Below are 56,152 nucleotides of genomic sequence, written 5' to 3'. Positions count from 1 at the left end.
CAGCACCGGCAGCAGAGAGAAGCCCTCGAACAGGTAGGGCTCCATGAAGTCGAACATCAGCCGCGTCTTGCCGTTACCGCCATCCGTCGTGCTGTAGTCACCTATCAGGCTCAGCCAGATGCCGAGCACGCCACTGAAGATACCGATCAGCATGTTGCTGGATAACGAAGCGATGACGCTCAGTGCCAGCAGGATGATCAAGAACTTTTCCACGTAGGAGAACTTGATCGAGAAGTCCGCCAGCAGCGGAGCGAACAGGAAGAGGATCGCGGCGCTGACCAGCCCACCGATGACCGAGGCGATGACACAGACCCGCAGGGCTCTCTCTCCCTCACCCTTCTGGGCCATGGGATAGCCGTCGAACGTCGTGGTGATCGAAGAGGGGGTCCCGGGGATATTGAGCAGCACCGCCGGCACCATGCCTCCCGAGATGCCGCCCACGTACAGCCCGAGCAACAGCGCCAGGCCATGGTTCAGGCCCAGTGCATACGTCAAGGGCAGACAGACGGCCACCGCCATGGTGGCGGTCATGCCGGGGATGGCACCGAAGATGATACCGACCAGGGCACCGAAGGCGACAAGCAGAAAGAAGGAAATGTCGAGAAGTGACAGGAAATCCATGATGGCACTCGCCTCGCTCACGGCAGGGTGATGGTGAACAGTTTGGCCAGGACAAACCAGGCCAGGCTGGGCGCAACGACTGCGTTGACCGCCACGATGGCCAGCGCCTTCTTCGTCCACTCATGCAGGTAGAGCAGCGACATCAGCAGCACGAAGGCCATCGAGACGAACAGGAAGCCGTAGCCTGTGTAGGGGAAAAGGTCGCCCACTACCACCATCAGGTAGAAATACGCCACAATCAGTACCAAGGTGCCAAAGAAACGCCTGGTATCCATGGATTCACCCAGGATGGGAAGGGTACGCTCGCCCCGCTTCACCGCGGCCAGAAAGGGAATCAGCTTGGTCACCAGAATGACCAGAAAGAGCCCTGCCATGACCCAGTTGATGATCGTCGGGAAGAATAGATGGGAGGTCTCGAAGTCGACCGAGACACTCAGCAGGTTGGAGAGATCTGATTCCATAGCGGCTCCGGAAAACGGGCGGGACCGCAATCCCGCCAACCATGTTTCTCTAGCAACTCATGCCTGAAGGCAGGACACCGACAAGCTATCGTCGTCAGTGCCCCAAGGCTTACTTGATGTTGTCGATGATCTCTTGATAGCGAGCCATCTTCTCCTGGAGGTGCTCGGATGCCTCGCCGGAGGGCCTGAAGTTGGGGGTAAAGAAGGAGGCCTTCAGGGTCTCCTGAATCTCACCTTCCTCATAGATCTCGGCCAACGCCTCGTCGATCTGCTCGACGATGCCCGGATCCATATCCTTGTTGTAAATGAAGAAGAACTCTTTATCGAAGGTAAAGTTCTCGTCGTCGCCCATGGTGACGTTGGCGTTAGGCTCAACGTACTCCAGGAGCTGCTCACGGGAGGTCTGGCCCAGCCCTTCTTCCGGCGCCTGCTCGATGGTGTCCTGGCTGGCGGTAAGCCAGACGAAGCGCATCGCCTTCTGATCATCCTCCGGCAGTCGGGTGTACTGTTCATTAGCCTGCACGGAGCCGTTGATCACGTCGACCTGATCGTCGAAGAGTTGCTGGTTCTTGTCTGACTGGGAGCCAGTGTTCACCGCAACCAGATTGTCTTCCTGCCCCGGATGCTCAATAGCGATGGCGTTCTTCAGGGCGCTGAACCCGATCTCGGAGACGCCGCCCGGCTGGATTGCCACGCGCACGGTCTCGCCGTCGCCGACGGCAGCGATGATGTCGTCGAGAGTCTCGTAGGGCGAGTCCTTGGGTACCAGGTAGGCGTTGCCCGGATTGATCGACACGGTCGGCCCGATGGTGTACTTCTCGAAGATATCGCTGAAGCCCTCCACACCGTACAGGTACCCCAAATAGGCGTAGTCGTGGAAAATCATCAGCGTGTTGCCACGCGAATCTCGGTCCAGGGTACGAAACGCCGAACTGGCCCCAACCGCATCGACCTTCATGTTCAGGTCTAGCTTTTCTGCAAGCGCATCGGTCACGATGCTGGAGTTCTGGTAGGTGTCCGCCCCGGTCGAGGTGGAGCCAATGACGACTCGAATATTGCCGCGCAGCTCGCCTGCCTGGGCCATGGCGGCGCCGGTACCGAGGGTCATGGACGCCAGGACGACGGCGGAGCCGACTGTTGCAAGGGTCTTCTTGGATATAGTCATGTTATCACCTCGTTGCTGTTGTCGATTTATAGTTGCTTGGCGATACCCACCAGCCTCTCGAGCTGCTGGTGCTCCTCGGAGGTGGGCATGGTCAGCGGTGCCCGGACGCTGCCGGCCGGGCGACCGATGATCTCGGCACCCGCCTTGATCAGGCTGACGGCATAACCCGCTTTTCGGTCCCTGAGATCGACGAAGGGAATGAAGAAGTCGTTGGTAATTTGCTTCACCACCTCACGATTTCCCTTGCGCAGTTCCTTGTAGAACTTGACTGCCATCTCCGGCACGAAATTGAACACCGCCGAGGAGTAGGTATTCACCCCGATGGAGAGGTAGGCCTCGGCGAAGATCTCCGCGGTGGGCACGCCGCCCACGTAGACCAGCCGCTCGCCTACGCTCTTGACGATCTTGTTGAGCAGCTGGATGTCGCCCTTGCCGTCCTTCAGGCCGATCAGGTTCGGGCACCGGTCCGCCAGCGCCTGGACCGAAGCGGCGTCGAGAACTCCGTTGCCGCGGTTGTAGTAGATGACGTTGAGCTCGGTGGCATCGCAGATCCGGCGGGCATACTCGACCAGCCCTTCCTGGGGACATTCGGTCAGGTAGGGCGGCATCAGCAGGATGCCGTCGGCACCGGCCTCCTCGGCGGCCTTGGCGAAGGCCTGGCCGCTGGCCACGCTCAGCCCGGCGCTGGCGATCACGGGCAGCTTGCCGTCGACCGTCTCCACCGCCACGCGTACGATCTCGCGGTACTCGTCCAGCGACAGGTTGAAGAACTCGCCCGTGCCGCCGGCCACGAAGACGGCGGAAATGTCATGACTGACGAACCACTCCAGGCGACGGCGATAGCTATCGGCATCGAAGCGGCCATCGCCGTCGAAATCGGTGATCGGGAAGGAGAGCAGTCCGTCGCCTACGGCTTGCTTCACGGCTGATCGAGAAAAGTTCACAAATCGTTCCTCTTGGTCGACGCCTCGCCGGTTCTTCTGAGTGGCCAGCCAGGTTGAGCGTGGCTCCGGCAGCGCATATTGTCATACATCATACAAGTGACAAGCTAATGGGGTGCCGCACGGTCCGCAAGTGACCGGAAGAAAATTACGACCAAAGTCTAGCCAGAGGCAGCCGGCACCGCAGAGCCGATGTGGAGGGGACCGCTCAGCTCATCAGGTCGCCGAAGCGGTACTGCAGCAGGGCGAGCGCCACCACCGGCGCGGTCTCGGTGCGCAGGATGCGCGGGCCGAGCGAGAGAGGTGAAAAATCGCAGGCCATCGCGGCCTCGACTTCGCTGTCGGAGAGTCCACCCTCAGGGCCGATCAGCAGGGCCACGGAAGCGTGAGGGTCGCTGCGCTCGAGGGCGCCTGCCGTGCCGGGGTGCAACACCAGGCGGAGGGACTCGCTGCGCTGGCCCAACCACTCGGCCAGTAGCAGGGGGGCATGAACGGTGGGCACCACGGCACGCCCGCACTGCTCGCAGGCGCTGGCGGCCACCGCCTGCCAGTGAGCGAGCTTCTTCGCCTCGCGCTCGCCCTTGAGGCGCACGTCGCCGTGCTCGGTGTAGAGCGGCGTGATCGCGGCGACCCCCAGCTCGACGGCCTTCTGGATGGCGTAGTCCATGCGATCGCCCTTGGAGATCGCCTGGCCCAGGTGCACCGCCAGGGGTGACTCGCCGCGCCCCGCCTCGACGGCCTCGATGCGTGCCACCACGCGCTTGCGGCCCGCCTCGACGAGCACCGCCCGGGCCTCGGCACCGGCGCCGTCGAAGAGCCGCAGCGGCGCCCCTTCGCCCAGGCGCAGCACCCGCGCCACGTGGCGGGCGGGGCCATCGGGCAGAACGACGTCGCCGCCGACGGGGAAGTCGGCGGCGACGTGGATGCGCGGTCCTGTTGACATGCAGCGCGACCCTACTGGGTGGTCTGCTCGCCCTGCTGCTGGGCGCGTTCGGCCTCGCGCTTCTTCTTCTGGGCGTAGATCGCCTCGAAGTTGACCGGCGCCAGCATCAGGGGCGGGAAACCGCCGCGGTTGACCAGGTTGTCGACGCACTCGCGGGCATAGGGGAACAGCACGTTGGGGCAGAAGGCGCCCAGGGTGTGGTCGAGCTGGGCACCCTCGATGCCGCTGATGCGAAACAGCCCGGCCTGCTCGATCTCGGCCAGGAAGGAGGTGGTGCCCTCCTCGCTGTGGCGCACCTGGGCGGTCACCTTGATCGTGACCTCATAGAGGTCTTCACCGACCTTGCTGTTGCTGGTGTTGAGGTCCAGGCTGACCTTGGGCTTGAACGGTTGCTGGAACACCGCGGGCGAATTCGGCGCCTCGAAGGAGATGTCCTTGACGTAGATGCGCTGCACGGCGAACTGGAGCTGTTGCCGGTTCTGCGTGTCGGCAGCGGCCTGGTTGCCGCCGGCGGCGTTCTGGCTGTTCTCTTCGGCCATGGGAAAGGTTCCTTTTGCGTGCTTGCGTCTTGTGTATTGACTATTTCTTGACCACCGGCAGACCGTCGGCCTGCCACTGCATCATGCCGCCCTTGAGCTTGTAGACCCGCGAGAAGCCGGCCTTGACCAGCTTGGCCACGGTGATGCCGGAAGCCTGGCCACTCTTGCAGACCACCACGATCGGCTTGTCCTTGACCTTCTCCAGCTCGCCGATGCGCTCGTCGATGCGGCTCTGGGGGATGTGGCGCGCCCCGGCGATGTGGCCGGCCTTGAAATCGCCCGCCTCGCGGGTGTCCACGATCACCGCGTCCTCGCGGTTGATCAGTTGGGTCGCCTGACTGGACGATACGCCGCTGGAGGCGCTGTTGCGGACCTCGTAGGCGATCCAGGCGGTCAGCACCAGGAGGAAGGCACCCACCAGAAGCGGGTGATTCTGCACGAATTCGAACAGCTGATCGATCATGGATCCGGCACACTCTTGTTGCGGAAAGCGGGAATGGCGGTAGGGTAGGGCACCCGGAAGGCGAGAGTATACACCATGCGGCGGTACCCGCGGCATGGCCAGCCGGCGATCGGCCGGGACCATGACGCTCGCCTGGCCGTGCGTTATGATGCCGCAAGCCGATACAAGTCGCGACCCCCGTCGTCCAGGCGCCTGTCTCGCGCGGCCCAGCCGATACCAGGCCCGCCTCCGCGGCATTGCCAGACCGCCGGGAGGGCGCGGACAGCCTCCCGGACGGCCGACGTCGCGCCCACCACGTTCAAGAGGCCCGCACCCCCCATGACGACCCAGACCGCCCCGCGCCCCGTTGCCCTGATCATACTCGACGGCTACGGTCACAACCCCGACCCCACCGACAACGCCGTGGCCGCCGCGCATACGCCCAACATGGACCGGCTGTGGCAGCAGCGCCCCCATGCGCTGCTGCACACCGACGGCAAGTACGTGGGCCTGCCCGAGGGGCAGATGGGCAATTCCGAGGTCGGCCACATGAACCTGGGCGCGGGCCGGGTGGTGTACCAGGAGCTCACGCGCATTTCCAAGGCGATCGAGGACGGCGACCTCGACGTCATCGCCGCGCTGACCGACGCCATCGATGCCGCCGTGGCCGCCGACCGCGCCGTGCACCTGCTCGGCCTGCTCTCGCCGGGTGGCGTGCACAGCCACGAGGACCATATCCTGGCCATGGCCGAACTGGCCGCCCGCCGCGGCGCCCAGCGCATCTACGTACACGCCTTCCTCGACGGCCGCGACACCGCGCCGCGCAGCGCGCTGGCCTCCCTCGAGCGCACCAACGCCAGGCTCAGCGAGCTGGTCGGCGCCGACAACGGCTTCGTCGCCTCGATCATCGGCCGCTACTTCGCCATGGACCGCGACAACCGCTGGGATCGCGTCGAGAAGGCCTACCGCCTGCTGACCGAGGGCGTCGGCGAATTCGAGGCCACCAGCGCCGAACAGGGCCTGCGCGACGCCTATGAGCGCGGCGAGAACGACGAGTTCGTCTCGGCCACCGTCATCCAGGCCGACCACGTCCACGCGACCATCGCCGACGGCGACGCCGCCATCTTCATGAACTTCCGTGCCGACCGCGCGCGCGAGCTGACGCGAGCCTTCGTCGAGGACGACTTCAGCGGCTTTCCGCGTCGCCTGCGTCCGGCGCTGGCCGGCGGCAGCCTGGTCACCCTGACCCAGTACGCCGCCGACATTCCCGCCCCCGCCGCCTTCCCGCCGGCCGACCTGCACAACACCCTGGGCGAGGTGATGGAGCGCCGCGGCCTGACCCAGCTGCGCATCGCCGAGACCGAGAAGTACGCCCACGTCACCTTCTTCTTCTCCGGCGGCCGGGAAGCCGAGTTCGAGGGCGAGACCCGCGTGCTGGTGCCCTCGCCGCAGGACGTCAAGACCTACGACGAGAAGCCGGAGATGAGCGCCGTCGAAGTGACCGACCGCCTGGTGGAGGCGATCGACGCCGGCCATTACGATCTGATCGTGTGCAACTATGCCAACGGCGACATGGTCGGCCATACCGGCGATTTCGACGCCGCGGTCAAGGCGATCGAGGCGGTGGATGCCTGCGTCGGGCGCGTGGTCGAGGCGATCGAGCGTGCCGGCGGCGCCTGCCTGATCACCGCCGACCACGGCAACGCCGAGCAGATGGTCAACCCCGACACCGGCGTGGCGCAGACCGCCCACACCACCTTCGAGGTGCCGCTGATCTATGTCGGCCCCCGGCCCGTCCGGCTGCTCGACGACGGCCGCCTGTGCGACATCGCACCGACCCTGCTGAGCATGATGGACCAGCCGATTCCCGAGGAGATGACCGGCCGGGTGCTGATCGAACCGGCATGATCGCGCGCGAGCCCTGCCAGCCATGAACCGAGCCCGGTGGCGCCGTCTCCTGCGGGGCGCGCTGGTGGCCATGCTGCTGCTGCCGGCCACGGCCAGCGCCCAGCCCAGCGAACGGGAGGCTCGCGAGCGCCTCGACGCCATCGGCAGCGAGATCCAGGCGCTCAGCCGCCGCCTGGGCCAGACGCGACAGGCCCAGGACGCGGCCAGCAACGAGCTGCGCGAGGTGGAGACCGACCTGGCCGATACCCACCGCCGGCTGGATGTCATTCAGGCCGACCGGCGGCGCCTCGCCGACGAGATCGCCGCCCTTCAAGCCGCCCGCGGCGAGCTGCAGGCCGAGCGGGCCGAGCAGGTGGAGATGCTCGACGCGCAGCTGGACGCGCTCTACCGCCTGGGGCTCACCCCGCAGCTCAAGCTGCTGCTCAACCAGGACGACCCGGCGCGGCTCGACCGGTTGCAGACCTATCTCAACCACCTGGCCCAGGCGCGCCATGAGCGGCTCGACGAGATCGCCCGACTCGACGCCGAACTGGCCGAGAATCGTCGCGAACGACAGCGCCGCGGCGAACGGCTGGACGGCCTGGCCGAGGAGCTGGCCGAGCGCAGCCGCGAGCTGACCGAGCGAATGGCCGAGCGCGAGCGCCTGGTGGCGGAGCTGGACGCGCGCTACAGCGACGAGCAGTCGCGCCTGGCGCGCCTCGACCGCGACCGCGACGAGGCGGAGCTGGTCCTCGAGCGCGTGCGCGAGGAGCTCGCCCGGCTCGAACGCCCGCCGCCCTCCACGGAGATCGAGCGTACCCAGGGCGACCTGCCCTGGCCGGTGCAGGGCGAGGTCGCCTCGAGCTACCGCCGCGACGCTGGCGTGCACTACAACGGCATCCTGATCGAAGCCCGCGAGGGTACCCCCGTGGAGGCGGTACACGCCGGACGGGTGGTGTTCGCCGACTGGATGCGCGGCTTCGGCAACCTGTTGATCCTCGACCATGGCGACCAGATCATGACGCTCTACGCCCACCTGCAGCGCTTCGGCGTCGAGGTCGGCGAAGCCGTCACCCGCGGCGATGCCATCGGCACGGTGGGCGTGAGCGGCGGCCACTCCACGCCGGCGCTCTACTTCGAGGTTCGCCGCAACGGCGACCCCATCGACCCCCAGGCATGGATCGCACGAAGATGACGACAGGGATTTCACAAGCCCCGAACCACGGGATATGCTGGATAGCCTCGCCTCGAAACAGCGGAGTTCGCATGCCTTCACGCCCTGCCCGCCTACTGCCCGCACCACGACGCCTGCTGGCGGCGCTGCTGCCGATGGCGCTGATGGCCCTGCCCCTTGTGCCCTTCCCGGCCGCTGCCCAGGACGAGCCGTCGGCGGAGGAGCTGCCGGCGACCGATCTGCCGCTGGAGGACATCCAGACCTTCGCCGAGGTATTCGAGCGCATCAAGCGGGCCTACGTGGAGGAGGTCGACGACCGCACGCTGCTGCGCAATGCCATGCGCGGCATGCTCAGCGAGCTCGACCCGCACTCCGCCTACCTCGATAACGAGGAGTTCCAGAGCCTGAGGGAGTCCACCGAGGGCGAATTCGGCGGCATCGGCATCGAGGTGGGCCTCGAGGAGGGCCGCCTGACCGTCATCACGCCGATCGACGACACCCCGGCGTCGCGGGCCGGGGTGCAGGCGCGCGACGTCATCCTGGCGATCGACGACACCCCCACCGAGCGGCTCTCGCTGCAGGAAGCCGTGACCCTGATGCGCGGCGAGCCGGGCAGCGAGATCCACCTGACGCTGCAGCGCAGCGGCGAGGATGCCCCGATCGAGGTCACCCTGACCCGCGAGATCATCCGTACCGAGAGCGTGCGCAGCGAGATGCTGGAGGCCGGCTACGGCTACCTGCGGGTGAGCCAGTTCCAGAATCGCACCGGCGATCAGGTCAACGACGCCATCCGCCGCATGCAGCGTGACGAGCCGCTCCAGGGGCTCATCCTCGATTTGCGCAACAATCCCGGCGGCGTCCTGCAGTCCGCCGTGGCCGTAGCCGACGCCTTCCTCGACAGCGGCCTGGTGGTCTACACCGAAGGGCGCCTGCCGGACACCGAGATGCGCTTCTCGGCCAGCCGCGAGACCGTCGCCCCCGACGTACCGCTGGTGGTGCTGATCAACGGCGGCAGCGCCTCGGCCGCGGAGATCGTTGCCGGTGCGCTGCAGGACCAGCGCCGCGGCGTGATCATGGGCACAGAAAGCTTCGGCAAGGGCTCGGTGCAGCAGGTCCTGCCGCTGGGCAACGGCGAGGGGCTGAAGCTGACCACCGCGCTCTACTACACGCCCAACGGGCGCTCGATCCAGGCGCTCGGCATCGAGCCCGACGTCACCGTGGTGCGCGGACGCATCGAGGTGACCGAGGGCAGCCGCCAGCTGCGCGAGGCCGACCTGGAGGGCCACCTGCGCTCGAGCGGCGAGCCGCGGACCTCCAGCGAATCCTCCACCCGGCTGCGCGAGGACTACCAGCTCGGCGAGGCACTCAACCTGCTCAAGGCGCTCAACGTCCTGGAACGGCGCGACCGCTAGGGCCGGGCGGCGTCCCGCTCAGCGGCAGGCGAGCGGCAGCGTGCCACGCCGGCCGATCGCCTGCTGCATGAGCAGCCGCTTGACCGGCGTGAGCCGGTCGACCCCTGACAGCCCCAGGTTACGCAGCAGGGTCAGCGCCGGGTGGCGGGTGCCGAACAGCAGGCGGAACCCATCCATCAGCGCCAGCATGGCGGCGTTGTCGCCGCGGCGACGGCGGGCATAGCGCTGCAGCATGCGCGGCTCGCCCAGGGCGATGCCACGACGACGCGCGGCCAGCAGCTCCTCGGCCAGCACCGCGACATCCATCAGCCCCAGGTTGACCCCCTGGCCCGCCAGCGGGTGGATACTGTGCGCCGCATCGCCCACCAGGGCAAAACCCGGCAGAACGTAGCGTTCGGCATGACGCTGGGTCAGCGGCACCGCCAACGCCCTGTCGACGACCTCCACCGCGCCCAGGCGCGACTCGAAGGCCGCCTCCAGCTCGCGGCCCAGTGCCGCCGGGGAGAGCGCCGTGAGCCGCGCGGCTTCCGCGGGCGAGGTCGACCAGACGATCGAGCAGTAGCGCGCGTCGCCTGCCACCGTCAGCGGCAGGAACGCCAGCGGCCCGCTGGCGAGGAAGACCTGGCGCGCCACGCCGCCATGCTCACGGGCGTTGTGCACCGTGGTCACCACCGCGACATGACCGGTGTCGCGGGTATGCACGGGGATGCCCGCCATCTCGCGCAGCGGCGACCCGGCGCCGTCGGCCGCCACCACCAGCGGCGCTGCCAGGCGGCGGCCGTCCTCCAGCACCACCTCGCCCCCCTCGTGCAAGCCGGTGACGCGGGTACCCAGCTGCACGGAGACCGAGGGCAGCTCGTCCAGGCGCCTCTCGAGGGCCGCCAGGACCACGTCGTTCTCGACGATGTGCCCGAGCAACGGCACGCCGGCCTGCTCCGCCGAAAATCGCACCTCGCCGCTGCCTTCGCCGTCCCACACTTGCATGAAGCGATAGGGGGTCACACGGCGTGCCGCCATCCAGGACCAGGCGCCGAGCCCCTCGAGCAGGCGCTGGGAGACCGGCGTCAGGGCGCTGACGCGCATCGCCGGCAGGCCGATGCCCACTTCGTCGGCCGGCAGCGGTGCGGGGCGCGCATCGAGCAGCGCCACGGCGACCCCCGCCTGACCCAGCAGCGCCGCCAGTGCGGCGCCCACCATGCCGCCACCCACCACGATGACGTCGTATTGCGTCGTCGGCTGCTTGGCCGTATCCGTCATTGCTAATCTCTCTCTCGGCCGCCCTCGGTCAGGCGGGGCACGTTCACCTTGCTGTCCGCTTCAGCGTTCCAGCCCCATGGCCCGACGTGCCAGTCCGCGGCGCAGCGGGCCGAGCAGGTTGAGCCCCACCAGCCCCGCCGCCCGCGCATGCGCCAGCAGGCCGCTATCGATGCCGAACAGACGCACCAGGCCATCGCTGAAGCGGATCACCTGGTGGCGGTCGACGATGCGCCTGGCCTCGAAGTCGCGCAGCGTCAGCATGCCTCCGAGCGGTTCGCCGCTGGCCAGCGCCGTCTCCAGCGCGGCGACCAGGTCCGTCACGCCGCGCAGCGCCAGGTTGAAGCCCTGGCCCGCCACCGGGTGCAGCGAATGGGCGGCGTTGCCCAGCACCGCCAGCCCCGGGCGGATGGTTTCCCGCGCGGTGACCAACGTCAGCGGGTAGGCGTGGCGGCTGCCGACGCGGCGAAAGCGCCCGGCGCGATCGCCGAAGGCCCGCTGCAGCTCGGCCAGGAAGTCGCCGTCGCCGAGCGCCAGCCGGGCCGTCTCGCGCCCCGCGTGATGGGTCCAGATCAGCGCCATCTGCTGCCCCGGCAGCGGCAGCAGGGCAATCGGCCCCTCGCGGGTGAAGCGTTCGTAGGCCACCCCCGCGTGGGGCTCGCTCATCTCGACGTTGGCGATCAGCGCGACCTGATCGTAGGGCGTCGCATCGCTGGCGATGCCCAGCTGCTCCTTGAGCCCCGAGCGGCCGCCGTCGGCCAGCACCGTCAGGCCGGCATGCAGCGTACAGCCATCGGAGAGGGAGAGTCGATAGCCCGGCGTGTCGGGCTCGATCGCCTCGACGCTGGCCGGGCAGTGCCAGTCGATGGGCAGCTCGGCCAGGCGCCGATGCAGCACCCGCCCCATCCAGGCGTTGGCAACGACGTAGCCCAGCGCCGGCTGGCCGAGCTCGGCGGCGGTGAGGCGGGTCGCGCCAAGCCGGCCTCTCTCGCTGACGTGGATGCGCTGGATGGCCGCCGCCTGCTCGGCCATCGCCGCCCACAGCCCCATGCCGCGAAAGCGCTCCGCCGAGCCCTGGGCAATGGCGCTGGAGCGCGCATCGAAGCTGGGCTGCCAGGGCGCCGCGGCGCTGTCGGGAATGGGGGCCGCCTCGATCACCGCCACCGTCAGGCCGTGGCGCTCGATCAGCGGCGCCAGGGCACAGGCCAGGCTGGCGCCCACCAGGCCGCCGCCAACGATGGCGATGTCCACCTGGCGTACGGCCGCGGCGGTCATGCCAGCGGGCCGCTGCTACGGCCCATCATAGCGTAATGTAGATTACGTAATTTCATGCACCCCTCTTTCTTCACTGATCAATGCTTCGCCATCAGGGCTTCGATTTCCGCCACGCGCTTGGGCACTGCGGCGGTCAATACCTCGTGCCCCTCGGCGGTCACCGCGACATCGTCCTCGATGCGGATGCCGATGCCGCGAAACCGCTCGGGGATGTCGGCATCGGCGGGGATGTACAGCCCCGGCTCCACCGTCAGCACCATTCCCGCTGCCAGCGGTCGCGGCTCGCCCTCGAGGCGATAGTCACCCACGTCATGCACGTCGAGCCCCAGCCAGTGCGAGGTCGAGTGCAGATAGAAGCGCTTGTAGCTCTCGTCCTCGATACGCGCCTCGACCTCGCCGTCGAGCAGGCCCAGGCGCACCAGCCCCGCGGTCAGGTCGCGTACCACGCCCTCGTGCAGCGCGGGCAGGGTGGTTCCTGGGGCCACGGCCGCCACGGCACGCTCCTGCGCCGCCAGCACCACCTCGTAGAGCTCGCGCTGGGCATCGCCGAAGCGCCCCCCGACCGGGAAGGTGCGGGTGATGTCGCCGGCATACAGGTCGAACTCGGCGCCGGCATCGATCAGCACCAGCTCGCCGTCGTGTAACGGCGCGTTATTCTCGATGTAGTGCAGCACACAGGCGTTGCCACCGCCACCCACGATGCTGGCGTAGGCCGGCCCGCTGCCGCCGTGCCAGCGGAACTCGTGCTCCAGCTCGGCCTGCAGGTGATACTCGGCAAGGCCGGGACGGGCCGCGCCCATGGCACGCCGGTGCGCCAGCGCCGAGATAGCGGCGGCATGGCGCAGCAGCGCCAGCTCGCCCTCGCTCTTGATCAGGCGCTGCTCGTGCAGCAGCGGCGCCAGGTCGACGTAGCGCCGCGGCGGCTCGGCACCGCGACGTGCACGGGCGGCCAGGCGCCCGCGCACGTCGTCGGCCAGCGCCATGGCCTCGGCGTCGTCGAGCAGCAGGTAGAGGCCGGTGCGGCCATCGAGCAGCGCCTCGAGGCGCTCGTCGCGCTGGGCGTTCTCGAAGGCCTGGTCGAGGTCGTGCTCGCGCACGGCGCCCTCGGCGCCCAGGCGGATGCCGGTCCAGGCCTCCAGCGCGGGGTCTCGGTCCTGGCAGAACAGCACGCTTTCGCCTTCGCTGCGGCCCGGCAGCAGCAGCAGCAGGGCATCGGGCTCGGGAAAGCCGGTGAGGTAGTGGAAATCGCTGTTCTGGCGGAAGGGATAGTCGCTGTCGCGGGAGCGCGTGGTGAGGCTGGCGCCGAGCAGCAGCACGGCGCTGCCCGGCGGCAGGCGCTGCATCAGCGCCGCGCGGCGGGCGCGGTACTCGTCGTTGCCGATCGGGGCAGGGCGGGGTAGGGGGTCGGGCAGCATCTGGGCTCCTTGCGTGCTCCAGGGAACGGGGTAGGGCGGCTCAGTGGCGAGTGGGCTCGCCGCTCTCCACCTGCGGCTGGCCGGGGTGCTGCTCGGTATAGAGCAGCATCGCCGCCATGCGGGCGTGCTCGGTCAGGGCGAAGAGATCGTTCTCGTTCTCGGCGCTCTCCTCGAGGTCGGTCTGCATGTCGCCGAGTGCCGCGAGGTCGTCGATGGCCTCGCGCAGCGCCGACGACCAGCCCTGCCGCGGCCGGTCGCCGGCCTCCTCGACCACCTCGAGGAAACCGAGGGTCCACTCCTGCAGGCCGCGGGCACGCTCGGCCAGCGAGAACAGCTCATCGGGCAGCAGCGGCTCGTAGTTGAGCGCACTGTCGGCGAGGGCCTCCAGGGTCTGACGGCGCCAGGCCAGCAGCGCCTCGGCGCTGTCGCGATCCCGTGGCTGCTCGACGCCGAGCCCCAGGCAGACCTCCTCCAGCCAAGCCTCGGCAGTGAGGTCGTGCAGCGCCAGCCCGGCGCACAGCCGGCCGTCGAGAAAGGCCGGCGATTGCATGCTGCCATGCGCGAGGAAGAGGTCGGCAAGGGTGGAGAAATCCGGGCGATCGTCGATCGATGACATGAAGGGAACTCCTTGGCGAGTTGCGCTGAGTCGCCTTCCGCAGGCCGCGCTGCGTTGACCGCCCGCGAAAGGCTCTCTTATAGTGGATGACTGAATTGATGTGTCTCGTTTCACCGGATGTTAACGCATCGGGCCAACGAGCCGACACCGGAGCCCGCCATGAGCGATGACACCACTCGTCCCACCGCCCAGGTGACCCTGCTGGGCCGGCACTACGTGTTCGCCTGCAATCCCGGTGAAGAGCGCAAGCTGGAGCGTGCCGCCCGCTATCTCGACCGTGCCATGCAGGGCATCCACTCGCAGAACAACCTGCTCGGCAGCGAACGCGTGGCACTCATGGCGGCGCTGAACATCACCCACGAACTGCTCGAGGTGCTGGACACCCGGCGCAGCGAAGAGCAGCACCTCGACCGGCTCAGCGAGCGCCTGGAGCAGGCCATGGCCGGCGCGACGCCGGGTAACATAACTCCCGCCGAATGACATTGGACCCGCCCGTGTGCTCTGTTAGGATGAAGGTGTTCCCTGGGGTGTTGGCCAGTCGTTGAAGTCCCTCGAGCCTATGAGCAATACCCAGGGCGGCCATCGGCTAGCCGGACCCGTGTGCATGTCCGTGCGTCGGAAAGCCTGACGGTTCGGCTGCGGCCACCCACCTTGAACCAAGGGTTCAAGGGCCAGAACGACAGCGGCACTCTGGGGAACTCCACCTTATCATGCACGCTCGGCAAGACACGCTCGTCTCGGATAATTTCGCCTCGCGGCGCCAGTTGCGCCAGGAGCTGAGACGGCGACGGCGTGCGCTGAGCCCGCGGCAACGCCGCCGGGCCGACCTTGCCCTGTGTCGACGCCTGCGTCAGCTGCCCGAGGTGCGCCGCGCCAGGCACGTGGCGCTCTACCTGCCCAACGATGGCGAAATCGACTCCCGCCCGCTGATCCCCTGGCTGACCCGTCGCGGGGTCCGTGTCTACCTGCCCGTGCTCAAGCCGCTGTCGGACAACAGCCTGTGGTTCGTGCACTACCACCCCGGCACGCCCATGCGGCGCAACCGCTTCGGCATCCCCGAGCCGCAGACGCGGCATGGCGCCCATCGCGCCCGGCGGCGGGCGACCTGGGCGCTGGACCTGGTCCTGCTGCCGCTGGTCGGCTTCGACGCTCAGGGCCAGCGCATGGGCATGGGGGGCGGCTTCTACGACCGTAGCCTGGCCTTCACCCGGCGTCCGGGGCCGCGTCCGACGCTGATCGGGCTGGCCCACGATTGCCAGCGGGTGGACCGCCTGCCCTCGGCCCCCTGGGATGTGCCGCTGGATGCCATCGTCAGCGATCTCGGCGTCATACGCCCCTGAGCGAAGGCGTCACGGGCCAATAAAAAACCGGCCGAAGCGCGCTTCGACCGGTCGTCAGTGGGTCTGATCATGGCACTACCTGCCGACTCAGCCGCCGGTCAGCGCCTGGGCATAGCCGGTGACCACCACGCCAATGCCGAAGGCCAGCACCAGTGCCATGACCAGATCGGGCTTACGCTTCATTGTTACCTGCTCCTGACGTTGCCGGGGGTTAACAGCGTCGCGAGAGGGTCGCGACTGCGCCGACTATAGGGCCTGTAACACGTTGATGACAACTGGTTGAAGCGTCGATTACATAATGAAACCCAAGCCAATTCCCGCCTTTGGCGTAAGTCATCGCTTACTAACGGTAACATTCCACGCTCAGGCCATGAACAGCCGGTAGGCAGCGTTGTCCGACTCCTTCCAGTAGCGATAGCCGATCTCGTCGAAATACTCCTCGACGTGGGAGCGGTCGCCGTTGGGGATCTGCATGCCGACCAGGACACGACCGAAGGCCGCGCCGTGGTTGCGGTAGTGAAACAGCGAGATGTTCCAGTCCTGGGGCAGATGGGTGAGGAAGTTCATCAGGGCGCCGGGGCGTTCGGGGAACTCGAAGCGATACACCTCCTCGTCGAAATGCTGCTTGGGGCGGCCGCCGCCGAGATGACGGATGTGCAGCTTGGCCAGCTCGTTGTCGGTGAGATCGACTACCGGGTAACCGGCTTCGCGCAGCTTGTCGATCACCGACTGGCGGTCCTCGCCACCCGGCTTGACCTGCACGCCGACGAAGATGTGCGCCTCCTCGGGGTCGGCATAGCGGTAGTTGAACTCGGTGACCATGCGCTTGCCGATGGTGCGGCAGAACTTCTTGAAGCTGCCGGGCCGCTCGGGAATGGTCACGGCCAGGATCGCCTCGCGCTGTTCGCCGAGTTCGGTGCGCTCGGCGATATGCTGCAGGCGGTCGAAGTTGGTGTTGGCCCCGGAGTTGATGCACAGCAGGGTCTGGCCCTCGACGCCGGTCTGCTGGATGTACTTCTTGAGCCCGGCCAGCGACAGCGCCCCCGAGGTCTCCGACACCGCCCGGGTATCGTCGAAGATGTCCTTGACCGCCGCGCACATCTCGTCGGCGTTGACGGTGATGACATCGTCGATCAGGTCGCGCACGATCTTGAACGGCACCTTGCCGATCTGCGCCACCGCCACGCCCTCGGCGAACACGCCGACCTGCTCGAGCGTCACCCGCCTGCCGGCCGCGAGTGCCGCCTTGAGGCAGGCGCTGTCCTCGGCCTCGACGCCGATCACCTTGATGTCGGGGCGCAGGTACTTGACGTAGGCGGCCACGCCGGCGATCAGTCCGCCGCCGCCCACCGGCACGAAGATGGCGTCAAGCGGCCCGCTGTGCTGGCGCAGGATCTCCATGGCCACGGTGCCCTGGCCGGCAATCACGTCGATGTCGTCGAAGGGCGGAATGTAGGTGTAGCCGTGCTCGGCGATCAGCTCCTGGGCATGCTCGGCGGCGGCGGCGAAGGCATCCCCCTTGAGCACCACCCTGGCGCCCCGGGCGCGCACCGCCTGCACCTTGATCTCGGGGGTGATCCGCGGCATCACGATCACCGCCTTGACGCCCATCAGCCTGGCCGCCATGGCCAGCCCCTGGGCATGATTGCCGGCCGAGGCGGCAATCACACCCCTGGCCTTCTGCTCCTCGGAGAGCTGCGCCATCTTGTTGTAGGCGCCGCGAATCTTGAACGAGTAGACGGGCTGCAGGTCCTCGCGCTTGATCAGGATCTGATTGTTGAAGCGCCGCGACAGGAAGGGAGCTGGCGAGATCGGCGTTTCGCGAGCGGCTTCGTAGACATGAGCCTGAAGGATCTTCTTGACGGTAGCTTCGAGCATCCTGTTGTCCCGGGAGGAAAGTGGCGCAGAGGAGCGGGCAGCGGGTCTGCTGCACTGCAGAGAACCCCTATAGGTAGCATCTCCGTCGCCTCGCCGTCCAGCGACGCGTCGGCACGGGCCGCCGTGTGGCCTATAATGGCGCCGCATCCGCCACTTCCAATGCGAGCAAGACATGACCCAGGACGAACTGAAGGACGCCGTAGCCGCCGCCGCCATCGCCGAGATCCAACCGCGGCTCGAGCGCGACACCATCCTCGGCGTCGGCACCGGCTCCACCGCCAACCTGTTCATCGACCGCCTCGCTCGGCTGCGCCACGACTTCATGGGCGCCGTGGCCAGCTCCGAGGCCAGTGCCGAGCGTCTGCGCGGCCATGGCATCGAGGTGTTCGAACTCAACAGCGTGGGCACGGTGCCTTACTACGTCGACGGCGCGGACGAAGTGAACGCTAACTTGCACATGATCAAGGGCGGCGGTGCGGCCCTCACCCGCGAGAAGATCGTGGCCGCCTGCGCCGAGCGCTTCATCTGCATCGCCGACGCCTCCAAGCGGGTCGACCGCCTCGGCGCCTTTCCGCTGCCGGTCGAGGTAATCCCCATGGCGCGCTCCTACGTCGCTCGGCAACTGGTCAAGCTGGGCGCCGACCCGGTCTATCGCCAGGGGGTCGTCACCGACAACGGCAACCAGATCATCGATTGCCACGACTTCATGATCGACGACCCGCTGGCCATGGAGGCTCGCCTCAACGCCATCGTCGGCGTGGTCACCAACGGGCTGTTCGCGGCCCGTGGCGCCGACGTGCTGCTGCTGGGCACCGAACAGGGCGTGGAGCGCCTGACCCCCGCCTGACCACGGCCAGGCGGTGAGTGAAGGCTCACTCGCCGGGCAGCAGCCGCTGCAGCCCGGCGAGGGTACGCGCCAGGGCACCGCGATTGGCCGCGACCACTGCCAGGCCGGCCTCGGCCAGCCGGTGCCGCTCCGCCTCGTCGAGGAACAGCGTGACCAGGGTATCGGCCAGGGCGGCGCTGTCGGCCACCTCGACCAGCGCGCCGCCCTGGCGCAGGGTCTCGGCGATGTCGGCGAAGTTGGCCAGCTCCGGCCCGGTCAGCACCGGCACCCCCATCGCCGCCGGCTCGAGCAGGTTGTGCCCGCCCACCGCCACCAGGCTGCCGCCAACGAAGGCCAGGTCGGCGGCACCGTAGAGCACCAGCAGCTCGCCCATGGTGTCGCCCAGGTAGACCGCGGTGCGCTGGTCGGGCCACTCCTCCAGGGAACGCCGCGCCAGCGTCATGCCGCGTTCGCGGACGAGCTCGGCCACCGCCGCGAAGCGCTGCGGATGGCGCGGCACCAGGATCAGCAGCGCATCGGCGTAATGCTGGCGCAGGCGGGCATGGGCCTCCAGCAGCAGCTGATCCTCGCCGGGGTGGGTGGAGCCGGCCACCCACACGGGGCGCGAGCCGAGTCGCGTGCACAGGCGCTTGCTCGCTTCGCTCGTCGCCGGGTCGGGGGTCAGGTCGTACTTGAGCGATCCCACCACGTCGATGCGCGTGACCGGCATGCCCAGCGCGCGGAAGCGTTCGGCATCGCCGCGCGACTTGGCGGCCAGCCAGTCGAGCTGGCCCAGGGCCGCCGCCATCAGCGGCCGCACTCGACGGTAACCGCGGTAGGCGCGTGGCGAAAGGCGCCCGTTGACCACCGCCGTGGGTACGCCGCGGCGGCGACAGGCCGCCAGCAGGTTGGGCCAGAGCTCGGTCTCGAAGAAGATGGCAAGCGCGGGCGACAGCCGCGCGACGAAGCGGCGTGCGGCGCCAGGGAAGTCAAGCGGGACGAAGCCGTGCTGCAGGCGCTCGGCCTGGCCCGCCCGGCGCCTGGAGGCGATCAGCGCGTGCACCCGTTCGGCGCCGGTCGCGGTCATGGTGGTCACCACCAGATGATGTCGCGGATACGCCGCCAGCAGCGCCTCGATCAAGGGACGCGCGGCCTGTACCTCGCCCACCGAGGCGCAGTGCAGCCACAGCCGGGGCACCCCGGCGGGCGGGCGCGGCAGCAGCCCGAGCCGCTCCCGGCGCAGGTTAGTGAGCGCATGCTCACGCCATACCCGCCGCCACAGCAGAGGCGAGAGCAGGTAGAGCGCAGCCGAATAGAGCCAGCGGGGCCAGCGGCGGATGACCGCTGGCATCAGCTTTCGCGGTCGAGGATGGTGGCGATCATGGCGGTGGTGGAGACGCCGTCCTCGAAGCCCAGCACCTTCACCTCGCCCCCGGCGGCCCGCACTGCCTCGCCGCCGGCGATCTCCTCCACGCGGTAGTCGCCGCCCTTGACCAGCACGTCGGGCAGCACCGCCTCGATCAGGCGCTGGGGGGTGTCCTCGCTGAAGGGCACCACCCAGTCCACCGCGCCGAGGCCGGCCAGCACCTGCATGCGCCGCGCCAGCGGGTTGATCGGGCGCCTGGGGCCCTTGAGCCGGCCGATGGAGGCGTCGTCGTTGACCGCGACCACCAGCCGGTCGCCGAGCTGGCGGGCGTGCTCCAGGTAGGCCACGTGACCGGCGTGGAGAATGTCGAAGCAGCCGTTGGTCATCACCACCCGCTCGCCGCGCAACTGGGCGGCGCGCACCGCCTCGATCAGCGGCGCCTCGTCGATGACGCCGAACTCGGCCAGCTTGTCGCCGTGCACCGCGGTGTAGAGCTCGGCGATCGACAGCGTGGCGGTGCCGGGCTTGGCGACCACCAGGCCGGCCGCCAGGTTGGCCAGGGTCATGGCCTCGGGGAAGCCGTGGCCGGCCGCCAGCGCCAGCCCCAGCACGCCGATCACGGTGTCGCCGGCACCGGTGACGTCGAACACCTCGCGCGCCCGGGTCGGCAGATGCAGCGGCTCATGGTCGCCGCGGATCAGCGTCATGCCCTTCTCGCTGCGGGTGATCAGCAGCGCCTCCAGCTCGAGCTCGGCGCACAGCGCCGCGCCCTTGGCGGCCAGCTCGTCGTCGCTACGACAGTGGCCGACCACCGCCTCGAACTCGGCCAGGTTGGGGGTGATCACGCTGGCGCCGCGGTATTTGCCGAAGTCGCTGCCCTTGGGGTCGATCAGCACCCGCTTGCCGGCGCCGCGCACCAGCGCGATCAGTTCCTCGACCCGGTTGAGGGTGCCCTTGCCGTAGTCGGAGAGGATGACCAGATCGCAGTCGGCGAGGCCCTGCTCGACCCGTGCCAACAGCCCGTGGGTATCGAGACCCTCCAGCCCCTCCTCGAAGTCGAGCCGGATCAGCTGCTGGTTGCGGCTCATCACGCGCAGCTTGGTGATGGTGGGAATCCCGGGGCTGCTCTCGAAATAGGTGTCGACGCCGGCGGCGGTCATGCGCTCGACCAGCCGGCGGGCGTTGTCGTCGTCGCCGACCATGCCGCTGAGCGCGGCATGGGCCCCCAGCGAGGCGATGTTGAGCGCCACGTTGGCCGCTCCGCCGGGGCGATCCTCGCTCTCCTCCACCCGCACCACCGGCACCGGCGCCTCCGGGGAGATACGCGAGGTGGCGCCCTGCCAGTAGCGGTCGAGCATGACGTCGCCCACCACCAGCACATGCGCCTGCTCCAGCGCGGTCAGGTCAAGCTTCATCGTGTCGTTCCTCCTGCTGGCGTTCGTTCGGCCGTGTCAGCAGCGCATCGAGCTTGCCGATCACGTCCTCGCTGCGGATCAGCGTCATGGCATCGGCGTGGCGCACGCGCTGGCCCCAGGCGATCTCGTCGGGCTCGCGGTGCAGGTAGGCGCGCACCGCCTCGGGATAGCGGTTGACCACGTAATCGCGCCATTGATAGGGCGCCGCGCGATCGGGGTTGGTGGTGGCGAACAGCCCGACCACCGGCGTGCCCATGGCGTTGCCCATGTGCACCGGGCCGGAGTCGGGGGCGATCACCACCCGGGCGCGAGCGATCAACGCCAGCAGCCCCTTGAGCGAGGTGGCGCCGATGGCATCGATCACCGCCTCCGGACGGCTGAGCGCGACGATGCGCTCGCCCATTTCCCGCTCCAGCGTGCTGCCACCGCCGCTGAGCACCGTCTTCAGGCCATACTGGCTCCAGGCATGCTCGACGACGGCGGCGTAGCCCTCTGCCGACCAGTTGCGGAAATTGCGCAGTCGCGGGTTGGCGCAGGGGCTCATCAGGACATAAGGGGCTTCGCCGGTCAGGGCGGCAGCCTCCTCGTGGGCCTCGGGCGGCACCGGCAGGTCCCACTCGAGCGACAGGTCCTCGACTCCCAGCAGGCGGGCGAAGTCGAGGAACGACTCCAGCACGTGGGCGCGCGGATGCGGCGCCAGCTGGCGGTGGGTGAACCAGTGCTGGGCGTCCTTGGCCCGCGCCTTGTCGTAGCCTACCCGTACCTGGGCCTTGAGCCCCAGCGAGAGCACGCTGGCCCGCAGCGCCTGCTGCATGTGCAGCAGTATGTCGAAGCGGGTGTCGGCCAGCTCGCGCCACAGCCGGCGCATGCCGGCCAGCCCCGTGGCCTTGTCGTAGACGACGAATTCGACCCCCGACAGGCCAGCCAGTAGACTGTGTTCCGCCTTGCCGATGATCCAGGTGATGCGCGTGTCGGGCCACTGGCGCTGCAGGGCGCGTACGGTGGGTACCAGGTTGCACACGTCACCGAGGGCGGAGAGTCGCAGCACGGCGATATGGCGCGGTTGGGCAGGCAGAGGATGCTTCATGCACTTGGCAACATGTCGGACGGGAAGGGTTTTCATTCTATATGATGCGGACAGTGTATGTGACGCCGAGCTGGCGCCACAAATCGGCCCGCCGCTGTTCGACCCCCGCCAATGGCGCCAGGCCGGGCGCGTGGTGGGCGAGGCCCCGGGGCGCGGCAGCAGCCTTTTCCTCGATGCCGGGGGCGAGCAGTGGGTGCTGCGCCCCTACCGCCGTGGCGGGCTGGCTGCACGGATCAGCACGACACGCTACCTGTGGACGGGGCTCGAGCGCACCCGTGCGTTCCGCGAACTGCGCCTCACCGCCCGCCTCCACGAACGCGGACTGCCGGTACCGCGGCCGGTGGCGGCCAGTGTTACCCACCACGGGCTGACCTACACCGCGGCCCTGATCACGGTGCGCATTCCCGGCGCCCGCGCCCTGGCCGAGCGCCTGCCCGGCGTCGAGCCGCTGCTGCTCGAACGGGTCGGCGCCACCGTGCGCCGTTTCCACGACGCCGGGCTCGACCACGTCGACCTCAATGCCCGCAACCTGCTGCTCGATGCTGATGATCGGGTGTGGCTGATCGACCTCGACCGCTGCCGGCTGCGCGCGCCGGGCGCCTGGCCCGAGGCCAACCTCGAGCGCCTCGGTCGCTCGCTGGCGAAGTTCGGCGCCGCCGAGGCCATGGCGGCGATTCGCCGCGGTTACGCCTGACAGTACTCCTCCGTCAGGGCGCGCACGTGCGCCCTGACATCGAACAGAGCCTCGGCCCGTCGCCTGGCGGCCCGACCGAGCCGTCGGCGCAGCGGTGCATCACGGCCCAACGCCGCCATGGCCTCGGCCCACGCGTCGGCCGAGTCCGGGGCGGCGAGGCGTCCGCAGTCGGCGTCGAGCAGCTCGGGAATCGCCCCGCTGTCGGCGCCGACGATCGCCTTGCCGGCCGCCATGGCCTCGACCACGGTCAGGCCGAAGGCCTCGTTGCGCGAGGGCACGCAGACCACATCCAGCGCCTCGAACAGGCGCGGCAGGTCGGCGCGATAGCCGGCGAAGGTCACGTCCGACTCCAGCCCCAGCGCCGTCACGCGCTCCCGCAGGCGCGCCACATAGGCCTCGTCGCTGCCCTCGCGGGTGCTCAGGCCGCCGATCAGCACGCCGTGCCAGGCCAGCTCGGGGGCGCGTTCACGCAGCCGGGCGAGCCCTTCCAGCCACACCTCGTGGCCCTTGCCGTCGGTCAGCCGCCCCGGCAGGCCGATCGCCACCTGATCGGGGGCGACCCCCAGCGCCTGGCGCAGGCCCTCGCGCGCCGCTGGCGTCAGCCGCGCGACATAGGGAGCCAGGTCGATCCCCAGGTAAAGCCGGCGGATGCGCTCGGCAGGCAGCGGAAAAGCCGCCAGGTTGCGCCGGCGCGTCGCCTCGCTGATGGCGAACAGCCGCGTGACACGGCCGTAGGCCCAGCGGTGGTAGGGGTCCTTCTTCGGCCGGGTCACGCCCATGTGGTCGGTGAAGAAGAGCTTGAGGCCCGGGCGCAGGGTCGCCAGCAGCGCTCCCAGGCGCAGGTCGCTGGACTTGTGGCAGTGCAGCACGCCGATGCCGTGACGCTTCAGGTAGGCGAGCACGCGCCCCGCCTGCAGCAGCGCCCTTCCCCGCGAGGCCACCGTCAGCGGGGCGATGCCGCTGGCCGCCAGGCTCTCGGCCACCCGCGAGCCGGCCAGCGCCAGGCCATGGGGCTCCCACCCCTGGCGTTGCAGCTCGGGTATAATCCGCGCAGGATACATTTCGAGGCCGCCCCAGCCATCCGAGAGGCAGATATGCATGACCTTGTGCGACAAGTCTGTCTCCTTCGTGTCGATCAAGCGAGGTTCCGGGAGCCCAGATGACATCTTCTTCTAGCGCGGCCGGCCGCCACGCAACGGACCCACCGCCACACATCCTGGTGGTGCGCAACGACAAGCTCGGCGACTTCATGCTCGCCTGGCCGGCCCTCGCCTGCCTCAAGGCCGGCGCCCCCGAGGCACGGGTCAGCGTGCTGGTGCCGCACTACACGGCGCCACTTGCCCGGTTGTGCCCATGGATCGACGAGGTGATTCTCGACCCCGGTGACCGAGCCGGGAAGGCGGCACAGCGCGAACTGCTCGCCCGGCTGCGCCGCGAGCGCTTCACGGCCATGCTGACGCTGTTCTCCACGCCGCGCGTCGGCTGGCTGGGCTGGCGGGCCGGCATTCCACAGCGCCTGGCCCCCGCCACCAAGTGGGCGCAGCTATTCTACAACCATCGCATCATCCAGCGCAGGTCGCGCTCGGCCAAGCCGGAGTACCTGTACAACGTCGAGCTCGCCGAGGCACTGCTCACCACCCTGGGCCGCTCGCCCCAGCCGCGCCCGGCCCCGCCCTACTGGCCGCTGTCGCCCGGGGCCGTGGCTGCCCAGCGCGAGACGATCGCCAGCGAGCTAGGCCTCGACGCATCGCGCCCGTGGCTGTTCCTGCATGCCGGCAGCGGCGGTTCTGCGGTGAACCTGTCGCCGGCCCGCTACGCCGAACTGGCGGTGGCCGTCGATACGCGGCTGGCGGACGATGCGATCCGCCCGCACTGGCTGCTGACCGCCGGTCCCGGCGAGGAGCCGGTGGCTCGCGAACTGTGTGACAGGCTCGTTTCCCGCGGCCTGGCGGCGGCGCAGCTGACACCACGCCAGAGCCTGGGGGATTTCGCCCTGGCGCTTGCCGCCGCCGACCTGTTGATCGCCGGCTCCACCGGGCCGCTGCACATCGCCGGCTGCCTGAATCGCCCCACGGCGGGCTTCTATCCGGCCCGCCGTTCGGCCACCCCGCTACGCTGGCAGACGTGCAACGATGAAGCGCGCCGCCTCGCTTTCAGCCCGCCAGCAGGGGCCGGCGAGCGCGACATGGCGGCCATCGATCTCGCGCCCGCGGCAAACGCGATCAGTGACCTCGTGCGTCGTCGGGCGGCGGTGAGGTGCGAGTCCTGATCCACAAATCGGCATACTTGGCGAAGGTGGAGTGTGCCGAGAGCAGGGCCAGCAACAGCCCCTGGCGTCCGTCGAGGAATCCCGCACGCAGCAGGTACATGCGCAGGAAGCAGCCCAGCCCATGCACCAGTCCGGCCGCGAGGCTGCCCTGCTTGCCGCGTGCGGCACGCTGCTCGGCCCAGGCCTGGGCGTAGTGGGCCGACTTTTCCAAGTAGTGGCGCAGGTCGCGGTAGGTGTAATGGAGCAGGTCGCCCTGCAGCGCCCTGACCGGCAACCCGCTCGGGTTGTGCAGCTTCTCGTGAACCAGGGCCGCATCGTAGCCCGCCTCGCCCCGGGGATAGAGCCGCGCCACCCGATCGGGATACCAGCCGGAATGACGGATGAAAGCACCGAAGCACCAGGAGAGCCGCGGCAGGGTGTAAATGGCCGATTCGCCCAGCGCCACGGCGGCCCGGATGCTCTCGCGCAGTTCGGGAGTCACCCGCTCGTCGGCATCGATCATCAGGATCCAGTCGCTCTCGACCAGGACCTCGGCGCGCTGACGCTGCACACCGAACCCCTGCCAGTCGGCGTTCACCGTGACCTTGTCGGTGAACTCGCGGGCAATGGCGCAGGTCGTATCCTGACTACCGGCATCCAGCACCACGATCTCGTCGGCCCAGCAGAGCGTCTCCAGGCAGGCACGCAGGTGGGCGGCCTCGTTCTTGACGATCAGTACGGCGGCCAGGGTCATCGACCTCTCCTCGTCGGCTCGGCGGCTGGCCAGTTTACTGCCCCAGCCGCGAGGCCAGCAAACCCGGCCGCGTCTCGTCGACGACACGATTCGTGGTGCAAGTCGAGCCCAGCTTGGTAAGCTGGACGCGAATTCAATGGAAGAACCCACCACATGACGATCCCGTCCAAGCTTCTCGAGCTGGCACGCCCACGATGGCTGTCGCTGCTGATCATCGGGCTCTGCCTCGGCTACGCCTTCACCATACTGGTCCGGGTGCCGCAGTGGCTGCTGCCCCTGCCGGCTTTGGCCTGGCTGGGCTTGGGCGCCGTCTTCCAGTGGGGAGCGCCAGGCCCGGCGTCGCGCCCACCGCCGCCACGCCGGTGGCCCTGGGCGCTGCTGCCCATCGCGCTGTGGGGGCTCTACCTCTATCTCGCGCAGAGCTTCGGCAACGTCGACCTGAGCGCGGTCTTCTTCCACCTGCAGGCGGGCATGGCCGACCATGGCGGGGTCAGCCGCATCGGCGCGGCGTTCTTCTACACCCTCGCCATGGGCGCTCTGCTGGCCTCCTTCACCTGGTTGATCCGCAACGACCATCGCTGGCGCCGCGGCGAACCGCTGCTGGCCATCGTGCTGCTGGCAAGCAACCCGCTGCTGTACGGCATGGGCCAGCGCGGTGCTGCCATCGTCACCAAACCCGGGGCCTGGCTCGAGCGCCAATACGTCGAGCCGGTCCTGCTCGAGACCCCGCGGGACCCGCCCAACCTGCTGCTGCTGTATCTGGAGAGCATCGAGCGCACCTATGCCGATCGCGAGCGCTTCGGCGACGCCTATGCTCCCCTCGACGAGATCGCCGAGGGCGGCCTGGCCTTCGAAGGCGTTCACCAGATCGACAATACCGGCTGGACCATGGCCGGCATGATCGCCAGCCAGTGCGGCACACCGCTGATGCCTGCTGGGCTGCTGCACGATCGCCAGTTCTCGCCGCTGGAGCAGGTGGTGCCCGGCGTCGACTGCCTCGGCGACCTGCTGTCGGCGCAGGGCTATCGGCTTACCTACATGGGTGGTGCCAGCGTCAACTTCGCCGGCAAGGGACTGTTCTACGAAGGCCACGGTTTCGATACCGTCCTCGGGCGCGAGGAGTTGCAGCCCCGGCTCGACGACCCGGAGTACGTCAACAACTGGGGGCTCAACGACGACTCGCTCTATGACTTCGGCCTGGAGGAACTGCGCCGCCTGAACGCCGGGGAGGGTCCCTGGGGCCTGGTCACCCTGTCGCTTTCGGGCCATGCCCCCTACGGCTATCCCGCCCAGGCCTGTCTCGACCGCCAGGGCGAGTTCGACGGCGTCGACATCCTCTTCTCGGTGGAGTGCTCGACCCGGCTGGCACAGGATTTCCTTGCGCGGGCCGAGGCCGAGGGCCTGCTCGACAACACCGTGGTGGTCATTGCCAGCGACCACCTGACCATGCGTGTCTCGGCCTGGGAGCAGCTGATCGAGGGCGAGCGCGACAATACCTTTATCCTGCTGGGGCCCGGGATCCCCCAGGACCGGCAGCGCCGCGAAGCCTCCATGGTGGATGTCTTCCCCACCATCCTCGAGGCGATGGGCTTCACCATCGACTGGCACCGCGCCGGTCTCGGCGTCTCGCTGCTGTCCGACGAGCCGACCCTGCTCGAGGAGCATGGCGAGGAGTTCTTCAACGCCCGCATGCGCGAGGAGATCGTGCTCCAGGAACGCCTCTGGGAGGGGCTGGCCCCTCCCACCCAGGAGCCGGCCCAGGAGTCCCTCGAGCAGGTCGTGGAAACGCCGGAGGATGCCGTCGACGAGGAGCCCACCGGGGTGCAGTAGGCCCGCCTCCTCAGTGGCGTGCGATCAGCGCCGGGGACGCGGCCAGCACGGCGGCCAGGACGCGCTGGGGCGAGAGCTGCACCAGGCAGTTGGTATGCCCCAGCGGGCAGGTCCGCTCGAAGCAGGGCGAACAGTTGAGACCCAGGGTGTGAATCTCGGCATTGTCGCTCAACGGCGGCGTATAGGCCGGTGACGACGAGCCGTAGAGGGCCTGCACGCGGGTCCCCACGGCGGCGGCCACGTGCATCAGGCCCGAATCGTTGGTCACCACCTGACGGCAGTCGGCGAGCAGATCCACCGCATCGGCGAGGCGAGTCTGTCCGCACAGGTTGTGTACCAGCGCCTGGCCCCCGGCGATCGCCTCTCCCGCGGCGACGTCCTTTGGGCCGCCCAGCACCCGCACCTCGTAGCCCTCCGCCACCAGGCGTCCGGCCAGCTCGCGGAAGTGACCCAGGGGCCACTGCTTGGCCGGGCCGTACTCGGCGCCCGGCATCATGCCGATGGCCGGTCGCGAGCTCAGTTCCAGGCGGCGGCGCAGCTCGGCCAGGTTGTCGGCATCGACCCGCAGCTGAGGCCGGGGAATGGCGAAGTCGCCGCGCCGGGCCTCGTCAACCGTCAGGCCCAGCGCGACGAAGCGCTTCACCGTCTGGTCGAGCCGCAACTTGTCCAGCTCGCGCCGGTCGTTGAGCAGGCCATAGCGTTGTTCGCCGGTGAAGCCGATGCGCCGCGGAACGCGCGCCAGGAACGGCACCAGCGCCGACTTCCAGGAGCGCGGCAGCACGATGGCGGTGTCGAAGCGCCCCCGCAGCTGACGCGCCAGGGCGCGCCGGGTGGCCCAGCCGAACTCACCGTGGCCGACGTCCAGCCTGGCCACCTCGTCGACCTCGGCCATGCGCTCGAGGATCGGCTGCGACCAGCCCGGTGCCACCACGCCGATGCGACTTCCCGGCTGGCGCTGCTTGAGGGTCTTCAACAGGCTCTGCGCCATGACCATGTCGCCGACCCAGGAGGGGCCCACGACCAGCACACGGGTATCCGACGCAGCCGCCGCCTGGCTCATCCCCGAGCCTCATCCAGCCATTCGAGGTAGGCCTTGACGCCTTCGGCCACGGTGCGGAACTCGCCGGTGTAGCCGGCCTCGCGCAGGCGCGAGATGTCGGCGCGGGTGTAGCTCTGGTAGCGCCCCTTGAGTTCGTCGGGAAAGTCGATGTACTCGATGCGACCGCGGCCGTGGTAGCCGATCACTGCCTCGCCGATGGCCTTGAACGGCTCGGCGCGGCCGGTGCCGAGGTTGAAGATGCCCGACTTGTCGGGGTTGTCGAGGAACCAGAGATTCACGTCCACCACGTCGCCGACGTAGACGAAGTCGCGGCTCTGCATGCCGGCATCGAAGCCGTCCCAGGCGCCGAACAGACGCAGGTCCTGTCCCGCCGTGACCTGGGTATGGTGGTGGAAGGCCACGCTGGCCATCTTGCCCTTGTGCTGCTCCCGCGGACCGTAGACGTTGAAGTAACGAAAGCCCACCACCTGGCCGGTGAGGTCATCCCAGTGCTGGCGCACGTACTGGTCGAACAGCAGCTTGGAGTAGCCGTAGACGTTGAGCGGCTTCTCGCATTCGGGCTCCTCGCGGAACACCTGGCTGCCGCCGTAGGTGGCCGCCGAGGAGGCATAGAGGAAGGGGATGCCCTGCTGCTGGCAGAAGTGCAGCAGCACCTTGGAATACTCGAAATTGTTGTCGAGCATGAAGCGTCCGTCCCACTCGGTGGTGTCGGAGCAGGCCCCTTCGTGAAAGATCGCCTCGATCGGCGGCAGGCGCGAAGGTTCGCCGCGCAGCACCGCCTCGACGCGGTCACGGAAGTCGTCCTTGTCGAGATAGTCGCCCAGAGTGCAATCCGCCAGGTTGACGAACTTGGTGCCGTCGCGCAGGTCGTCGACGACCAGCACGTCGCTGCGTCCACGCGCATTGAGGGCCTTGACCAGATTCGAGCCGATGAAGCCGGCGCCACCTGTCACTACGATCATTGTGAACCTCGCTGGGGCGCAGCCGCTGCGCCTATAACCGATGTGCCTGTGATTGTATACTTGACGCCTTGTGAATTCATGGCCAACGGTGCTTCCGCAATGACTCCCTCGCCAAACCCGTCGCAGACACTCTCGACATCCCCGGCTCCAGGGTCGACGCCAGACGCGACCACTTTCCAGGGCCTGATACTCTCCCTGCAGCAGTACTGGGCCGAACAGGGCTGCGTGGTGCTCCAGCCGCTGGACATGGAGGTCGGGGCCGGCACCTTCCACCCCGCCACCTTCCTGCGCTCCATCGGCCCCGAGACCTGGAACGCCGCCTATGTGCAGCCCTCCCGGCGCCCGACCGACGGCCGCTATGGCGAGAACCCCAACCGCCTGCAGCACTATTACCAGTTCCAGGTGGTGATGAAGCCTTCCCCGGTCGACCTGCAGGAGCGATTCCTGGGCTCGCTCGAGCGTCTCGGCCTCGACCCGCTGGTGCATGACATTCGCTTCGTCGAGGACAACTGGGAGTCGCCGACCCTGGGTGCCTGGGGGCTCGGCTGGGAGGTATGGCTCAACGGCATGGAGGTGACCCAGTTCACCTACTTCCAGCAGGCGGGCGGCCTGGAGTGCTTCCCGGTCACCGGCGAGCTCACCTACGGCCTCGAGCGCATCGCCATGTACCTGCAGAACGTCGATAGCGTCTACGACCTGGTCTGGACCATCGCGCCGGACGGTTCCCGGGTCACCTACGGCGACGTCTACCTGCAGAACGAGCGGGAGCAGTCGGCCTACAACTTCGAGCATGCCGACGTGCCTGCCCTGTTCGCCGCCTTCGACCACCAGGAGCGCGAGTGTGCCAAGCTGCTCGACGCCAACCTGCCGCTGCCGGCCTACGAGCAGGTGCTCAAGGCCTCGCACACCTTCAACCTGCTGGATGCCCGCCACGCCATCTCGGTGACCGAGCGCCAGCGCTTCATCCTGCGCGTTCGCACCATGGCCCGGGACGTGGCCCATGCCTATTACGCCTCGCGCAAGGCGGCCGGCTTCCCGCTGGCCCCCGAGGAGCTGCGCCGCCAATTGCTGGCCGCGGATACGACCGCCGAACAGGGAGATGCGTGATGGCTACCGAGACCTTTCTGATCGAACTGGGCGTCGAGGAACTGCCGCCGGGCGCCATCGACTCGCTGGCCGACGCGCTGGCCGAGGGGATTCGTCGCGGCCTGGCCGAGGCCGAGGTCAGCTTCGGCGATATTCGCGCCTATGCCACGCCACGCCGCCTGGCGGTGCAGGTGGCCGAACTGGCCGACAAGCAGCCCGACCGTGAGGTCGAACGCCGCGGGCCGGCGCTGGCCGCCGCCTTCAAGGACGGCCAGCCGACCCGAGCCGCCGAAGGTTTCGCCCGCTCCTGCGGGGTCGAGGTGGCCGACCTGATCCACCTCGAAACCGACAAGGGCACCTGGCTGGGTTATCGCGAGCGGCAGCAGGGCGAGGCCACGGTCCGGCTGCTGCCGGCCATCGTCGACCGCGCCATCGCCGCCCTGCCGGTGCCCAAGAACATGCGCTGGGGCGCCTCCCGCATCGAATTCTCGCGCCCCGTGCACTGGCTGGTGATGCTCTACGGCAGCACGGTGGTCGAGGCCGAGTCGCTGGGGCTGAGCGCCGGCCGCACCACCCGTGGCCACCGCTTCCATGCGCCCGAGCCCTTCGAACTGGGGCATGCCGACGACTACCTCGAGGCCCTCGATCGGGCCTGGGTTGTGGCCGACCGCGAGCGGCGCCGCGAGCGCATTCGCGAGCAGGTGCTGGCCGAGGCCGAGGTCCAGGAGGCCCAGGCGGTGATCGACGAAGCCCTGCTCACCGAAGTGAGCGGCCTGGTCGAGTGGCCCGTGGCACTGGCCGGCAGCTTCGACGAGCGTTTCCTCGAGGTCCCCGCCGAGTGCCTGATCTCCTCGATGAAGGCCAACCAGAAGTACTTCCACCTGCTCGACGAGCAGGGGCGCCTCAAGCCGCAGTTCATTACCATCTCCAACATCGACAGCCAGGAGCCGCAGCGGGTCATCGAAGGCAACGAGAAGGTCATTCGCCCACGCCTGGCCGATGCCGCCTTCTTCTACGACACCGACCGCAAGCGGCCGCTGGCAGCGCGCCTCCCCGGGCTTGCCAACGTGGTGTTTCAGCAGCAGCTCGGCACCCTGGCCGACAAGGCGCACCGCAGCGCCGCCGTGGCCGCCTTCATTGCCGGCCGCATCGACGGCGACGTGGGCCTGGCGCGGCGTGCCGCCGAGCTGGCCAAGTGCGACCTGGTGACCGAGATGGTGCTGGAGTTCCCCGAGTTGCAGGGCATCATGGGCCGCTACTATGCCGCTCACGACGGCGAGCCCGCCGAAGTGGCCCAGGCGCTGGAGGAGCAGTACCTGCCCCGCTTCGCCGGCGATGCGATACCGGCGAGCCGCACCGGCCAGGCCCTGGCGCTGGCCGATCGGCTCGACACCCTCACCGGCATCTTCGGTATCGGGCAGCGCCCCAGCGGCACCAAGGACCCCTTCGCCCTGCGCCGTGCCGCCATCGGCGTGCTCAACATCCTGGTCAAGGGTGAGCTGGCACTTGACCTGCGCGAGCTGCTCGAACTCGCCGCTGCCCAGCATCAGGAGCTGCCTTACGCCGAGACGCTCACCGAGGAAGTGCTTGCCTACATGCTCGACCGCTTCCGCGCCTGGGGGCAGGACGAAGGGATTCCCGCCGAGGTCTACCTCGCGGTGCGTGCCCGCCCGGTGACCAGCCCACTCGATTTCGCTCGCCGCCTGCGCGCGGTACATGCCTTCTCCCGTCGCGAGGAGGCCACGGCCCTGGCCGCCGCCAACAAGCGCGTCGCCAATATCCTGGCCAAGCAGGCCGGCGAGACTGCTGAACGAGTCGATGCCGCCCTGCTGCTGGAGCCCGCCGAGCAGGCGCTCAATGACGCCGTGGCGTCCAGCCGCGAGCGCGTCATGCCGCTGTTCGCCGAAGGGCGCTACCGCGAGGCCCTGGACATCCTGGCGGGGCTGCGCGCACCCGTCGATGCCTTCTTCGACGACGTCATGGTCATGGCTGACGACGAGGCCATACGGCGCAATCGCCTGGCCCTGCTGGCCGGCCTGCAGGCGCTGTTCCTCGAGGTGGCTGACATCGCCCTGCTGCAGCAGTAGAGCTCGCCCCCTGTCTCAGCAAGCCGGCCGGCAATTCGCGGCCGGCTTTTTTGTTGTCGCCGATGTTTCACGTGGAACATTGCTCAAGATGCAAGCCTTGGCAGCGCCTGTTTCACGTGAAACACTTTCCTCATTCCCTCGCAGCCCATGGTGCGCCGATGCCAGACGCCAATAGACTCGTCATACTCGACAGGGACGGGGTCATCAACCGGGACTCCGATCACTACATCCGCTCGCTGGACGAGTGGATCCCCTACCCCACCTCCATTGAGGCCATCGCACGCCTGACTCGTGCGGGCTGGACCGTCGCTGTCGCCACCAACCAGTCGGGAATCGCGCGCGGCTATTACGACGAGGCCACGCTGGACTCCATGCACGCCGAACTCCAGCGGCGTGTTGCCAAGGCAGGAGGAACCATCGCGTGCATTGTCTACTGCCCACACGGGCCGCAAGATGGCTGCGACTGTCGCAAGCCACAGCCGGGTCTGCTGGAGAAGATTCGCCGCAAGCTGGGGTTTTCCAGCCTGTCGGGGAGCTGGATGGTCGGTGACAGCCTGCGCGATCTCGAGGCCGGCAGGCCCCTGGGCTGTCGCCCGGTGCTGGTGCGCACCGGCAAGGGCAGGCGGACCGAGGCCGCGGGAAAAGGTCTCGCCGATGCGCTCATCTTCGATGACCTGGCCGCCTTCGTCGATTGGCTGCTGCACGTTGACTGATGGAGCGGCACCAAAAAGAGAAAACCGACCCATGGCAGGTCGGTTTTCTTTGGGAATCAATTGCTTTCCTTCCCGGCGCGACGTTTCACGTGAAACATCGCGGCGAGTGGCACGAGGCTAGACGTCCAGGTTGGCAACCAGCGCATTGCTCTCGATGAAGGCTCGACGCGGCTCGACCTCATCGCCCATCAGCGTGTTGAACATCATGTCGGCGGCCACGGCATCCTCGATCGATACCCTCAGCAGGCGTCGTGTCTCGGGGTCCATGGTCGTTTCCCATAGCTGGTCCGGATTCATCTCGCCCAGCCCCTTGTAGCGCTGTACCGAAAGCCCGCGCTGAGCCTCGCCCATCAACCACTCTAGCGCCTGGTAGAAGGTGCTGACCGCCTTCTTGCGCTCGCCGCGAGCGATGTAGGCGCCCTCCTCGAGCAGGCCGTCCAGGGTCTCGCCCAGTGCTGCCATGGCGCGATAGTCCGCGCTGGTGAAGAAGTCGATGCCCCAGACGTAATCGGAACTGACGCCATGCGCAGTCAGCGTGACCGCCGGCAGGTACAGCTCGCGCTCGGCGTCCTCCTCCAGGCGGAAGGTGTAGCGTGGGCCGCCTTCGTAGGCCACCAGCGCGTCCATCTCTTCCTGCAGGTAGGCAATCCAGTTCTGCATGGTAACGCGGTCCTTGAGGCTCGCCTCGCCTTCGAGGCGCGCCGCGTGCACCACCTTGCGCAGTACTTCGTTGGGATAGACGCGCGACAGGCGGTCGATGCGCTTCATCACGTCGCGGTATTGCCCCACCAGCGATTCGAGCTGCGCCCCGGTGACCGGCGGCGCCTCCGGGTTGACGTAGAGCCTGGCCCCATCCATGGCCGTGGTGGTCAGGTAGTCGATCAGTGCCTGCTCATCCTTGAGGTAGGTTTCCTGCTTGCCGCGCTTGATCTTGTAGAGTGGCGGCTGGGCGATGAAGACGTGGCCGCGCTCGATCAGCTGCGACATCTGGCGGAAGAAGAAGGTCAGCAGCAGGGTACGGATGTGCGAACCGTCGACGTCCGCGTCGGTCATGATGATGATCGAGTGGTAGCGCAGCTTGTCGGGGTTGAACTCCTCGCGGCCGATGCCGCAGCCCAGCGCCGTGATCAACGTGCCCACCTCGGCGGAGGAGAGCATCTTGTCGAAGCGCGCCTTCTCGACGTTGAGGATCTTGCCCTTGAGCGGCAGGATCGCCTGGGTACGGCGATCACGGCCCTGCTTGGCACTGCCACCGGCCGAGTCGCCCTCCACCAGGAACAGTTCGGAGAGGCTCGGGTCCTTCTCCTGGCAGTCGGCAAGCTTGCCCGGCAGGCCGGCGATGTCCAGCGCCCCCTTGCGGCGGGTCATGTCGCGGGCCTTGCGCGCCGCCTCGCGAGCACGCGCGGCGTCGAGCATCTTGTTGACGATCGACCTGGCATCGTTGGGATTCTCGATCAGGTAGTCCGAGAACAGCCGGCCCATCTCCTGCTCCACTGCCGTCTTCACCTCGGAGGAAACCAGCTTGTCCTTGGTCTGCGAGGAGAACTTGGGATCCGGCACCTTCACCGAGATGATCGCCGTCAGCCCTTCGCGGGCATCGTCGCCCGAGGTCGCCACCTTGGTTTTCTTGAGCAGCCCCTCGGACTCGATGTAGCCGTTGAGCGTGCGGGTCAACGCGGCACGGAAGCCGGCCAGGTGCGTGCCCCCGTCGCGCTGCGGTATGTTGTTGGTATAGCAGAAGATATTTTCGGCGAAAGAGTCGCTCCACTGCATCGCCACCTCGACCACGACGCCGTCCTCGCGCTCGGACTCGAAGTGGAATACCGGGTTGAGCACGGTCTTGTTGCTGTTGAGGTGATCGACGAAGGCCTTGAGGCCACCTTCGTAGTGAAACAGCTCCTCCTTGCCGCTGCGCTCGTCGATCAAGCGAATCGCCACGCCGGAGTTGAGGAACGAGAGCTCACGCAGCCGCTTGGCGAGGATATCGTAGTGGAACTCGATATTGGCAAAGGTCCCGGAGGAGGGCTTGAAGTGCACTCGCGTCCCGGTCTTCTCGGTCTTGCCCACCACTCCCAGCGGCGCATCGGGCACACCGTGCCGGTAGATCTGCTCGTAGACCTGGCCAGCGCGCCAGATGGTCAGCTTGAGCTCCTCCGAGAGGGCGTTGACCACCGATACCCCGACGCCGTGCAGACCTCCCGACACCTTGTAGGAGTTGTCGTCAAACTTGCCCCCGGCATGAAGCACCGTCATGATCACTTCCGCTGCCGAAACGCCCTCTCCCTCATGCAGGTCGGTCGGTATGCCGCGGCCGTTGTCGCTGACGGTAATGGATTCGTCGGGGTGGATGACGACGCGTATTTCGCTGCAGTATCCGGCCAGGGCTTCATCGATGGAGTTGTCCACCAGCTCGAACACCATATGGTGCAGTCCAGTCCCGTCATCGGTATCACCGATGTACATGCCGGGACGCTTGCGCACGGCATCCAGCCCCTTGAGGACCTTGATGCTCGATGAGTCGTAAGCTTGTTCGCTCATTGACTACTCCGTCGTGAAGTCTATCTGTGCCTGTGGCACTAGCTGCCCTGTTCCGGATGCTGACTGTTTCACGTGAAACACCGCAAGGGGCGTGTGAGATTGCCAAGGCCCCACCAGGGCGTCGTGTTCGACACCGGTGATGAAGGCCTGGCAGCGCATGGACTCGAGCAGACGGCAGAAGACGCGTCGATGCTCGGCATCAAGCTCCGCCGGCAGGTCGTCGACCAGGTAGAGACAGCCATGTCCGGTCATCCGCTCCAGCAGTCGCCCCTGTGCCAGCTTGAGGGCGCTTACCACCAGCTTCTGCTGCCCCCGGGACAGCACCTCGACGGCCGCCCGGCGGCCGAGCCGGATACGCAGGTCGGCGCGCTGCGGCCCATGCTGGGTGAAGCCCATCAGCTGATCCGTTGCCCGGTTCCCTTCCAGCACCTCCCGCAACGGGCGCTGCTTGTCCCAGCCGCGGGAGTAGCGAAGGCTCAGTTCGGGCAGGTCGAGCAGGCCGCCCAGGGTCTCCTCGAATACGGGTACGAAGCTGGCCATCCACTCGCGTCGCAGGGCATCGACCCGCTCGCCCCACACGGCCAGCTCCTGCTCCCAGGCGGCCAGACCATTGGCATCCATTCTACCATGCCTGAGGAGTGCATTCCGATGCTTCAGCGCGCGCTTGGCACGGCGCCAGGCATCGTAGAAGTCGTGTTTCACGTGAAACACTCCCCAATCGAGAAACTCGCGTCGCCCGGCTGGCGACCCCTCGAGCAGGCGAAAGGCATCGGGGTTGACCAGCTGAAGAGGCAGCGCCTCGATCAGCCTCGCCAGTCGAGACACCCGCTCGCCCGCCATGCGGATCTCCAGCTCGGCGGCGTCGCGCGCCCGACGAACGCCGACGGGAAGGGCGGGCTCGCCGCAGAGGCGGGCAAACAGCGTCATCTCGTCGGCGTCATGGGTGATGGCATGCTTGAGCTGTCGGGTGCGGAAGGAGCGCCCCATGCCGAGGATGTGCAGCCCCTCGAGCAGGCTGGTCTTGCCGCTACCGTTGCGCCCCACGATCAGGTTGATCCCCGGGGCCGGCGTGAAGTCGAGGGTCCCGAGGTTGCGCAGGCCGCTGAAGGCGAGACGATCGATCAACATGCGGTATGGCACGGCGCTGGACGCCACCCGGCCGCGCCGTGGCGTGGACGGGTGGGCAGAGGCAAGGCCAGGATGAGGCCTGCCTCAAAGACGCATCGGCATGACGACATATAGCGCATCGCCCCCGCCGGGCTCCTCCATCAGGGCGCTGCTGTTCGAGTCGGCGAGCGTCATCTGCACCCGGTCTTCACCAATAACGTTAAGCACATCAATAAGATAGCCAACATTGAAGCCGATTTCCAGGGCGTCGCCACCGTACTCGACCGCCACGTTTTCCTCGGCCTCCTCCTGCTCGGGATTGTTTGCCATCACCTGCAGGTTACCCTCCTGCAGGTGCAGTCGAACGCCGCGATACTTCTCGTTGGAGAGAATCGAGGTGCGTGAGAGCACCTGGCGCAGCTCCGCACGTTCGGCAATGAAGACCTTGTCACCGCCGCGCGGCACCACGCGCTCGTAGTCGGGGAACTTGCCATCGACCAGCTTCGAGGTGAAGGTGAAATCGCCGGTATGGGCACGCACGTGGCTGGCGCTGAGCGTCAGTGTCACCGGTTCATCGCTGTCGTCGAGCAGCCGCACCAGCTCGAGCACGCCCTTGCGCGGCACGATCAGCTTGCGCGCCGGCTCCACCTGGATCTCGGCCGGGCGGGAGCACACGGCCAGCCGGTGCCCGTCGGTCGCGACGGTGCGCACCAGATTGGAGCGCAGCTCGAGGAGCATGCCGTTGAGGTAGTAGCGCACGTCCTGCTGGGCCATGGCGAAAGAGGTGGCATCGATGAGGTGCTTGAGCGTGCCGCGTGGCAGGCTGAGCTCGACGTCGCCGGCGCTGTCCTCGATGTTGGGGAACTCGGCGACCGGCAGGGTCGAGAGGGTGAAGCGGGAACGGCCGCTGCGCAGCACGGCGCGCCCCTCCTCCAGGCTGAACTGGAGCTCGGCCTGGTCGGGCAGCGACTTGCAGATGTCCATCAGCTTGCGGGCCGGCACGGTGACGGCACCGGGCACCTCGACCTGGGACGCCGCCGTGCGCCCGATCAGTTCGACCTCGAGGTCGGTACCGGTCAGGGCCACCTGCTCCTGGTCGACCTGAATCAATACGTTGGACAGCACCGGCAGGGTCTGGCGACGCTCCACCACGCCAGCCACCAGTGCCAGCGGCCGTAGCAGCGCTTCGCGGGTAATGGAAAATCTCATGTCGGCTCCACGTCTCGTCCTGTAGATGGGTGTCGGGCGTCGGTAGCGGGCGTCCCGCCGATTCTGCGTCAGCTGGTCAGCAGCCGCAGCAGGTTCTTGTAATCCTCGCGGATATCCGCGCTCTCCTCCTGCAAAGCCTGCACCTTGCGGCAGGCATGCAGCACCGTGGTGTGGTCGCGGCCACCGAAGGCATCGCCGATCTCCGGCAGGCTGTGATTGGTCAGCTCCTTGGCCAGCGCCATGGCCACCTGACGCGGCCGCGCCACCGAGCGCGAGCGACGCTTGGAGAGCAGGTCGGCGAGCTTGATCTTGTAGTACTCGGCAACGGTACGCTGAATGTTGTCCACTCCCACCTGCTTGTCCTGCAGCGCCAGCAGGTCCTTCAGCGACTCGCGAATGAAGTCCTGGGTGATCGGCTTGCCCATGAAGTGGGAGTCGGCGATGACCTTCTTCAGCGCCCCCTCAAGTTCACGCACGTTGGAGCGGATCTTCTGGGCAATGAAGAAGGCGGCATCATGGGGCAGGTCCACCTTGGCCTGGTCGGCCTTCTTCATCAGGATCGCCACCCGGGTCTCGAGCTCAGGAGGCTCGATGGCCACGGTCAGCCCCCAGCCGAAGCGGGACTTGAGGCGCTCCTCCACGCCGCTGATCTCCTTGGGATAGCGATCCGAGGTGAGAATCATCTGCTGGCCACCCTCGAGCAGGGCGTTGAAGGTATGGAAGAACTCCTCCTGGGAGCGCTCCTTGCCGGCGAAGAACTGGATATCGTCGATCAGCAGCGCGTCGACGCTGCGATAGAAGCGCTTGAAGTCGTTGATGGCGTTGAGCTGCAGCGCCTTGACCATATCGGCCACGAAACGCTCGGAGTGCAGGTAGACGACGCGGGCGTTCTCGCGCCGAGCCGCCAGGGCGTTGCCGACCGCATGCATCAGGTGGGTCTTGCCCAGCCCTACGCCGCCATACAGGAACAGCGGGTTGTAGGCGCCTCCCGGGTTCTCGGAGACCTGCCGCGAGGCGGCGCGTGCCAGCTGGTTGGACTTGCCCTCGACGAAGGTCTCGAAGGTGAAGCTGGGGTTGAGCCCGCTGTTGTGCTTGAGGCTGCCTTCGACCTGCACCTCACGGTCGCCGCCGGAGCGACGCGGCGCACCGCCTTCCTCGCGCAGCTGGTCGATCTCGCGTTCGTCGCCGATGTCGCCTCGCGGCGGCACCTGCACGGCCGGCGCCAAGGGAGAGTGGGGGTTGGCCGAGACCGGGGCGCCCAGGTCGCGGGGCTGCGGCTTGACCGCCGCCTTGCGGCTACCCACCGTCAACACCACCCGCGGCGGCTTGGCTGGCGCCAGGTCCCGAAGCAGCTCATTGATGCGCTTGGCATACTTGTCGCCGACCCAGTCGCGAACGAAGCGATTGGGCGCCAGCAGGCGCAGCTCGTTGGCTTCACCCTCTTCGGCTTGAAGGGGGCGAATCCAGGTGTTGAACTGCTGTGCGTTCAGCTCGTCCTGCAGGTAATCCAGACACTGTTGCCAGAGAGCAAGAGACACTCGACCTCACCATACCCGTTGATGCATGACCGGCCATTGTATCCTTCGCCCGGCGGGTTATCCACACGCGGTTCGACAGCGCAAACGCCTGTGGAAAAACGCCTGCGGGAAGGAGGCTCGCCTGCCGTCGACCGGCCACGCGCTCGCCCTCCGGGCGGCCCGGTTGCGAAACGTTTTTCCACACCTATGGGCACCCTTTATCTCCTTGATTAATAATTAAAGCTCCAACTTATCAACAGAAGCCATCCCCAATACTGACCACAGCAGGCATACGCCGCCTGGCGATGCCCTCGGCGCGGCTCCGCCCGGCGGCCGCCGGGTCAGGGCGCACGGCAGCGTGCGGAACAATTGCGTCGGGCAGCCGAAGTCTCTACAATTTCCGGTCTTGAACCGAATACGCCCCTGGTTCCTCGCGGGAGCCAGGGCATTCCTGTAAGACGTTCCGTCAATTAACCACGTGGGAATCAAGTGTTATGAAACGTACCTTTCAACCCAGCGTTCTCAAGCGCAAGCGTGTCCACGGTTTCCGTGCTCGCATGGCCACCAAGAATGGTCGCGCCGTTCTGGCTCGCCGCCGCGCCAAGGGCCGCAAGCGTCTGAGCGCCTGATAGCGGATTGCGCGTGTCCGGTCATGGTTTCCCCAAGCAGCTGCGCCTGCTGACTGCCAGGGATTATCGATACGTTTTCGATCACGCGACATACAAGGTACATGGCAAGGGGCTGATGGCCCTGGCGTGCCCCAATGGACTGGACCACCCCCGCCTTGGCCTGGTCATCAGCAAGAAGAACGTCCGCAAGGCCGTGGATCGCAACCGTCTCAAGCGGTTCGCTCGTGAATCCATTCGCCTGCAGCAGTGCTCGCTACCCGCCGTCGACATCGTCCTGCTGGCTCGACGCGGCGCGAACGAGCTGGACAGGGCCACGCTGCATCGCCAGTTTTCCGGCATGTGGCGCCGCCTGGAGCGTGACGCACGAAAGTCGATGACCTCCTGACCGGATGCGATGCCTCGGGAAGCGCTGACCGAAGCGGCGCGCGCGAGCAAGCAGCGCCAACACGGCCACAGCGCTACCGAACGCCGCCTCGACGGCCTGCCCGGCAGGCTGTCGTCCCCCTTCACATGGCAGCGGATCCCGTTCCAGCGGCATGTTCACTACCCACCGGGCAGAACCCTCATGGACGTAAAACGACTCCTATTGCTGATTCCACTGGCCGTGCTCGCCTACCTGCTGGTCGTGCAGTGGAATCAGGATTATGGCCAGGTTGCTCCTGAGCCCGACGCTCCCGCCATCACCGCAAGAGAAGCCGATGAGCAGGAAGCGCCAGACGACGACGACTTGGCGGTACCCGCCACGCCTCGGGCGGAGCAGGAGATGGACGGCGACATGCCGGCCGAGTCGGAACAGTCGGACAGTTCCCGCGACCTGATCGCCGTCGAGACCGACGTGCTCGACGTGCGCATCGACCCCCAGGGGGGGGATATCGTCTACGCCGCCCTGCCCCAGCATCGCATGGCGCTGGGTTCCGATCGTCCCTATGTGCTGCTCTCGGACAACGAGACGCGCAGCTACGTGGCTCGTTCGGGGCTGCAGGTGGACGGCAATGCGGGGCGCATCGGCTTCACCGCGGAGGATACCCGCTACCGCCTGACCGATGACGAGGGCCGCCTCGACGTCGATCTACGTGGCGAGGTGAACGGCGTCGAGGTGATCAAGCGCTTCACCTTCGAGCGCGGCAGCTATGCGGTCGAGGTCAACTACTTCCTCGCCAACAACGGCGAGGAGCCGGTCACGGCACGCTTCATCGGCCAGCTGGCGCGGGACAACAGCCCCGACCCCTCCAGCGGCGTCTCGATGGGCATGAAGTCCTACCTGGGCGCGGCCTACTCGTCGCCGGAGGACCGCTACCAGAAGGTCGATTTCGACGATGTCCAGTCGGGCAAGTTCAACAATCGTGACGTCCAGGGCGGCTGGGTGGCCATCATCCAGCACTATTTCGTCTCGGCCTGGGCACCGCCCCAGAACCAGCAGAACCTGCAGTACGCCACCACCGATTCGCGCGACCGCAACGTGGCCGCCTTCGCCGGCCCCGTCACCACGGTATCCGCCGACAGCGAGGCGCGCCTGGGGGCGACGCTGTACATGGGGCCCAAGGTGCAGAGCTATCTCGAGGAGGTGGCCCCGAACCTGCGCCTGACCGTCGATTTCGGCTGGCTCTGGTTCATCGCCAATCCGCTGTTCTGGCTGCTCGACCACATCCAGGACATCATCGGCAACTGGGGCTGGTCCATCGTCGTCCTGACCGTTCTGGTCAAGCTGGCCATGTGGCCGCTCTCCGCCAAGGCCTACAAGTCCATGGCCCGCATGCGCAAGCTGGGCCCGGAGATGCAGCGCCTCAAGGAGCAGTACGGCGACGATCGCCAGAAGATGTCCCAGGAGATGATGAAGTTCTACCAGAAGGAGAAGATCAACCCGCTGGGCGGCTGTCTGCCGATCCTGGTGCAGATGCCGGTCTTCATCGCCCTCTACTGGATGCTGCTGGAGTCCGTCGAGCTACGCCACGCGCCCTTCATGTTCTGGATCCAGGACCTGTCGATGAAGGATCCGTACTTCATCCTGCCGATCCTGATGGGCGCCTCGATGTTCGTGCAGCAACTGCTCAACCCCACGCCGCCGGATCCCATGCAGGCGAAGATCATGAAGATGCTGCCGATCGTCTTCACCTTCTTCTTCCTCTGGTTCCCGGCCGGCCTGGTCATCTACTGGGTGGTCAACAACGTCATCTCGATCGCCCAGCAGTACGTCATCACACGCAAGATCGAGAACGACCCCAGCGTGGGCAAGGCGGCCAAGAGCAAGCGCTGAGCGCAACAGGCGTCGCCCCCAGACCCCCGCCCCGCGGGGGTCTGGCGTTTCAGGGCCCGCGACGGGACAATGCCGCGTGTGACGCCGCAACCAACAGGGCCAGCCAATGCCGCATCCGCTCTATCACCAGGACACCATCGCCGCCCTGGCCACCCCGCCGGGGCGTGGCGGGGTGGGCATCATCCGCGTCTCGGGGCCGCTGTGCGCGACGATCGCCGACGCCATGGTGGGTCGCTGTCCGGAGCCCCGACACGCCGTCTACGGCCCCTTCCGCGGCGACGGCGCGGTGATCGACGAGGGCATCGCCCTCTACTTCCCCGGTCCCCGCTCCTTTACCGGTGAAGACGTGCTGGAGCTGCAGGGCCACGGTGGTCCGGTGATCATGGACCTGCTGCTGGAGCGCTGCGTCCAGCTGGGGGCGCGCCTGGCCAGGCCCGGCGAGTTCTCCGAGCGCGCCTTCCTCAACGACAAGCTCGACCTGGCCCAGGCCGAGGCCATCGCCGACCTGATCGAGGCCAGCTCGCGCACGGCGGCGGAGAATGCCCTGCGCTCGCTGCAAGGCGAGTTCTCGCGCCGGGTGGAGACGCTGGTCCAGCGGCTGATCGAACTGCGCATGTACGTGGAAGCGGCCATCGACTTCCCCGAGGAGGAGATCGACTTCCTCGCCGACGGCCGCGTGGCCGAGATGCTCGCCGCGGTGCGGAGCGAACTGGCCAGGGTGCGCGCCGCCGCCGGCCAGGGCGCACTGATGCGCGAAGGCATGAGCGTGGTGATCGCCGGGCGTCCCAACGCCGGCAAGTCGAGCCTGCTCAATGCTCTCACCGAACAGGAGACCGCCATCGTCACCGAAATCGCCGGCACCACTCGTGACGTGCTGCGCGAGCATATCCACCTCGACGGCATGCCGCTGCACGTGATCGACACCGCGGGCCTGCGCGATACGCCGGATGCCGTCGAGCAGATCGGCGTGGCCCGGGCCTGGGCCGAGATCGAGAAGGCCGACCGCGTGCTGCTGCTGGTGGATGCCGCCACCACCGAAGCGGTGGATCCCATGGCGATCTGGCCCGAGTTCGTCGCCCGGTTGCCCGATGCCTCTCGCCTGACCCTGGTGCGCAACAAGATCGATGCCAGCCACGAGGCGCCCGGGCTCGATGCCAGCGCCGCGACGCCGGTGATTCGCCTCTCCGCCCGCACCGGCGAGGGCCTGGAGAGTCTCAAGGCACACCTCAAGGCGGTGATGGGATTCTCGGCAACCCCGGAGGGGCGCTTCTCGGCCCGCCGCCGCCACCTGGACGCCCTCGACCGCGCGCAGCAGGCGCTGGCCGACGGCGAGGCGCAGCTCTCGGGCCATGGCGCCGGCGAGCTGCTGGCGGAGGACCTGCGTGACGCCCAGCAGGCGCTGGGCGAGATCACCGGTGAATTCAGCGCCGACGACCTGCTGGGGGAGATCTTCGGCAGCTTCTGTATCGGAAAGTGAGGGTCCGGGCGGGCCCTACTCTTCCACCCACCAATCGGCCGTGTAGCGGCTGGCCTCACCAAGCAGCGGCGTGACCCGCGCCATGGCCGCGGCCAGGCGCTCGTCGAGGCCCCAGGGGGGATTGGCCACCAGCATGCCGCTGCCATACATGCCGCGCTCATCGCCGGGCTGGCGCAACGTCAGCTCGCTGCGCCAGACCTTGCGCAGGCCGCCGTCGCGCAGGCGCTCCAGCAGGGCGTGATGGCGACCGGCGGGCAGCAGCGGGTACCACACCAGCAGGACCGCATGGCGCGCCTTGCGCATCGCCGCACACACGGTGTCGGCGACCTCGGCGTACTCCTCCTTGCGCTCGTAGCTGGGATCGATCAGCACGCACAGCCGGGGAGTCGACACCGGCAGCGCCTGGACCAGTCCCGCCAGGCCATCGCCGTGAATGCGCTGAGCATTCGGCGGCAGCGCCTGCTGCGCCAGTTGGTCGTGCTCCCCCGGATGCAGCTCGAAGAGGCGCAGTCGATCGTCGCCGCGCAGGCGCTGGGCCAGCCACCAGGGCGAGCCGGGATAGCGCTCGAGCCGGGAACCGCGCGGCTGAAGGCCGGCGATTTCGCCGAGCCAGGCCGACAGCAGCGGTTGGTCGGCCTGGCGATGCCGTGCCTGCCACAGCGGCAACGCACCCTGACGATACTCGTCGAGGCGCTGGGTTTCGGGCGCGTCCAGCGGATAGACGCCACGCCCGGCATGGGTGTCGATGAAGGTGATCGGCGAGGGCTTGCGCAGCAGGTGGTCGACGACGGCATACAGCACGAGATGCTTGTGAACGTCGGCAAAGTTGCCAGCGTGGTAGGCATGCTGATAGGAGAGCATGAGCGGAGACCTCGCGCGAAACGGAAGCGACAAGCGAACAGGCCCGCCACTCTGCCAGTGGCGGGCCTGCAAGGCAACGGCCTGACTGTGTCGCTTACTGCTGGGGGAACTGCGACTCGATCGGCGTCAGCGTGATCTCGACGCGGCGGTTCTGCGCCCGCCCCTCCTCGGTGTCGTTGCTCGCCAGCGGCTGGCTCTCGCCGTAGCCGTTCATCGAGAGGCGATTGCGCGCCACGCCCGCCTGAGCCAGGTAGTTGCCGACGGCCTCGGCGCGACGCTCGGAGAGCCGCTGGTTGTAGGCGTCGTCGCCGGTACTGTCGGTATGGCCGGCGATATTGACGCGGGTGTCGGTGTACTGGGTCAGCACGTTGGCCACGTCGTTGAGCGCGCCGCGGGCCTGGCCGGTGAGTTCGCTGGAGTCGAAGCCGAAGGTCACGCTGCTCGGCATGTTGAGCACGATGTCGTCACCGCGGCGTTCCACGTCGACGCCGGTCCCCTGCATGCTCTCGCGCAGCTGCTGCTCCTGGCGGTCCATGTAGGCGCCGATACCGGCACCCGCCGCGGCCCCCACGACGGCACCGATCGCGGCCCGATCGCGGCGGCTGGTACTGCCATCGCCCGACAGGGCGCCGGCGGCAGCGCCGACTGCCGCGCCGATACCGGCGCCCGACAGGGTCTTGTTGCGCTGGGTCTGCCCAGTATAGGGGTCGGTGGTGGCGCAGCCGACGAGCAGCAAGGCAGCCGCAAGAGGAGCAACGAATCGGGTAGCGTAGAGCATGGGCAATCTCCAGTCAGGGTTTCGAGATCATGGCGTGCCGGCATCATCCACGAGCGCCAGCAACTCGTTCAAGAATAATAGACCTCGAGGCGAAGCCTGAAGCCGCTGCGCATCTTCCACGAGAAGTCCTTTTTTGTGTGCCGCTACGAGCCTTTCGCTGAGCATCGCGATGGGCCGTCCGGTGTGGGCCTGCCACTCGGCCAGGGCCACGCCATCGACCAGGCGCAGGGCATTCATGGCGAACTCCAGCGGTAGCTCGGCATCGTCGACCCGGCTGCTGCCGGCGACGAAGCCGCGGGGATCGTGGCGACGGCGCAGGTAGGCCTCGGGCTGGCGCACCTTCCAGCGGCGTTCGATCTGGAGCCGCCCCGCCTCGTCCCGGGCGCTCAGCTTGGCGTGGCTGCCGGCACCGATACCGAGGTAGTCACCGAAGCGCCAGTAGTTGAGGTTGTGCCGCGAGCGCCGCCCCGGGCGCGCATAGGCGGAGATCTCGTAACGCGCTAGGCCTGCCGCCTCGAGCCGCTCATGGCCCAGGTCCTGGATATCCCATAAGACCTCCTCTTCGGGCAGCACGGGAGGGCGCGAATGGAATTCGGTGTTGGGCTCGAGGGTAAGCTGGTACCAGGAGAGGTGCTCAGGCGCCAGCGCCAGGCCACGCTCCAGGTCATCCAGGGCCAGCGCGGGGGTCTGGCCCGGCAGGCCGTGCATCAGGTCGAGGTTGAGGTTGTCGAAACCGGCCGCACGCGCCTCTTCCAGTGCCGCGACGGCGTCGTCGCCGCTATGTATGCGCCCCAGGGCCTCCAGCTGGGCCGACTGGAAGCTCTGCACCCCGAGCGACAGCCGATTGATGCCGGCCTGGCGATAGCCAAGGAATCGCCCGCGCTCCAGCGTGCCGGGATTGGCCTCCAGGGTGATCTCGATGCACTCGTCGAATGACAGACGCTGCGCCAGCCCGTCGAGAAGGCGCGCATAGAAGCCTGCCGACAGCAGGCTCGGCGTTCCACCACCGATGAAGATGCTGACCAGCGGCCGGCCCGCCGCCAGCGGCAGGTCGGCATCGAGATCCGCGAGCAGGGCGGCCAGGTACTCGGCTTCCGGCAGCTCGACGCCTCGGCCCACTCCGTGGGAGTTGAAATCGCAATAGGGGCACTTGCGCACGCACCAGGGCACGTGAACATAAAGCGACAGGGGCGGCAGCACGGGCATCAGTGCGGCGTCGCCTCGCGCAGCGCCGCCAGCATGGCGTCGAGCGCCCGGCCACGGTGACTGAGGCGGTTCTTCTCCTCGGCATCGAGCTCGGCGACGCTCCTGCCCAGCGAAGGCAGCCAGAACAGCGGATCATAGCCGAAGCCGCCCTCTCCGCGCGGCTGCTCCAGGATCTGCCCCTCCCAGCTACGCTGGACGATCAGCGGCACCGGATCGTCGGCATGCCGCAGGTAGACCAGCGCGCACCAGTAGCGCGCGCTGCGTGCCGACCCCGAGAATCCGGCCAGGGCCTCCAGCAGCTTGGCGTTGTTGCGCGCATCGCTCTTGGGCTCACCGGCATAGCGCGCCGAATAGATGCCCGGTTGCCCGGCAAGCGCATCGACCTCGAGACCGGAGTCGTCGGCCAGCGCCGGCATTCCACTGGCGCGACTGGCCGCACGCGCCTTGAGCAGGGCGTTCTCGACGAAGGTCAGTCCGGTTTCCTCGACGTCCGCCACGCCGAACTCCGACTGGGGCCGCACCCGCCGCCCCAGGCTCTCGAAGAGCTGGCCGAACTCACGGTTCTTGCCGGGGTTGCCGCTGGCCAGGACCAGCACATTATCGCGGGACACGGTGGCTCCTTGGACACGTTTTGATCGCCCGCCCATGTTACATCATGCGGGCATCAGGCCGAAACAGACCCTCCTCCGGGAGCCCCGCACAGGAGAGGAGGCCAGCCGGCAAGCCCTTTCCCCACATGGTTTTTTTCAGCCTTGTTGAATCTGTCGTTGTAACCTATCTTTACATCCTGTCTTGAGAGTCAACGCTACAGGAGGTGACGAGAAAAACAAGCTACCGTGGTAGTGCAACCTGTTGTTTGGGGCACGAATGCACGACAGTGAAACCAATCCTTTATTAGGTATTAACGATCATATTTTTACTGTTCGCCTATGGAGTAAGGCAAGATAACGTAAAGTTTTTTCAAATTACATGCAGCAATGTAATCAAAAGAAACCAACGCTTGCTTCAATGTCGAAGGATTCGAAAGGGGACGAGCGAGAATGGATAACAAGGCAAGACTCTTGATGGTCGGCACACTGGGAAGTGGCCAGGAAGAGCTAATACAACGTATGGAGGACAAGGGCTGGAACATCAGCGCTACGAGCACGCTGAGACAGGCGGAATCAATGTTGGCCGATCTTGAACACGAAGCAGGGATCTTCTGCTTGCACGACAGCGGCATCCACGATCTGAAGCAGGTAGAACGACTGGTCATACGCTCGGACATGGAGTGGATGGCCTTGCTGAACGAGCCGGCGCTGGGTGACCCCGACCTGTGCAAGGCATTGAGACATCTTTTCATGGCCTACCAGCCAGAACCGGTCGACATCGACCAGATCGACTGTTTGATGCAACATGCTGTGGCCATGAAGCGCCTACGCACGGAAGAAACCAAGGCCCTGGTCAACCAGGGTACAGAATTCGAAATGGTTGGAACCGTACCGGCCATGCACAGAGTGTTCGAGACCATACGCCGGGTCGCCTCGGTCGATGCCCCGGTGTTTATCAGCGGTGAGTCTGGAACAGGCAAGGAGCTTGCCGCACGTGCCATTCACGAGCGTTCCCTGCGAGCCGCAGCGCCCTTCGTCGCAGTCAACTGCGGCGCACTGCCTGGCAACTTGATCCAATCAGAACTGTTCGGCCACGAAAAGGGGGCCTTTACCGGTGCCAGCCAGCAGAAGATCGGCCAGATCGAGGCTGCGGCGGGGGGAACTCTGTTCCTGGACGAGATCGGCGACCTTCCTCTCGAGCTGCAGGTCAATCTGCTGCGCTTCCTCGAAGAAAAGACCATTCAACGAATCGGCGCCCTGGACGAGATACACGTCGACGTTCGGGTACTCTCGGCAACCCACGTGGATCTCGAAAAAGCCGTCAGGGAAGGACGCTTCCGTGAAGATCTTTATCATCGGCTCAACGTGCTGCAGGTGAATATTCCGCCATTGCGAGAGCGGCAAGAAGACATTGAGATCCTGGCTCGCTTTTTCTTCAATAAGTTTATCGAAGAAAAGTCGATGAAAGTACGCGGCTTCAGCCAGGAGGCGCTAGGCCTGATGCGACAGTATCACTGGCCCGGCAATATCCGTGAGCTGATCAATCGGGTGCGGCGCGCCATGGTCATGTGCGAACAGAGACTGATCAAACCGGCAGACCTGGGGCTCGAGCGAAGAACTTCGAACCGCCACACTATTACATTGGAGGAGGCGCGAAATTGCGCGGAAAGGGAGGCTTTGATAAGTGCGTTGAGCCGTAACAAGCACAAGATCAAGAAAGCGGCCGATGAACTTGGTGTCTCTCGGGTGACGCTCTATCGCTTGATGGAGAAACATCAACTGGCGCGCAAAGGCGAAGGGACCGTTTCGCTTTCGTCTGCCTGATCGGCACCCGTGGAGCTGTATCACTCATGCCCCGAACCTTGGAGACTAGGGTTCGGGGCATTCTCTCACATCTGGAAGGGCATACGGAAAGTCAACGTGATATCCGGCGCGTCGTCGGTCATCCCGATACCTACGTTGGTGACGAGCGATGTCGTATCGCTCATGGCATAGGTGGCACCCAGATTGAAGGCTCCTGAAGTGGCGCCGCTGCCGGTGATATTTTCTTTCGACTGGCCCTCGAAGGTGCGCTTGGAATCGAAGGCGTGCTGATGGGTATAGGAAAGTGACAAACTGAAACGCGGATTGAGCGCGAAGGCTGTGCCGAAACCGAAACGGATAGAATCACCCAGTTCTATCCTGCCCGGATCCGAACTTGCATCACTGGAGATATCGGAAAACTTTTTCTCGAAGTTATAGGTATACCCCAGGTTGGCGAATACGATGGCCGGATCAAGCGTCTTGAGCACGGATACACCCGTCGACACCCCCCAGACCCCGTTCCCCGTCGGCAACTCCTCGGGTACGGTCAAGTTTCCGTCACTGCCCTCTATCTCTCGTGTCCCGATACCGTAAGGGTGCTTGCCGGTGGGGGCGCGCACGCCGAAGTTCAGCACCACATCGGGGCGGGTCGATGACTCGGGAAGGACGCGGTAATAGAGCGAGCTGCGTATGTCGCCCACCCCTCCCTCGGTAATGTCCTCCTCCACATAGCGATCAGTAGCCCCCCCCGCACCGATGCTCTGATACGTGCTGGAGCGATAGACATAGGGCAGGTTCAGTTCCCACTCCAGCCGGTTGGTCAGGCCATAGCGAAGGTTGAGGTCAAAGGTGGTGGTGTGACTCTCGACGGTGTCCACGCTGATATTGCCGAGAAATATCGCATCCAGCACCAGAAAACCACTCAGTGCCAGTTGGCTGCGATCCGAATAGGTATAGGATATCCCTGGCTCGATGGTCAGGCGATCGGAGAAAAGCGTGTGTTCTTCACGCAATACGTCGCGTACGCTCTGGCTCGGCTGGGCTTCACGTACCGGCTCGCCATCGGCCTGCCCGGGGGTGCCCTGGGCAAGGGCAGCAGTGCTCAGAAAGGAGGCGGCCAGCAGGCCCGACAGCCCAGCGGCGCTCCTGATGCAGTCAGGTGATATTGTCATTGAGTACCCCTTGTCGAATCCGTCCAACAGTTGCTAGCCATGTGGCAATAAACGCAATGGGCGGCCTCCAGCCGCCCAGCATTCAGAAGCTAGCGCTTGACCCACCATACAAGGATTCAAATTGAAATAAAACGTTACAGGGCTGAAGCATCAGAAGCTTCTTTCGAGATTTCGCGTCGACTCCAAGGCTCTCCGCAGTTCTCCCGTAGGACTATTGCCACCGGTGTTCCGGTCCATCTCGATCTGCATCCGAGCCATGTTGTGTACTTCCTGATGGCTTCCGGTCAGCCTCACCGATTGGTGCAGGCCCCGGCCGGAGTCGACACCCTGCGATACCTCACCCTCTCCCGGCATGACAATGGACATGCCCAGGCCACTTGCCTGACCTTGTATGGACAGCCGTGCACCCGAATCGCTGGTCAGTTCGCTCTCGCCGTTACCGACGCCCGCCGGGGCCATGCCTCCATGGTTGATATCGAGCTGAAAGTCATTCCCCGCCACATTGAAATCGCCTCCCGACTGGACGACCTGCACGACCCCGGTGGCATTTCGGCTACCACTGTCGATAACCACTGCCTGATCGCGGTTGGCAGCGGCATATTCCTGATAGGCTTCGTCAGTGGTGGCGCTGATATGAGGGGTAAAGCTGACTGCTGGATCCGAGCCGGAAAGGTCGACCTGGAGGTCGGCACGGGCCTCGAAGACCTCTCCCGTCGGCGTTTGCCATACCGTCGACATCTCCATACCGAACAGCAGGACGCTGTTGCCCTGTACGTAACGCCCGCGTATGTCGGCGAGTTCATTGGCGTCGAGCTGGCGAAACTGGCGCTGCTCCGCCTCGGCCTCGAACTCGGTCGACATGCCGGCGGCGCCTGCCGCATCGCCGATTGCGACACCGGCGATGACCAGGACCATGTAGCTGAAGGGAAGCCCTTGACTGCAGCTCATGCTGTTGTTCATGGTGCCAACCTCATAATGGGTTCGGCTCAGAACACTTCCGAGTGCTTGAAGCCGAAATCCAGCAGTTGCTGTTCGGGAACGGGAGAGAAGACATCGGTCATGCGCCGGGCAGTCAGTGGCTGAGCCGGGTCGAGCAGTACCGTCGAGGTATCGAAACCGTCTCCCACCACGGCAAAGATGATGTTGTTCCACGAATCGAGAAACTCCTCTCGATCCATGACCTTGTTGCCAAGAGCCGGGTCACCGATATAGACACGATCGCCACGCGCCTTTTTCATCACCACGAAGTGTTCATAGCCGTCGAGGTTGAGCAGGACGATGACGGGAATCGATATCTCCTCGAGGGATTCTGGTCCGATCTCGTAACCTCGACCGCGCAGTCCGATGCTCTGCGCGTAATTGTTCAGGTCAAGCAATGAGAATCCCAGTTCTCTAACACGCTCCCGGTCGGCCACCTCCATCAGGCCAGCGAGCACCGTCTCTTCGGTGATATCGGTCCAGCCATAGGCGTACTTGAGGATGGTGGCGAGCGAGGCCGCACCACACGAGAAATCCGTTTCCTGCTCGATTAGATGCTCGAAACGTCTTTCCCGTATGGACTGCACTCCCTTGGTCACCACGGTACCCGGCACCACACCGCTGAACTGGATCGGTGCTGCCTGGACCTGGCTCGTCACTGTCACCATGCCGAGCATGGCCAGTAGAATTAATGGCTGACGCATCGTCTGTCTCTCGGATGCCTTGAGTTGGGCAGCCAGCCGACCCGCTTGTCGGGCCGGCTGGGTGGCTCGTCAAACCGCCAAGCGGCAGTGGTTACTGGGTGCCGGAAACAGCCAGGCTGTTGCGTTGCTGGTTGCCTGAGCCGCTGGCAGCGTTGGCGGAAATGTTGCCGCTGGCATCCTGGAACGATCCGCCGCTGATATGGGCGTTGTTCGAGACAGCGGGCCCGTCGACGGTCTTGGTGCCGAACAGCGTGGCCACGGTGACTTCCGCCATGTCGTTCTCGGTCACGTTGCCGTAGGACTGCTGCACGGCCATCGACGTTGCCTCGGCCGAGTCGCCCTCGCTCACGGCGGCGGAAAGTGCGTTCTGCTGGCTATTGCCATTGCCTGCCGCGGCGTTGACCGCAATGTTGCCGGTCGCACCCTGGAACGAACCGCTGCTCACACCTGCCGAGTTGGAGGTACCGGCGTTGCCTGTATCCCCAGCGGAAGAGGACTGGAAGGAGGCGTTGGTCGCACGGGCGAAGACCTGGTTGGCGTCTGAAGCCGCCAGGGCCGCATCGTTGGCCTGCTGGTTGTTGTCGCCGCCGGCGACGTTGGCACCAATATTACCGTTGGCTCCCTGGAAGGCACCGCTGCTGACGTTGGCCTTGTTCTCGGTCTGATTGTTGTTGACCGAGTTGCCTTCGTTCATCTGCTTGCTGTCGGTGAGAGCACCAGCGTAGTTCTCGATATCATAGAGGTAGAGACCACCTTCAACCTCGATGTCACTGGAAAAAGTGGCGTCGTGATCGACAGAGATACTCTTCTCGTTAGTGGCCGTCGAAGTGATGTGGCTGCTGGCAGCATAGCCTTCCTGCGTATCGTCTCCTCCCCACCAAGCGAAAGCGGAGCCAGAAGTGAACAGGGCGGCCACAGCAATGGCAATGGGAGCTTTCTGGAAAGTCTTCATTGAGAGTACTCCTGAATGAACCTATGGATAGCTACGTTGTACTGGCAAGACGCCGCTCAGTTCTGCCCCATCCTGAAGCGAAAACTGTTGCTGGTCGTATTGCCCCTTCCTGCGGACTGGTTGACCTGAACGACGCCTGTCGTGCCGCGAAAGGCCGAGGATTGGACCTCGACGTCGCGCCTCGACGAGCGGGAGTCGTCCGAGTCCTGCTCCTGCCCGCTGCCACCGGAAAGCACCTGACCGAGATTCTCACTGGTCAGCGAGCTTCCCCGCACGCCCAGGGCGACACTCATGGTGTTGCTCTGGACATTCTGTGTTCCCGCAGCCTGATTCACGGAAATCCAGCCGGTGGACTGGCTCAGGGCGTTATCCCTGATTCGTACACTGGCTCGATCAGGCTCGAGACTGTTGTTCCCTTTCACTTGCTGCACCACGATGTTGTTGGCGAGCGCATTGGACCCAATGGCGATCGCTCCGGCATTGCTCTGCAGATTCTGTTCACCAGAAGCGACATTGACATTGACCGCACCGGTAACGCCGCTCAGCGCATTGCCACTGATCGAGCTGGAAGCGCTGTAGGTGGTAGTAAATACCTGGCGGTGTACCTCACGCTCCTGAGCGGATACCGGGAGCGTGGCCAGTGGCATCAGGGCCAGGCCACTGATGACCAGCGAGATGGCCTTCGCTGCGAAGACGCGATGTTTCGTATGGCAGACTGCTGCCGTATCGAAATAGGGCATGAGGCTCACCTGATCGTCTCGGTACGCATGGATTGGCGCTGCTGATTGTTTCCTGCTTGTGATTGGTGGCCACCGGAATCGCTCCCCTGGGGGCTTCCACCCCTCTCATCCCAGAGGACGACCCCCCACGGCTTGTCCTGCCCAAGTTCCGGCGCAGGAGCATAACGTCCGCGAATATCATCGAGATGGGATGCATCGAGCTCCTGCCGAGCAGCAGCACTGCTATCCTCAGCAAGGAAGACCTCACCCTCGCCCAAGGCTGCGACAGGCACACTCCAGAACGTGATGGAGAATAGAGCGGCAAGCATGGGGTGCTGCCGCAACAGGTGCTCTCCCTGCTCTTTGCTGGCGTTGCAGCTGGCTGACATGGGGGTCGGCATCGGTACATCCTCAACGTGTCTCACTGGTAATCAAGCAAGAGCCATGCCAAAATATAACTTGTTGATTTAAAATGATTTATTCTATTCCTCTCGATTGAGAAGGTGTAACCAACAAGAAACCATGGGGGGAAATTTCGCGGAAAAAAGTGCGACGAGGGACTTTGCTGGCAGGCAAGGGCTTGGTACGGCAGGAAAAAAATGACGAATGGAAACCTGGTTTAACAGTTTGATGACAAATGACCCGGCATCCTACGTAACGCCATGTATTTAAATCATTTTTCAAGCGAAGCAATAAGTGGAAAGGACTAGCTGTCAGCTAATACCGCCTGTTTCCCTCTGCTTTGCGCATGAGACGTTAAATCAAAATGGAATAAGCCATTATAGCTAAATGCAAAAAACGTATTAACGCATTCGCTGTTTTTGTCCGAGACTCCAGAGACAGGCTGCGCTTACATTTTTTTACATTTGTGATTGCGAATAAGGGTGGGAACATGAATAGCCAACAATCGATTATCCTGCTCGTGACCGATATCAACCCCCAATCCAAGCTGTTCATCGAGCACCTTCAGCAACAGCTGGGGCATGACGTTACGGCCACCGATACAGAGGCAATGCCCCCTGTGGCGGAAGGAAACGTCCTTGTCATTCTCGACCTGGATCACTTGAGCGAAGCCGGTATGCAGAAATGGCAGGCAGCAGTGGATGGAAGGGACAATATCAGCCTGGCTGCCTTCAATGTGCGCGGCGAGGACCACGCCGTGGAGCTGCTTTCGTCGCTCAATCTTCAAGGTATCTTTTACCGCGACGACAGCGTAGAGCTGATCTGCAAGGGAATCGAGGCACTCAACAGCGGCAGTCTATGGATGTCGCGTAACTTGATGTCGCGCATGATCCAGCTCCTGCGTCGCCAGCAGATGAACTCCTACCGCCCTGCCTGTGGCTTGACACAGCGTGAACTGGAAATCATCGGGCTTCTCGGCACGGGAGCAACCAACTCGGAAATCGCCGAGAAGCTCTTCGTCAGCGAGCACACGGTCAAATCACACCTCTATAACATTTTCAGAAAGATCAAGGTACATAACCGGCTGCAGGCCATGAACTGGGCAAGGCGCAACCTCTTCAGCGTCCCCCCCAGCTACAAGCGAGAAGCGAGACACTGATATGACCGGGCGCGATACCTCACTGGAGCGCACTGATAGGAAGACAGGTCATGGAGACGCACCCCCACGTCATATTGGTGGACCGAGTACCGGCCCGAGCCCGAAATATGCAGGATGCTCTGAGCGCACATGGCTATCGCATCACGCTGTACGAGAATCCAGAGGCGGCATGCCAAGCCAGGCCGACAACGGCCTTTGGCGCCGGGCTGCTGTACGTCGAGAATGACGATCCTTCCACCTTGGCGGCCGTCGAAAGCCTGATCTCCGGCAACGACTTCGAGTGGATAGCCTTGGTCGATCCACAGCGCTCTCTCCATCCCAGCGTTCGTCACGCTCTCGTACAGCTGTTTCACAGCATTCACCCCCCTCACGACATTGCCGGGCTTGACTGCCTGCTGCTGCATGTCTGCAGGCGACAGGCCGCTGCCGACTTGGCCACGGAACGCACGACGCTTCAGGTCGTTGGCAAGAGCATGGTCAGTTGCGCGCCAGGCATGCGACGCATCATCGACCAGATTCAGGTTCTCGCGGCCAATGACGCCCCTGTCTTCATCACCGGTGAATCGGGAACCGGCAAGGAACTTGCCGCCAGGGGTATCCACGAGC

Annotated in this window: 52 protein-coding genes and 1 other RNA gene (1 of these 53 cut by a window edge); 20 read left to right on the top strand and 33 right to left on the bottom strand. The window is 66.1% G+C overall.

Going from position 1 to position 56,152, the window contains the following annotated elements; genetic code table 11:
• From DIS04_RS18670 to DIS04_RS18640, 7 genes are all read right to left on the bottom strand, one after another.
• A protein-coding gene (locus DIS04_RS18670; protein ID WP_111415297.1) for a tripartite tricarboxylate transporter permease crosses the window boundary here: on the bottom strand, positions 1-621 show its start. 885 nt of this gene lie to the left of the window's left edge; the window shows 621 of its 1,506 coding nt (coding positions 1-621); it begins with the start codon at positions 619-621; its stop codon lies off the left edge, out of view.
• A gap of 17 nt (positions 622-638) precedes the next feature.
• Positions 639-1,082, bottom strand: coding sequence for a tripartite tricarboxylate transporter (locus DIS04_RS18665; RefSeq protein WP_111415296.1), 444 nt, complete (start codon positions 1,080-1,082; stop codon positions 639-641).
• Positions 1,083-1,191: 109 nt separating this feature from the next.
• The gene (locus DIS04_RS18660) at positions 1,192-2,247 is read right to left on the bottom strand and encodes an ABC transporter substrate-binding protein (protein WP_111415295.1); all 1,056 of its coding nucleotides are present in this window, start codon (positions 2,245-2,247) and stop codon (positions 1,192-1,194) included.
• Between the two features lie 26 nt (positions 2,248-2,273).
• Positions 2,274-3,191, bottom strand: coding sequence for a 5-dehydro-4-deoxyglucarate dehydratase (gene kdgD, locus DIS04_RS18655; RefSeq protein ID WP_111415294.1), 918 nt, complete (start codon positions 3,189-3,191; stop codon positions 2,274-2,276).
• Positions 3,192-3,396: 205 nt separating this feature from the next.
• Positions 3,397-4,131, bottom strand: a complete 735-nt coding sequence (locus tag DIS04_RS18650; RefSeq protein ID WP_111415293.1) for a 16S rRNA (uracil(1498)-N(3))-methyltransferase — start codon at positions 4,129-4,131, stop codon at positions 3,397-3,399.
• A gap of 11 nt (positions 4,132-4,142) precedes the next feature.
• Positions 4,143-4,670: a protein-export chaperone SecB gene (gene secB / locus DIS04_RS18645; RefSeq protein ID WP_111415292.1), complete on the bottom strand. Its 528-nt coding sequence runs from the start codon at positions 4,668-4,670 to the stop codon at positions 4,143-4,145.
• A gap of 40 nt (positions 4,671-4,710) precedes the next feature.
• On the bottom strand, positions 4,711-5,133 hold the full coding sequence (locus DIS04_RS18640; RefSeq protein ID WP_111415291.1) for a rhodanese-like domain-containing protein: 423 nt from the start codon (positions 5,131-5,133) through the stop codon (positions 4,711-4,713).
• A 318-nt stretch (positions 5,134-5,451) separates the two neighbouring features.
• Here DIS04_RS18640 and gpmI point away from each other — a divergent pair, with 318 nt between their 5' ends.
• The 3 genes from gpmI (at position 5,452) to DIS04_RS18625 (ending at position 9,585) form a co-directional block, all read left to right on the top strand.
• A complete protein-coding gene (gene gpmI / locus DIS04_RS18635; RefSeq protein WP_111415290.1) occupies positions 5,452-7,020 on the top strand; it encodes a 2,3-bisphosphoglycerate-independent phosphoglycerate mutase in 1,569 nt (522 codons plus the stop codon).
• Between the two features lie 22 nt (positions 7,021-7,042).
• Complete coding sequence (locus DIS04_RS18630; RefSeq protein ID WP_245904615.1) at positions 7,043-8,194, top strand: murein hydrolase activator EnvC family protein; 1,152 nt, start codon at positions 7,043-7,045, stop codon at positions 8,192-8,194.
• A gap of 71 nt (positions 8,195-8,265) precedes the next feature.
• Positions 8,266-9,585: a S41 family peptidase gene (locus tag DIS04_RS18625; protein WP_111415289.1), complete on the top strand. Its 1,320-nt coding sequence runs from the start codon at positions 8,266-8,268 to the stop codon at positions 9,583-9,585.
• Between the two features lie 18 nt (positions 9,586-9,603).
• Here the strand turns inward: DIS04_RS18625 and DIS04_RS18620 are convergent, their stop codons facing one another.
• The 4 genes from DIS04_RS18620 to DIS04_RS18605 form a co-directional block, all read right to left on the bottom strand.
• The gene (locus DIS04_RS18620) at positions 9,604-10,842 is read right to left on the bottom strand and encodes a UbiH/UbiF/VisC/COQ6 family ubiquinone biosynthesis hydroxylase (RefSeq protein WP_111415288.1); all 1,239 of its coding nucleotides are present in this window, start codon (positions 10,840-10,842) and stop codon (positions 9,604-9,606) included.
• A 60-nt stretch (positions 10,843-10,902) separates the two neighbouring features.
• Positions 10,903-12,114, bottom strand: a complete 1,212-nt coding sequence (ubiH, locus tag DIS04_RS18615) for a 2-octaprenyl-6-methoxyphenyl hydroxylase (RefSeq protein ID WP_111415287.1) — start codon at positions 12,112-12,114, stop codon at positions 10,903-10,905.
• A 77-nt stretch (positions 12,115-12,191) separates the two neighbouring features.
• Positions 12,192-13,529, bottom strand: coding sequence for a Xaa-Pro aminopeptidase (pepP, locus tag DIS04_RS18610; protein ID WP_111415286.1), 1,338 nt, complete (start codon positions 13,527-13,529; stop codon positions 12,192-12,194).
• Between the two features lie 40 nt (positions 13,530-13,569).
• The gene (locus DIS04_RS18605; RefSeq protein ID WP_111415285.1) at positions 13,570-14,145 is read right to left on the bottom strand and encodes a UPF0149 family protein; all 576 of its coding nucleotides are present in this window, start codon (positions 14,143-14,145) and stop codon (positions 13,570-13,572) included.
• Positions 14,146-14,304: 159 nt separating this feature from the next.
• Here DIS04_RS18605 and DIS04_RS18600 point away from each other — a divergent pair, with 159 nt between their 5' ends.
• The 3 genes from DIS04_RS18600 to DIS04_RS18590 all read left to right on the top strand — a co-directional run bounded on the left by DIS04_RS18600 (position 14,305) and on the right by DIS04_RS18590 (position 15,485).
• On the top strand, positions 14,305-14,625 hold the full coding sequence (locus tag DIS04_RS18600; protein WP_111415284.1) for a cell division protein ZapA: 321 nt from the start codon (positions 14,305-14,307) through the stop codon (positions 14,623-14,625).
• A gap of 36 nt (positions 14,626-14,661) precedes the next feature.
• A non-coding RNA gene (ssrS, locus tag DIS04_RS18595) (6S RNA) lies at positions 14,662-14,846 on the top strand.
• A 9-nt stretch (positions 14,847-14,855) separates the two neighbouring features.
• On the top strand, positions 14,856-15,485 hold the full coding sequence (locus DIS04_RS18590) for a 5-formyltetrahydrofolate cyclo-ligase (RefSeq protein ID WP_111415283.1): 630 nt from the start codon (positions 14,856-14,858) through the stop codon (positions 15,483-15,485).
• Between the two features lie 363 nt (positions 15,486-15,848).
• On the opposite strand, the gene ilvA is transcribed toward DIS04_RS18590, so the two are convergent.
• The gene (gene ilvA, locus DIS04_RS18585) at positions 15,849-17,510 is read right to left on the bottom strand and encodes a threonine ammonia-lyase, biosynthetic (protein WP_111415282.1); all 1,662 of its coding nucleotides are present in this window, start codon (positions 17,508-17,510) and stop codon (positions 15,849-15,851) included.
• Positions 17,511-17,535: 25 nt separating this feature from the next.
• On the opposite strand from ilvA, the gene rpiA reads away from it, so the two are divergent.
• Positions 17,536-18,210, top strand: a complete 675-nt coding sequence (rpiA, locus tag DIS04_RS18580; protein ID WP_111415281.1) for a ribose-5-phosphate isomerase RpiA — start codon at positions 17,536-17,538, stop codon at positions 18,208-18,210.
• A 25-nt stretch (positions 18,211-18,235) separates the two neighbouring features.
• Here the strand turns inward: rpiA and waaA are convergent, their stop codons facing one another.
• Genes waaA through DIS04_RS18565 form a run of 3 tightly spaced genes read right to left on the bottom strand, consistent with a single transcriptional unit; the run spans position 18,236 to position 22,057 of the window.
• Complete coding sequence (waaA, locus tag DIS04_RS18575; protein ID WP_111415280.1) at positions 18,236-19,540, bottom strand: lipid IV(A) 3-deoxy-D-manno-octulosonic acid transferase; 1,305 nt, start codon at positions 19,538-19,540, stop codon at positions 18,236-18,238.
• Positions 19,540-20,970: a bifunctional D-glycero-beta-D-manno-heptose-7-phosphate kinase/D-glycero-beta-D-manno-heptose 1-phosphate adenylyltransferase HldE gene (hldE, locus tag DIS04_RS18570; RefSeq protein ID WP_111415279.1), complete on the bottom strand. Its 1,431-nt coding sequence runs from the start codon at positions 20,968-20,970 to the stop codon at positions 19,540-19,542. Before hldE ends, waaA begins: the two co-directional genes overlap by 1 nt.
• Positions 20,960-22,057 carry a glycosyltransferase family 9 protein gene (locus DIS04_RS18565; RefSeq protein ID WP_111415278.1) on the bottom strand — a complete coding sequence of 366 codons (1,098 nt, stop codon included), beginning with the start codon at positions 22,055-22,057 and terminating at the stop codon, positions 20,960-20,962. Before DIS04_RS18565 ends, hldE begins: the two co-directional genes overlap by 11 nt.
• Here DIS04_RS18565 and DIS04_RS18560 point away from each other — a divergent pair.
• Complete coding sequence (locus tag DIS04_RS18560; protein WP_111415277.1) at positions 22,056-22,751, top strand: 3-deoxy-D-manno-octulosonic acid kinase; 696 nt, start codon at positions 22,056-22,058, stop codon at positions 22,749-22,751. The genes DIS04_RS18565 and DIS04_RS18560 overlap by 2 nt on opposite strands.
• Here the strand turns inward: DIS04_RS18560 and DIS04_RS18555 are convergent.
• Positions 22,742-23,866, bottom strand: coding sequence for a glycosyltransferase (locus DIS04_RS18555; RefSeq protein WP_245904612.1), 1,125 nt, complete (start codon positions 23,864-23,866; stop codon positions 22,742-22,744). The genes DIS04_RS18560 and DIS04_RS18555 overlap by 10 nt on opposite strands.
• A 44-nt stretch (positions 23,867-23,910) precedes the next feature.
• Between DIS04_RS18555 and DIS04_RS18550 the strand changes: the two genes are divergently transcribed.
• Entirely contained in the window at positions 23,911-25,020 is a 1,110-nt protein-coding gene (locus DIS04_RS18550; protein WP_111415276.1) for a glycosyltransferase family 9 protein, read from the top strand.
• On the opposite strand, the gene DIS04_RS18545 is transcribed toward DIS04_RS18550, so the two are convergent.
• The gene (locus DIS04_RS18545) at positions 24,974-25,753 is read right to left on the bottom strand and encodes a glycosyltransferase family 2 protein (RefSeq protein WP_111415275.1); all 780 of its coding nucleotides are present in this window, start codon (positions 25,751-25,753) and stop codon (positions 24,974-24,976) included. The genes DIS04_RS18550 and DIS04_RS18545 overlap by 47 nt on opposite strands.
• Before the next feature lie 153 nt (positions 25,754-25,906).
• Between DIS04_RS18545 and DIS04_RS18540 the strand changes: the two genes are divergently transcribed.
• Positions 25,907-27,583: a sulfatase-like hydrolase/transferase gene (locus DIS04_RS18540; protein ID WP_111415274.1), complete on the top strand. Its 1,677-nt coding sequence runs from the start codon at positions 25,907-25,909 to the stop codon at positions 27,581-27,583.
• Between the two features lie 10 nt (positions 27,584-27,593).
• Here DIS04_RS18540 and waaF read toward each other — a convergent pair whose 3' ends face one another.
• Positions 27,594-28,643, bottom strand: coding sequence for a lipopolysaccharide heptosyltransferase II (gene waaF / locus DIS04_RS18535; protein WP_111415273.1), 1,050 nt, complete (start codon positions 28,641-28,643; stop codon positions 27,594-27,596).
• Entirely contained in the window at positions 28,640-29,605 is a 966-nt protein-coding gene (gene rfaD / locus DIS04_RS18530; protein WP_111415272.1) for an ADP-glyceromanno-heptose 6-epimerase, read from the bottom strand. Before rfaD ends, waaF begins: the two co-directional genes overlap by 4 nt.
• Positions 29,606-29,704: 99 nt before the next feature.
• On the opposite strand from rfaD, the gene glyQ reads away from it, so the two are divergent.
• The 3 genes from glyQ (at position 29,705) to gmhB (ending at position 33,491) form a co-directional block, all read left to right on the top strand.
• Complete coding sequence (gene glyQ, locus DIS04_RS18525) at positions 29,705-30,712, top strand: glycine--tRNA ligase subunit alpha (protein ID WP_111415271.1); 1,008 nt, start codon at positions 29,705-29,707, stop codon at positions 30,710-30,712.
• A complete protein-coding gene (glyS, locus tag DIS04_RS18520) occupies positions 30,712-32,778 on the top strand; it encodes a glycine--tRNA ligase subunit beta (protein ID WP_111415270.1) in 2,067 nt (688 codons plus the stop codon). The genes glyQ and glyS overlap by 1 nt, the downstream gene beginning before the upstream one ends.
• Positions 32,779-32,936: 158 nt before the next feature.
• Positions 32,937-33,491: a D-glycero-beta-D-manno-heptose 1,7-bisphosphate 7-phosphatase gene (gmhB, locus tag DIS04_RS18515; protein WP_111415269.1), complete on the top strand. Its 555-nt coding sequence runs from the start codon at positions 32,937-32,939 to the stop codon at positions 33,489-33,491.
• A 117-nt stretch (positions 33,492-33,608) separates the two neighbouring features.
• On the opposite strand, the gene gyrB is transcribed toward gmhB, so the two are convergent.
• From gyrB to dnaA, 4 genes are all read right to left on the bottom strand, one after another.
• Positions 33,609-36,029: a DNA topoisomerase (ATP-hydrolyzing) subunit B gene (gyrB, locus tag DIS04_RS18510; protein ID WP_111415268.1), complete on the bottom strand. Its 2,421-nt coding sequence runs from the start codon at positions 36,027-36,029 to the stop codon at positions 33,609-33,611.
• A gap of 3 nt (positions 36,030-36,032) precedes the next feature.
• Positions 36,033-37,157 (bottom strand): DNA replication/repair protein RecF, encoded by a 1,125-nt coding sequence (gene recF, locus DIS04_RS18505; RefSeq protein ID WP_111415267.1) that lies wholly within the window; start codon positions 37,155-37,157, stop codon positions 36,033-36,035.
• A gap of 84 nt (positions 37,158-37,241) precedes the next feature.
• Entirely contained in the window at positions 37,242-38,345 is a 1,104-nt protein-coding gene (gene dnaN, locus DIS04_RS18500) for a DNA polymerase III subunit beta (RefSeq protein WP_111415266.1), read from the bottom strand.
• Between the two features lie 68 nt (positions 38,346-38,413).
• Positions 38,414-39,883: a chromosomal replication initiator protein DnaA gene (gene dnaA / locus DIS04_RS18495; RefSeq protein ID WP_111415265.1), complete on the bottom strand. Its 1,470-nt coding sequence runs from the start codon at positions 39,881-39,883 to the stop codon at positions 38,414-38,416.
• 473 nt (positions 39,884-40,356) lie between these two features.
• On the opposite strand from dnaA, the gene rpmH reads away from it, so the two are divergent.
• From rpmH to mnmE, 4 genes are all read left to right on the top strand, one after another.
• A complete protein-coding gene (rpmH, locus tag DIS04_RS18490; protein WP_010626003.1) occupies positions 40,357-40,491 on the top strand; it encodes a 50S ribosomal protein L34 in 135 nt (44 codons plus the stop codon).
• A 13-nt stretch (positions 40,492-40,504) separates the two neighbouring features.
• Positions 40,505-40,876, top strand: coding sequence for a ribonuclease P protein component (gene rnpA / locus DIS04_RS18485; protein ID WP_111415304.1), 372 nt, complete (start codon positions 40,505-40,507; stop codon positions 40,874-40,876).
• A gap of 180 nt (positions 40,877-41,056) precedes the next feature.
• A complete protein-coding gene (yidC, locus tag DIS04_RS18480; RefSeq protein ID WP_111415303.1) occupies positions 41,057-42,745 on the top strand; it encodes a membrane protein insertase YidC in 1,689 nt (562 codons plus the stop codon).
• Positions 42,746-42,851: 106 nt separating this feature from the next.
• Positions 42,852-44,222 (top strand): tRNA uridine-5-carboxymethylaminomethyl(34) synthesis GTPase MnmE, encoded by a 1,371-nt coding sequence (gene mnmE, locus DIS04_RS18475; protein WP_111415264.1) that lies wholly within the window; start codon positions 42,852-42,854, stop codon positions 44,220-44,222.
• A gap of 15 nt (positions 44,223-44,237) precedes the next feature.
• On the opposite strand, the gene DIS04_RS18470 is transcribed toward mnmE, so the two are convergent.
• The 4 genes from DIS04_RS18470 to rdgB form a co-directional block, all read right to left on the bottom strand.
• The gene (locus DIS04_RS18470; protein ID WP_111415263.1) at positions 44,238-45,083 is read right to left on the bottom strand and encodes a 23S rRNA (adenine(2030)-N(6))-methyltransferase RlmJ; all 846 of its coding nucleotides are present in this window, start codon (positions 45,081-45,083) and stop codon (positions 44,238-44,240) included.
• A 94-nt stretch (positions 45,084-45,177) separates the two neighbouring features.
• A complete protein-coding gene (locus DIS04_RS18465; protein ID WP_111415262.1) occupies positions 45,178-45,861 on the bottom strand; it encodes a YiaD family glycine zipper/OmpA-like lipoprotein in 684 nt (227 codons plus the stop codon).
• A 27-nt stretch (positions 45,862-45,888) separates the two neighbouring features.
• Positions 45,889-47,067, bottom strand: coding sequence for a radical SAM family heme chaperone HemW (gene hemW / locus DIS04_RS18460; RefSeq protein WP_111415261.1), 1,179 nt, complete (start codon positions 47,065-47,067; stop codon positions 45,889-45,891).
• Entirely contained in the window at positions 47,067-47,678 is a 612-nt protein-coding gene (gene rdgB / locus DIS04_RS18455; RefSeq protein WP_245904610.1) for an RdgB/HAM1 family non-canonical purine NTP pyrophosphatase, read from the bottom strand. The genes hemW and rdgB overlap by 1 nt, the downstream gene beginning before the upstream one ends.
• 429 nt (positions 47,679-48,107) lie before the next feature.
• Between rdgB and DIS04_RS18450 the strand changes: the two genes are divergently transcribed.
• On the top strand, positions 48,108-49,481 hold the full coding sequence (locus DIS04_RS18450) for a sigma-54 dependent transcriptional regulator (protein ID WP_111415259.1): 1,374 nt from the start codon (positions 48,108-48,110) through the stop codon (positions 49,479-49,481).
• A 65-nt stretch (positions 49,482-49,546) separates the two neighbouring features.
• On the opposite strand, the gene DIS04_RS18445 is transcribed toward DIS04_RS18450, so the two are convergent.
• From DIS04_RS18445 to DIS04_RS18420, 6 genes are all read right to left on the bottom strand, one after another.
• Positions 49,547-50,632 (bottom strand): transporter, encoded by a 1,086-nt coding sequence (locus tag DIS04_RS18445; protein ID WP_245904607.1) that lies wholly within the window; start codon positions 50,630-50,632, stop codon positions 49,547-49,549.
• A 150-nt stretch (positions 50,633-50,782) separates the two neighbouring features.
• Positions 50,783-51,592 (bottom strand): hypothetical protein, encoded by an 810-nt coding sequence (locus tag DIS04_RS18440; RefSeq protein WP_162623118.1) that lies wholly within the window; start codon positions 51,590-51,592, stop codon positions 50,783-50,785.
• A 26-nt stretch (positions 51,593-51,618) separates the two neighbouring features.
• On the bottom strand, positions 51,619-52,314 hold the full coding sequence (locus tag DIS04_RS18435; RefSeq protein WP_111415257.1) for a C39 family peptidase: 696 nt from the start codon (positions 52,312-52,314) through the stop codon (positions 51,619-51,621).
• A gap of 91 nt (positions 52,315-52,405) precedes the next feature.
• The gene (locus DIS04_RS18430) at positions 52,406-53,266 is read right to left on the bottom strand and encodes a heme utilization protein (RefSeq protein ID WP_111415256.1); all 861 of its coding nucleotides are present in this window, start codon (positions 53,264-53,266) and stop codon (positions 52,406-52,408) included.
• Positions 53,267-53,322: 56 nt separating this feature from the next.
• The gene (locus tag DIS04_RS18425; protein ID WP_111415255.1) at positions 53,323-54,006 is read right to left on the bottom strand and encodes a hypothetical protein; all 684 of its coding nucleotides are present in this window, start codon (positions 54,004-54,006) and stop codon (positions 53,323-53,325) included.
• A 5-nt stretch (positions 54,007-54,011) separates the two neighbouring features.
• The gene (locus DIS04_RS18420) at positions 54,012-54,386 is read right to left on the bottom strand and encodes a hypothetical protein (RefSeq protein ID WP_111415254.1); all 375 of its coding nucleotides are present in this window, start codon (positions 54,384-54,386) and stop codon (positions 54,012-54,014) included.
• Positions 54,387-54,877: 491 nt separating this feature from the next.
• Here DIS04_RS18420 and DIS04_RS18415 point away from each other — a divergent pair, with 491 nt between their 5' ends.
• Positions 54,878-55,546, top strand: coding sequence for a LuxR C-terminal-related transcriptional regulator (locus DIS04_RS18415; protein WP_111415253.1), 669 nt, complete (start codon positions 54,878-54,880; stop codon positions 55,544-55,546).
• A gap of 50 nt (positions 55,547-55,596) precedes the next feature.
• Positions 55,597-56,152 (top strand): sigma 54-interacting transcriptional regulator (locus DIS04_RS18410; RefSeq protein WP_179951306.1); only part of this gene is annotated, 556 nt, incomplete at its 3' end.

The sequence above is a fragment of the Billgrantia lactosivorans genome (genome assembly GCF_003254665.1).
Classification (GTDB): Bacteria; Pseudomonadota; Gammaproteobacteria; order Pseudomonadales; family Halomonadaceae; genus Halomonas; species Halomonas lactosivorans.
The sequence above is the reverse complement of the archived record's forward strand: the minus strand, read 5'-3'. Positions and strand labels throughout refer to the sequence as shown.

Bases quoted from the DNA above. Each gene is read 5' to 3' on its own strand.
- DIS04_RS18665 (WP_111415296.1), bottom strand. From the start codon at position 1,082: ATGGAATCAGATCTCTCCAACCTGCTGAGTGTCTCGGTCGACTTCGAG.
- DIS04_RS18660 (WP_111415295.1), bottom strand. From the start codon at position 2,247: ATGACTATATCCAAGAAGACCCTTGCAACAGTCGGCTCCGCCGTCGTC.
- DIS04_RS18650 (WP_111415293.1), bottom strand. From the start codon at position 4,131: ATGTCAACAGGACCGCGCATCCACGTCGCCGCCGACTTCCCCGTCGGC.
- secB (WP_111415292.1), bottom strand. From the start codon at position 4,670: ATGGCCGAAGAGAACAGCCAGAACGCCGCCGGCGGCAACCAGGCCGCT.
- DIS04_RS18640 (WP_111415291.1), bottom strand. From the start codon at position 5,133: ATGATCGATCAGCTGTTCGAATTCGTGCAGAATCACCCGCTTCTGGTG.
- gpmI (WP_111415290.1), top strand. From the start codon at position 5,452: ATGACGACCCAGACCGCCCCGCGCCCCGTTGCCCTGATCATACTCGAC.
- DIS04_RS18630 (WP_245904615.1), top strand. From the start codon at position 7,043: ATGAACCGAGCCCGGTGGCGCCGTCTCCTGCGGGGCGCGCTGGTGGCC.
- DIS04_RS18625 (WP_111415289.1), top strand. From the start codon at position 8,266: ATGCCTTCACGCCCTGCCCGCCTACTGCCCGCACCACGACGCCTGCTG.
- DIS04_RS18620 (WP_111415288.1), bottom strand. From the start codon at position 10,842: ATGACGGATACGGCCAAGCAGCCGACGACGCAATACGACGTCATCGTG.
- ubiH (WP_111415287.1), bottom strand. From the start codon at position 12,114: ATGACCGCCGCGGCCGTACGCCAGGTGGACATCGCCATCGTTGGCGGC.
- pepP (WP_111415286.1), bottom strand. From the start codon at position 13,529: ATGCTGCCCGACCCCCTACCCCGCCCTGCCCCGATCGGCAACGACGAG.
- DIS04_RS18605 (WP_111415285.1), bottom strand. From the start codon at position 14,145: ATGTCATCGATCGACGATCGCCCGGATTTCTCCACCCTTGCCGACCTC.
- DIS04_RS18600 (WP_111415284.1), top strand. From the start codon at position 14,305: ATGAGCGATGACACCACTCGTCCCACCGCCCAGGTGACCCTGCTGGGC.
- DIS04_RS18590 (WP_111415283.1), top strand. From the start codon at position 14,856: ATGCACGCTCGGCAAGACACGCTCGTCTCGGATAATTTCGCCTCGCGG.
- ilvA (WP_111415282.1), bottom strand. From the start codon at position 17,510: ATGCGGCGCCATTATAGGCCACACGGCGGCCCGTGCCGACGCGTCGCT.
- rpiA (WP_111415281.1), top strand. From the start codon at position 17,536: ATGACCCAGGACGAACTGAAGGACGCCGTAGCCGCCGCCGCCATCGCC.
- waaA (WP_111415280.1), bottom strand. From the start codon at position 19,540: ATGCCAGCGGTCATCCGCCGCTGGCCCCGCTGGCTCTATTCGGCTGCG.
- hldE (WP_111415279.1), bottom strand. From the start codon at position 20,970: ATGAAGCTTGACCTGACCGCGCTGGAGCAGGCGCATGTGCTGGTGGTG.
- DIS04_RS18560 (WP_111415277.1), top strand. From the start codon at position 22,056: ATGCACTTGGCAACATGTCGGACGGGAAGGGTTTTCATTCTATATGAT.
- DIS04_RS18565 (WP_111415278.1), bottom strand. From the start codon at position 22,057: ATGAAGCATCCTCTGCCTGCCCAACCGCGCCATATCGCCGTGCTGCGA.
- DIS04_RS18550 (WP_111415276.1), top strand. From the start codon at position 23,911: ATGACATCTTCTTCTAGCGCGGCCGGCCGCCACGCAACGGACCCACCG.
- DIS04_RS18545 (WP_111415275.1), bottom strand. From the start codon at position 25,753: ATGACCCTGGCCGCCGTACTGATCGTCAAGAACGAGGCCGCCCACCTG.
- DIS04_RS18540 (WP_111415274.1), top strand. From the start codon at position 25,907: ATGACGATCCCGTCCAAGCTTCTCGAGCTGGCACGCCCACGATGGCTG.
- waaF (WP_111415273.1), bottom strand. From the start codon at position 28,643: ATGAGCCAGGCGGCGGCTGCGTCGGATACCCGTGTGCTGGTCGTGGGC.
- rfaD (WP_111415272.1), bottom strand. From the start codon at position 29,605: ATGATCGTAGTGACAGGTGGCGCCGGCTTCATCGGCTCGAATCTGGTC.
- glyQ (WP_111415271.1), top strand. From the start codon at position 29,705: ATGACTCCCTCGCCAAACCCGTCGCAGACACTCTCGACATCCCCGGCT.
- glyS (WP_111415270.1), top strand. From the start codon at position 30,712: ATGGCTACCGAGACCTTTCTGATCGAACTGGGCGTCGAGGAACTGCCG.
- gmhB (WP_111415269.1), top strand. From the start codon at position 32,937: ATGCCAGACGCCAATAGACTCGTCATACTCGACAGGGACGGGGTCATC.
- gyrB (WP_111415268.1), bottom strand. From the start codon at position 36,029: ATGAGCGAACAAGCTTACGACTCATCGAGCATCAAGGTCCTCAAGGGG.
- recF (WP_111415267.1), bottom strand. From the start codon at position 37,157: ATGTTGATCGATCGTCTCGCCTTCAGCGGCCTGCGCAACCTCGGGACC.
- dnaN (WP_111415266.1), bottom strand. From the start codon at position 38,345: ATGAGATTTTCCATTACCCGCGAAGCGCTGCTACGGCCGCTGGCACTG.
- rpmH (WP_010626003.1), top strand. From the start codon at position 40,357: ATGAAACGTACCTTTCAACCCAGCGTTCTCAAGCGCAAGCGTGTCCAC.
- yidC (WP_111415303.1), top strand. From the start codon at position 41,057: ATGGACGTAAAACGACTCCTATTGCTGATTCCACTGGCCGTGCTCGCC.
- mnmE (WP_111415264.1), top strand. From the start codon at position 42,852: ATGCCGCATCCGCTCTATCACCAGGACACCATCGCCGCCCTGGCCACC.
- DIS04_RS18470 (WP_111415263.1), bottom strand. From the start codon at position 45,083: ATGCTCTCCTATCAGCATGCCTACCACGCTGGCAACTTTGCCGACGTT.
- DIS04_RS18465 (WP_111415262.1), bottom strand. From the start codon at position 45,861: ATGCTCTACGCTACCCGATTCGTTGCTCCTCTTGCGGCTGCCTTGCTG.
- hemW (WP_111415261.1), bottom strand. From the start codon at position 47,067: ATGCCCGTGCTGCCGCCCCTGTCGCTTTATGTTCACGTGCCCTGGTGC.
- DIS04_RS18450 (WP_111415259.1), top strand. From the start codon at position 48,108: ATGGATAACAAGGCAAGACTCTTGATGGTCGGCACACTGGGAAGTGGC.
- DIS04_RS18445 (WP_245904607.1), bottom strand. From the start codon at position 50,632: ATGACAATATCACCTGACTGCATCAGGAGCGCCGCTGGGCTGTCGGGC.
- DIS04_RS18440 (WP_162623118.1), bottom strand. From the start codon at position 51,592: ATGAACAACAGCATGAGCTGCAGTCAAGGGCTTCCCTTCAGCTACATG.
- DIS04_RS18435 (WP_111415257.1), bottom strand. From the start codon at position 52,314: ATGCGTCAGCCATTAATTCTACTGGCCATGCTCGGCATGGTGACAGTG.
- DIS04_RS18430 (WP_111415256.1), bottom strand. From the start codon at position 53,266: ATGAAGACTTTCCAGAAAGCTCCCATTGCCATTGCTGTGGCCGCCCTG.
- DIS04_RS18425 (WP_111415255.1), bottom strand. From the start codon at position 54,006: ATGCCCTATTTCGATACGGCAGCAGTCTGCCATACGAAACATCGCGTC.
- DIS04_RS18420 (WP_111415254.1), bottom strand. From the start codon at position 54,386: ATGCCGACCCCCATGTCAGCCAGCTGCAACGCCAGCAAAGAGCAGGGA.
- DIS04_RS18415 (WP_111415253.1), top strand. From the start codon at position 54,878: ATGAATAGCCAACAATCGATTATCCTGCTCGTGACCGATATCAACCCC.